The 55,684-nt window shown below is 34.2% G+C and carries 49 protein-coding genes, 1 pseudogene and 2 other annotated features; of the genes and pseudogenes, 9 read left to right on the forward strand and 41 right to left on the reverse strand.

The features are described from left to right. The 4 genes and pseudogenes from V7056_RS06845 to V7056_RS06860 all read right to left on the reverse strand — a co-directional run. Nucleotides 1–411: pseudogene (locus V7056_RS06845) on the reverse strand (hypothetical protein); the annotation flags it as partial. Nucleotides 412–636: 225 nt separating this feature from the next. Further along, nucleotides 637–3,051, reverse strand: a complete 2,415-nt coding sequence (gene pheT, locus V7056_RS06850) for a phenylalanine--tRNA ligase subunit beta (protein WP_499700488.1) — start codon at nt 3,049–3,051, stop codon at nt 637–639. 18 nt (nt 3,052–3,069) lie between these two features. Beyond that, nucleotides 3,070–4,104 (reverse strand): phenylalanine--tRNA ligase subunit alpha, encoded by a 1,035-nt coding sequence (gene pheS / locus V7056_RS06855; protein WP_499700490.1) that lies wholly within the window; start codon nt 4,102–4,104, stop codon nt 3,070–3,072. A gap of 67 nt (nt 4,105–4,171) precedes the next feature. Further along, nucleotides 4,172–4,413, reverse strand: a binding site (T-box leader). Nucleotides 4,414–4,898: 485 nt separating this feature from the next. Further along, the gene (locus V7056_RS06860) at nt 4,899–5,648 is read right to left on the reverse strand and encodes a TrmH family RNA methyltransferase (protein ID WP_499700492.1); all 750 of its coding nucleotides are present in this window, start codon (nt 5,646–5,648) and stop codon (nt 4,899–4,901) included. 104 nt (nt 5,649–5,752) lie between these two features. On the opposite strand from V7056_RS06860, the gene sspI reads away from it, so the two are divergent. Next, nucleotides 5,753–5,962 carry a small acid-soluble spore protein SspI gene (sspI, locus tag V7056_RS06865; protein ID WP_499700494.1) on the forward strand — a complete coding sequence of 70 codons (210 nt, stop codon included), beginning with the start codon at nt 5,753–5,755 and terminating at the stop codon, nt 5,960–5,962. Nucleotides 5,963–6,057: 95 nt separating this feature from the next. Here sspI and V7056_RS06870 read toward each other — a convergent pair whose 3' ends face one another. From V7056_RS06870 to V7056_RS06885, 4 genes are all read right to left on the reverse strand, one after another. Then, nucleotides 6,058–7,791 carry a glycine betaine ABC transporter substrate-binding protein gene (locus tag V7056_RS06870; protein WP_499700496.1) on the reverse strand — a complete coding sequence of 578 codons (1,734 nt, stop codon included), beginning with the start codon at nt 7,789–7,791 and terminating at the stop codon, nt 6,058–6,060. A gap of 4 nt (nt 7,792–7,795) precedes the next feature. Next, nucleotides 7,796–8,998, reverse strand: coding sequence for a quaternary amine ABC transporter ATP-binding protein (locus V7056_RS06875; protein WP_499700498.1), 1,203 nt, complete (start codon nt 8,996–8,998; stop codon nt 7,796–7,798). Between the two features lie 571 nt (nt 8,999–9,569). Next, on the reverse strand, nt 9,570–10,655 hold the full coding sequence (locus tag V7056_RS06880; protein WP_499700500.1) for a M42 family metallopeptidase: 1,086 nt from the start codon (nt 10,653–10,655) through the stop codon (nt 9,570–9,572). 94 nt (nt 10,656–10,749) lie between these two features. Beyond that, nucleotides 10,750–12,159, reverse strand: a complete 1,410-nt coding sequence (locus V7056_RS06885) for an MATE family efflux transporter (protein ID WP_499700502.1) — start codon at nt 12,157–12,159, stop codon at nt 10,750–10,752. Nucleotides 12,160–12,359: 200 nt separating this feature from the next. On the opposite strand from V7056_RS06885, the gene V7056_RS06890 reads away from it, so the two are divergent. Both V7056_RS06890 and V7056_RS06895 read left to right on the forward strand, forming a co-directional pair. Continuing rightward, nucleotides 12,360–13,442 carry a nitric oxide synthase oxygenase gene (locus V7056_RS06890; RefSeq protein WP_499700504.1) on the forward strand — a complete coding sequence of 361 codons (1,083 nt, stop codon included), beginning with the start codon at nt 12,360–12,362 and terminating at the stop codon, nt 13,440–13,442. Nucleotides 13,443–13,601: 159 nt separating this feature from the next. After that, nucleotides 13,602–14,423 (forward strand): MBL fold metallo-hydrolase, encoded by an 822-nt coding sequence (locus tag V7056_RS06895; protein ID WP_499700506.1) that lies wholly within the window; start codon nt 13,602–13,604, stop codon nt 14,421–14,423. 156 nt (nt 14,424–14,579) lie between these two features. On the opposite strand, the gene rplT is transcribed toward V7056_RS06895, so the two are convergent. The 21 genes from rplT to V7056_RS07000 all read right to left on the reverse strand — a co-directional run bounded on the left by rplT (nt 14,580) and on the right by V7056_RS07000 (nt 34,991). Continuing rightward, the gene (rplT, locus tag V7056_RS06900) at nt 14,580–14,936 is read right to left on the reverse strand and encodes a 50S ribosomal protein L20 (RefSeq protein ID WP_499700507.1); all 357 of its coding nucleotides are present in this window, start codon (nt 14,934–14,936) and stop codon (nt 14,580–14,582) included. Between the two features lie 41 nt (nt 14,937–14,977). Then, nucleotides 14,978–15,178, reverse strand: coding sequence for a 50S ribosomal protein L35 (rpmI, locus tag V7056_RS06905; protein WP_088042981.1), 201 nt, complete (start codon nt 15,176–15,178; stop codon nt 14,978–14,980). 23 nt (nt 15,179–15,201) lie between these two features. Beyond that, nucleotides 15,202–15,705: a translation initiation factor IF-3 gene (gene infC / locus V7056_RS06910; RefSeq protein WP_499700510.1), complete on the reverse strand. Its 504-nt coding sequence runs from the start codon at nt 15,703–15,705 to the stop codon at nt 15,202–15,204. A 77-nt stretch (nt 15,706–15,782) separates the two neighbouring features. Then, nucleotides 15,783–15,908: a sequence feature (ribosomal protein L20 leader region), on the reverse strand. A 134-nt stretch (nt 15,909–16,042) separates the two neighbouring features. Continuing rightward, nucleotides 16,043–16,876, reverse strand: a complete 834-nt coding sequence (gene ytxC, locus V7056_RS06915) for a sporulation protein YtxC (RefSeq protein ID WP_499700511.1) — start codon at nt 16,874–16,876, stop codon at nt 16,043–16,045. Nucleotides 16,877–16,981: 105 nt separating this feature from the next. After that, the gene (dnaI, locus tag V7056_RS06920) at nt 16,982–17,923 is read right to left on the reverse strand and encodes a primosomal protein DnaI (protein ID WP_499700513.1); all 942 of its coding nucleotides are present in this window, start codon (nt 17,921–17,923) and stop codon (nt 16,982–16,984) included. A gap of 12 nt (nt 17,924–17,935) precedes the next feature. Next, nucleotides 17,936–19,357, reverse strand: a complete 1,422-nt coding sequence (locus tag V7056_RS06925; RefSeq protein ID WP_499700515.1) for a replication initiation and membrane attachment family protein — start codon at nt 19,355–19,357, stop codon at nt 17,936–17,938. 36 nt (nt 19,358–19,393) lie between these two features. Beyond that, nucleotides 19,394–19,864: a transcriptional regulator NrdR gene (gene nrdR, locus V7056_RS06930; RefSeq protein ID WP_499700517.1), complete on the reverse strand. Its 471-nt coding sequence runs from the start codon at nt 19,862–19,864 to the stop codon at nt 19,394–19,396. 184 nt (nt 19,865–20,048) lie between these two features. Beyond that, nucleotides 20,049–20,435, reverse strand: a complete 387-nt coding sequence (gene speD, locus V7056_RS06935) for an adenosylmethionine decarboxylase (protein WP_088002927.1) — start codon at nt 20,433–20,435, stop codon at nt 20,049–20,051. A 333-nt stretch (nt 20,436–20,768) separates the two neighbouring features. Continuing rightward, nucleotides 20,769–21,794: a glyceraldehyde-3-phosphate dehydrogenase gene (locus V7056_RS06940; RefSeq protein WP_499700519.1), complete on the reverse strand. Its 1,026-nt coding sequence runs from the start codon at nt 21,792–21,794 to the stop codon at nt 20,769–20,771. Nucleotides 21,795–21,895: 101 nt separating this feature from the next. Continuing rightward, nucleotides 21,896–22,489: a dephospho-CoA kinase gene (gene coaE / locus V7056_RS06945; protein WP_499700521.1), complete on the reverse strand. Its 594-nt coding sequence runs from the start codon at nt 22,487–22,489 to the stop codon at nt 21,896–21,898. Nucleotides 22,490–22,569: 80 nt separating this feature from the next. After that, nucleotides 22,570–23,220: a sporulation membrane protein YtaF gene (gene ytaF, locus V7056_RS06950; protein WP_499700523.1), complete on the reverse strand. Its 651-nt coding sequence runs from the start codon at nt 23,218–23,220 to the stop codon at nt 22,570–22,572. 58 nt (nt 23,221–23,278) lie between these two features. Further along, the gene (mutM, locus tag V7056_RS06955; protein ID WP_499700525.1) at nt 23,279–24,112 is read right to left on the reverse strand and encodes a DNA-formamidopyrimidine glycosylase; all 834 of its coding nucleotides are present in this window, start codon (nt 24,110–24,112) and stop codon (nt 23,279–23,281) included. A gap of 20 nt (nt 24,113–24,132) precedes the next feature. Then, on the reverse strand, nt 24,133–26,766 hold the full coding sequence (polA, locus tag V7056_RS06960) for a DNA polymerase I (RefSeq protein ID WP_499700527.1): 2,634 nt from the start codon (nt 26,764–26,766) through the stop codon (nt 24,133–24,135). A gap of 265 nt (nt 26,767–27,031) precedes the next feature. Further along, entirely contained in the window at nt 27,032–27,205 is a 174-nt protein-coding gene (locus V7056_RS06965; RefSeq protein ID WP_499700529.1) for a DUF4177 domain-containing protein, read from the reverse strand. A 217-nt stretch (nt 27,206–27,422) separates the two neighbouring features. Then, nucleotides 27,423–29,171: a two-component system histidine kinase PnpS gene (gene pnpS / locus V7056_RS06970; protein WP_499700531.1), complete on the reverse strand. Its 1,749-nt coding sequence runs from the start codon at nt 29,169–29,171 to the stop codon at nt 27,423–27,425. Next, entirely contained in the window at nt 29,164–29,880 is a 717-nt protein-coding gene (locus V7056_RS06975) for a winged helix-turn-helix domain-containing protein (protein ID WP_430509575.1), read from the reverse strand. Before V7056_RS06975 ends, pnpS begins: the two co-directional genes overlap by 8 nt. Before the next feature lie 360 nt (nt 29,881–30,240). Continuing rightward, nucleotides 30,241–30,711 carry a MaoC/PaaZ C-terminal domain-containing protein gene (locus tag V7056_RS06980; protein ID WP_499700532.1) on the reverse strand — a complete coding sequence of 157 codons (471 nt, stop codon included), beginning with the start codon at nt 30,709–30,711 and terminating at the stop codon, nt 30,241–30,243. Nucleotides 30,712–30,864: 153 nt separating this feature from the next. Then, nucleotides 30,865–31,803, reverse strand: a complete 939-nt coding sequence (gene mdh / locus V7056_RS06985) for a malate dehydrogenase (protein WP_499700534.1) — start codon at nt 31,801–31,803, stop codon at nt 30,865–30,867. A gap of 31 nt (nt 31,804–31,834) precedes the next feature. Beyond that, the gene (gene icd / locus V7056_RS06990; protein ID WP_499700567.1) at nt 31,835–33,118 is read right to left on the reverse strand and encodes an NADP-dependent isocitrate dehydrogenase; all 1,284 of its coding nucleotides are present in this window, start codon (nt 33,116–33,118) and stop codon (nt 31,835–31,837) included. A gap of 116 nt (nt 33,119–33,234) precedes the next feature. Next, entirely contained in the window at nt 33,235–34,353 is a 1,119-nt protein-coding gene (citZ, locus tag V7056_RS06995; protein ID WP_499700536.1) for a citrate synthase, read from the reverse strand. Nucleotides 34,354–34,529: 176 nt separating this feature from the next. Next, complete coding sequence (locus V7056_RS07000) at nt 34,530–34,991, reverse strand: DUF441 domain-containing protein (RefSeq protein ID WP_088002887.1); 462 nt, start codon at nt 34,989–34,991, stop codon at nt 34,530–34,532. Nucleotides 34,992–35,112: 121 nt separating this feature from the next. On the opposite strand from V7056_RS07000, the gene ytvI reads away from it, so the two are divergent. Beyond that, a complete protein-coding gene (gene ytvI / locus V7056_RS07005) occupies nt 35,113–36,234 on the forward strand; it encodes a sporulation integral membrane protein YtvI (RefSeq protein ID WP_499700538.1) in 1,122 nt (373 codons plus the stop codon). Between the two features lie 210 nt (nt 36,235–36,444). Here ytvI and V7056_RS07010 read toward each other — a convergent pair whose 3' ends face one another. The 7 genes from V7056_RS07010 to dnaE all read right to left on the reverse strand — a co-directional run bounded on the left by V7056_RS07010 (nt 36,445) and on the right by dnaE (nt 46,847). Then, on the reverse strand, nt 36,445–36,813 hold the full coding sequence (locus tag V7056_RS07010) for an FxsA family protein (RefSeq protein ID WP_499700540.1): 369 nt from the start codon (nt 36,811–36,813) through the stop codon (nt 36,445–36,447). 96 nt (nt 36,814–36,909) lie between these two features. Continuing rightward, on the reverse strand, nt 36,910–38,664 hold the full coding sequence (gene pyk / locus V7056_RS07015) for a pyruvate kinase (protein ID WP_499700542.1): 1,755 nt from the start codon (nt 38,662–38,664) through the stop codon (nt 36,910–36,912). Between the two features lie 126 nt (nt 38,665–38,790). Continuing rightward, on the reverse strand, nt 38,791–39,750 hold the full coding sequence (pfkA, locus tag V7056_RS07020; RefSeq protein WP_499700544.1) for a 6-phosphofructokinase: 960 nt from the start codon (nt 39,748–39,750) through the stop codon (nt 38,791–38,793). 253 nt (nt 39,751–40,003) lie between these two features. After that, the gene (accA, locus tag V7056_RS07025) at nt 40,004–40,960 is read right to left on the reverse strand and encodes an acetyl-CoA carboxylase carboxyl transferase subunit alpha (RefSeq protein WP_499700546.1); all 957 of its coding nucleotides are present in this window, start codon (nt 40,958–40,960) and stop codon (nt 40,004–40,006) included. Further along, nucleotides 40,960–41,760, reverse strand: coding sequence for an acetyl-CoA carboxylase, carboxyltransferase subunit beta (accD, locus tag V7056_RS07030; RefSeq protein ID WP_499700569.1), 801 nt, complete (start codon nt 41,758–41,760; stop codon nt 40,960–40,962). Before accD ends, accA begins: the two co-directional genes overlap by 1 nt. Before the next feature lie 372 nt (nt 41,761–42,132). Beyond that, on the reverse strand, nt 42,133–43,335 hold the full coding sequence (ystJ, locus tag V7056_RS07035; protein ID WP_499700571.1) for an NADP-dependent malic enzyme: 1,203 nt from the start codon (nt 43,333–43,335) through the stop codon (nt 42,133–42,135). A 167-nt stretch (nt 43,336–43,502) separates the two neighbouring features. Then, nucleotides 43,503–46,847, reverse strand: coding sequence for a DNA polymerase III subunit alpha (gene dnaE / locus V7056_RS07040; RefSeq protein WP_499700548.1), 3,345 nt, complete (start codon nt 46,845–46,847; stop codon nt 43,503–43,505). 177 nt (nt 46,848–47,024) lie between these two features. Between dnaE and ytrH the strand changes: the two genes are divergently transcribed. Next, nucleotides 47,025–47,360, forward strand: coding sequence for a sporulation membrane protein YtrH (gene ytrH / locus V7056_RS07045; RefSeq protein WP_088002864.1), 336 nt, complete (start codon nt 47,025–47,027; stop codon nt 47,358–47,360). Beyond that, nucleotides 47,360–47,863 (forward strand): sporulation membrane protein YtrI, encoded by a 504-nt coding sequence (gene ytrI / locus V7056_RS07050; protein WP_499700551.1) that lies wholly within the window; start codon nt 47,360–47,362, stop codon nt 47,861–47,863. Before ytrH ends, ytrI begins: the two co-directional genes overlap by 1 nt. Nucleotides 47,864–47,905: 42 nt before the next feature. Here the strand turns inward: ytrI and V7056_RS07055 are convergent, their stop codons facing one another. Next, entirely contained in the window at nt 47,906–48,844 is a 939-nt protein-coding gene (locus V7056_RS07055) for a DHH family phosphoesterase (protein ID WP_499700553.1), read from the reverse strand. A 101-nt stretch (nt 48,845–48,945) separates the two neighbouring features. Between V7056_RS07055 and V7056_RS07060 the strand changes: the two genes are divergently transcribed. Then, on the forward strand, nt 48,946–49,236 hold the full coding sequence (locus V7056_RS07060) for a YtpI family protein (RefSeq protein ID WP_192602987.1): 291 nt from the start codon (nt 48,946–48,948) through the stop codon (nt 49,234–49,236). A 56-nt stretch (nt 49,237–49,292) separates the two neighbouring features. On the opposite strand, the gene V7056_RS07065 is transcribed toward V7056_RS07060, so the two are convergent. Both V7056_RS07065 and V7056_RS07070 read right to left on the reverse strand, forming a co-directional pair. Further along, nucleotides 49,293–50,612, reverse strand: coding sequence for a DRTGG domain-containing protein (locus V7056_RS07065; RefSeq protein WP_499700555.1), 1,320 nt, complete (start codon nt 50,610–50,612; stop codon nt 49,293–49,295). Between the two features lie 130 nt (nt 50,613–50,742). Continuing rightward, on the reverse strand, nt 50,743–51,429 hold the full coding sequence (locus V7056_RS07070; protein WP_499700557.1) for a metal-dependent hydrolase: 687 nt from the start codon (nt 51,427–51,429) through the stop codon (nt 50,743–50,745). 192 nt (nt 51,430–51,621) lie between these two features. On the opposite strand from V7056_RS07070, the gene V7056_RS07075 reads away from it, so the two are divergent. Together V7056_RS07075 and V7056_RS07080 are read left to right on the forward strand one after the other, a co-directional pair. Continuing rightward, nucleotides 51,622–52,716 carry a M24 family metallopeptidase gene (locus V7056_RS07075; RefSeq protein WP_499700559.1) on the forward strand — a complete coding sequence of 365 codons (1,095 nt, stop codon included), beginning with the start codon at nt 51,622–51,624 and terminating at the stop codon, nt 52,714–52,716. A 1-nt stretch (nt 52,717) separates the two neighbouring features. Next, nucleotides 52,718–53,242 (forward strand): GNAT family N-acetyltransferase, encoded by a 525-nt coding sequence (locus tag V7056_RS07080; protein WP_499700561.1) that lies wholly within the window; start codon nt 52,718–52,720, stop codon nt 53,240–53,242. A 112-nt stretch (nt 53,243–53,354) separates the two neighbouring features. On the opposite strand, the gene ald is transcribed toward V7056_RS07080, so the two are convergent. Beyond that, nucleotides 53,355–54,488: an alanine dehydrogenase gene (ald, locus tag V7056_RS07085; RefSeq protein ID WP_499700563.1), complete on the reverse strand. Its 1,134-nt coding sequence runs from the start codon at nt 54,486–54,488 to the stop codon at nt 53,355–53,357. A 193-nt stretch (nt 54,489–54,681) separates the two neighbouring features. Further along, entirely contained in the window at nt 54,682–55,452 is a 771-nt protein-coding gene (locus V7056_RS07090) for an SDR family oxidoreductase (protein ID WP_499700565.1), read from the reverse strand. Between the last annotated feature and the right edge of the window lie 232 nt (nt 55,453–55,684).

Genomic DNA, 55,684 nt, shown 5'->3' on the forward strand with positions numbered 1-55,684 from the left:
TCCTGCTGTTCCTGGTGCACCTGTTGCTCCCGTTGCTCCTGGAGGTCCTCCTGAAGGTCCTGTTGCTCCTGTTGCTCCCGTTGCTCCCGTTGCTCCTGGGACTGCTGGTGCTGTTGGCCCCATTGGTCCCATCGGACCCATTGGACCCATTGGACCCATTGGTCCCATTGGACCCATTGGTCCCATTGGACCCATATGGCCTCTTTTTCCTCTTTCTCCGTCGTCTCCGTCTTTACCTCTTTTTCCTCTTTCACCTTTAGGACCCGTTACACCCGTTGGGCCAATTAGGCCATTTTGGCCTGTTGGGCCTGTTGGACCTGTTGGACCTGTTGGACCAAATGGCGGGAATGGTGGGAATGGTGGTTCTGGTGGAAATGGAGGGAATGGCGATCTTGGTGGTGGTAATGGCAATTAAAAACACCTCTCGTTTAATAAATTAGTTGTACAGTTTATATTATAAAAAAAGGACAAATTGGTTCATTCACAATACAAAAATGAGTAAAAAATGGAAAAAAATAGGTGATTACTCTATTTAAATTCTTTAAGTAGTTTACCAAAATCGCCTAAAACGAAGAAACCAGGAATCGATTAGATTCCTGGTTTTTCATTAATATTCTATATTATATGAACTTGTCATTAGCCTCTTAACTGAGCACTATGAGTTTCTTCAACGGCTTTTAATACTTTTTGATGAGATTTTGTCACTTCTTCGTCTGTTAAAGTACGCTCTGGATCATAATACGTTAGTGAGAACGCAACAGATTTTTTACCTGCTTCCATTTTATCACCTTCATATAAGTCAAAAATGATTGCTTCTTTCAACAATTTTCCACCTACTTGAACAATCGTAGATAAAATATCTCCAGCAAAAACAGCTGAATCTACTACAAGTGCCATATCACGATTCATAGCTGGGAAACGCGGAATTGCGTTATATAAAATATCATCTACTTCTGTATTAAATAGTTTTGCAAGTGATAATTGGAATACATATGTCTCTTTAATATCCCATTCTTTTTGAGTTACTGGATGTACTTGGCCAATGAACCCAATTTCTTCGTTGTTTACTAATATACTTGCTGTACGACCTGGGTGTAGATCTTCTTTTTTTGATGCAACATAAGAAATTTTATCTGATAGCCCTAATTCATTAAATAAACCATCTAATATTCCTTTTACAACATAAAAATCAACAGCTTTTTTCTCACCTTGCCATGCATGTTGTAACCATGATCCTGTTAAGGCACCTGCTAAATACTCTTCTTCACGAGGAAGTTCATTGTTTTCTAATGTTAAGAAAACTGAGCCTGTTTCAAATAATTGTACATTTTCCTCTTTACGAGCAACATTATAAGCTACTGCGTCTAATAAATGAGGTACTAAACTAAAGCGTAGCTCACTTCTTTCTTCACTCATTGGTAAGGATAAACGAACTGGCTTTGCATCACCAGATTCTAATGCAAAACGTTTTACTTTACTATTACTAGTTAATGAATAAGTAACTGCTTCAAATAAACCTGCATGTTGTAAAAACTGACGAGCTCTACGACGTTTTGCTTGATAAACAGTTAATTGTCCACGGCTAGCTACTCCTGTTGGCAATGTTGCAGGGATGTGATCGTAACCAAACATTCTACCCACTTCTTCAACTAAGTCTTCTTCAATCGTAATATCTCCACGGCGACTAGGAACTGTTACAGTGAAAAGCTCCCCATCTTGTTTCGCTTCTAGACGTAATCGACGGAAGATATCTTTAACTGTATCAGCATCAATCGAAGTACCAAGTACATTATTTATTTTACTAACTGCAACAGAAACTTCTGGTGCATTATTTACAAGATGATTAGCAACTACAGTGCCTTCTACAATCGTACCTCCTGCAAGCTCTGCCATTAACTGAGCAGCACGTTCAGATGCAGAGTAAGTACGAGATGAATCAATTCCTTTTTCAAAACGTGCACTTGATTCACTACGTAAACCTAGGTCTTTTGAAGTTTGACGAACTGTTTGACCTTTGAAAACAGCTGATTCAATTAATACATCTACGGTATTCTCGTCAACCTCAGTTGATTGACCACCCATTACACCAGCGATCGCAACCGCTTCATTTTCTGTTGCGATTACTAAATGATGCGGTTGTAATGTACGTTCTTCCCCATCTAATGTCGTAATTGTTTCATTAGATTTTGCATTTCTAACGATGATTTGTTTGCTATTTAACTTGTTATTATCAAATGCATGTAAGGGTTGACCGTATTCAATTAAAATATAGTTTGTAATATCAACTATATTATTAATTGGACGAATACCTGCACTCATTAAACGAGCTTGCATCCACAATGGAGAAGGACCAACTTTTACGCCTTTAACTAATTTTGCGCTATAGTATGGAGCATCTTCCTTTGATTCTACTGAAACACTGATAAAGTCTGCAGATCCAGACTCTTCTGTTGCAACTGCTGGTAATTTCACATCTTTATCTAAAATTGCAGCAACTTCATAAGCTACTCCAATCATATTTAAACAATCCGCACGATTCGGTGTTAAACCTAATTCTAATACAGCGTCATCACGATGTAGAACTTCTAATGCATCCGCACCAACTTCTGCATCACTAGGTAGAACGAAAATTCCGTTCGAAAATTCCTTCCCAACTACTTTCCCTTCTACTCCTAGTTCTTGAAGAGAACAAATCATTCCTTCAGAAACTTCACCACGTAATTTTGCTTTTTTAATTTTAAAGTTTCCAGGTAATACTGCACCAATTTTTGCAACGATAACCTTTTGACCTTTAGCCACATTCGGTGCACCACAAATAATTTGTACGGGCTGTTCTTCCCCAACATCAACTGTACATTTTGATAACTTATCAGCTTCTGGATGTTGTTCACGTTCCATTACATAGCCTACTACAACATTTTTAATTCCTTCAGAAAGATTGTTAACACCTTCAACTTCAATACCAGCTTTTGTGATTAATTTTGCAAGTTCTTCTGGTGTAACACCACTTAAATCAACGTATTCTTGTAACCATTTTGTTGAAACAAACATGTTTTGTCCCCTCCTACCTTACATTTGTTGGAATTGCTTTAAGAATCTAATATCGTTTGTATAGAAATGACGGATATCATCAATGCCGTATTTTAACAGTGCAATACGCTCAGGACCCATTCCAAATGCAAATCCTTGAACTTCCTTCGAGTTATAACCAGCCATATCAAGTACATTTGGATGAACCATACCTGCACCTAAAATTTCGATCCAACCTGTATGTTTACACATATTACAGCCTTTTCCACCACACTTCATACAAGAAATGTCCATCTCTACTGATGGCTCAGTAAATGGGAAGAAACTTGGGCGTAAACGAATTTCTCGATCTTCACCAAACATTTTTTTCGCAAAAAGTTGTAATGTTCCTTTTAAATCACTCATTGAAATGTTTTCACCAATTACTAAACCTTCAATTTGCATAAATTGATGTGAGTGAGTAGCATCATCATCATCACGACGGTAAACTTTACCCGGACAAATAATCTTGATTGGCCCTTTTTCAACATTCGCTTCCATTGTTCTTGCTTGAACTGGAGATGTATGAGTTCTCATTAAAGTTTCTTCAGTAATGTAGAATGAATCTTGCATATCACGAGCAGGGTGACCTTTTGGAAGATTTAGCGCTTCGAAGTTATAATAATCTTTTTCAACTTCAGGTCCTTCAACTACTTCATAACCCATTCCGATAAATAAGTCTTCAATTTCTTGAATGACAGCTCTTAAAGGATGCGCACCACCAGCTTGAACAGGACGTCCAGGTAATGTTACATCGATACTTTCGCTTTCTAATTTTTCATTTATAGCACTTTGTTCTAGTAAAACTTGTTTAGCCTCAAGTTTTTCTTGAATTGCTGCACGTACCTCATTTGCAACTGCTCCCATTTTTGGACGCTCTTCAGGAGATAAATCCTTCATTGCTTTCATTGCCTCTGTAATTGGACCTTTTTTCCCAAGGTAAGCGATACGTACTTCATTTAAGGCTTTTAAATCTTGTGCCTCTTCAATTTGTTTAATCGCTTCTGCTTGTAAAGAAACTAAACGCTCTTGCATCTTTATTCCTCCTATACTTCTACCATTTTTTTCATACATTTTTAAACATAAAAAAACCTCGCTCCCAAAAAGGGACGAGGATTGATCGCGGTACCACCCTAATTAACAGTTAGTGCATCGTTGCACTTCTACTGCTCACTTCATTCATGTAACGGTCTATTTGACCGAGTCGCCTTTACATATTTAATGGTCCCGGCGCCAGCTCAAGAGGTGAATTCAATTTAATTTCCTATAAAAGTGCTTTCAGTCTCAGGCACTTTCTCCCTATATAGGGTACTCAAATTTACTAGTCTCTATCATCGCATTTATATATTAAATTTTCTTAACTTATTATAGTGATATTTTTGAATTATTGCAACTGCTCTACGTGTGATTTTTCTATCACATTATCTTAATCACTCCACAAAACACTCATTCTTTACATGACGAAAATCATATTAATAATTGAATACAGTCAAATTGGAGGAATTTTTGATTGAAAATAAGAAATCAGTTAATCGTTGGATTTTCAATTATTATATTATTAACCATATCAATGTTTACTTATAACTTTTAAATAGGTAAAAAAATATTAACTCAATTTCTTTAATAGAAGATCAAACGAATGATGTAAATCATGCAAAGGAAATAGAATTTTTATTATCAGGTCAGCAAGCTTAGAACAAATCTCTGCAGCCTCTCAGTCTTTATCAGCAATCGCTGAAGAGTTAGAAAATGAAACTCAGCGTTTTAAAATATAGGCTTTGCTCATAAAATTGCAAAAGAAAAAGAGGTGCAAATTTGCACCTCTTTATTTATAAGCTATACATTAATATTCCTGCTGCGATTCCTACGTTTAATGATTCTGCTTTTCCGTAAATTGGGATATAAAGGTTTTCGTCCGACAAAGAAAGTAGGTTAGAATTGACTCCTTTTCCCTCATTACCAACAATTATGGCAAAACGATTAGTCGCTTTGACTTCATTAAATGGTTTAGCATTTTGTAATGAAGTTCCGTATACCAATATTCCCTGTTCTTTTAATTCTGAGATCACTTCGATTAAGTCTCCACGTAAAATAGGCATATGGAATAAAGAGCCTTGTGTTGAACGAATCGTTTTCGAATTATATAAATCGCTTGTACCAGTCCCAAGTATAACTGCATCATATCCAGCAGCGTCCGCTGTTCTGATCATTGTACCAACGTTTCCAGGATCTTGAACTTCATCAATTAATAATAATTTAGATACTTTTGCAAAGTCTACCCTCATATATGAAAATTCGATGATTGCGTAAATACCTTGTGTTGTTTCAGTTTCACTTAATTCTTTACTAACTTCTTTAGAAATATATGTTAACTCAAAAGAGCCTGGTGAAAAGCTAGATGGTAAATCGATTTCTTCCGAAAGTAATAAATGTAGGATCGGCGCATCATTCTTAATTGCTTCTTCCACTAGATGAAAACCTTCTACAATATATTGTTTGGCTTTCTCTCGACCCTTTTTTGTATGCAATTTTTTCCAAGCTTTAACAGAGTTATTCTGTATCGAATCAATTCGTTTCATATTATAACCTTATACCTTTCTTCGTATATCATAAAGATAATAATACATAAATTTGATACTGTTTACAAATACTACTTAAAGCACAATATGAAAGGAGAATTCAAATGAATTTTAACATTCGTGGAGCAGTTCTTCACAATATTACTGGTAACAAAAGTGATCAATTAGAAGCTACAATTGTAGATGCAATTCAAAGTGGTGAGGAAAAAGTATTACCTGGATTAGGTGTTTTATTAGAGTTATTTTGGAATCATGCTTCAGAAGAACAAAAACATGAGTTATTAGCTGTTATTGAGGGTGGAATACAAGGTTAAATACTTTCATTGTTTTAGTCTTTTTTTAGTTAAAAAAGTAGAAGCCTCGAACTAATTGCTCGAGGCTTCTTTGACGAACTATTCCAATTAAGTTGTTATCTAGTTTTTAAGTCTTCTATTGAATCAATATCCATATATTCTGGAACAGTTAATCCTAATTTTGTACCTTCTAAGTTCGGTCCAAGATCGACCAGCTTACTTTTATATTCATTTATATAATCACTATGTGTAGTTGGTAGCCATGCTGCTACTAATGCATCAGCGCTTCCATCTGCTACACCTGCAAACATAGGACCTGCTTCAACTTGTTTTAGCGTTACATCATAACCTTGTTGTTTTAGAACTGTACCAATCACATTCGTGCTGGCAATTTCAGATTCCCAAGCAACATAAACAAGGCTTATTTTCTGGCCATTGCCTTTTGGGACATCCTTCGTCCACTTGGCTACGATATCATCATGATTGTCTACCCAATTTTTAGCAGCTTCCTCTGGCTTTGTTCCTTCTTGAACATCACTCATTACTTTTTCCATATCAGATGGTTTCCAGTAAAATTGATCAAGAATTTTGAATGCACCAGGATTTTTTTCTTTTAATCCTTTTCTGACCATCGTGTGGATTGATTCATCTTTTCCAAATGATCCTTTTGGATCTTCTAAATATTTCAATTTATATTTTGTAAACATCCAGTGTGGCGTCCAACCAGTAACAATGATTGGTTCTTTTTGTTCATAAGCTTTTTTGAGTTCTGCAGTCATTGCAGCAGATGAACCTTCTTTTAAAGTCCAATCTTTTAAGCCATAATCACTCATTGCTTTTTCGGTTGCCTTCATCAGACCTGCACCTGGATCAATCCCCGTAATTTCATACTGTACTTGATCTCCTACTTTATTAGAAGATGTTTTGTCAGCTGTACCTACTGTGAAAGCAGTTGTAAGGAAAGAAATGAAAAAGATTAGTGTAACAAATCCATATACATATTTTTTAGCAAACTGATTGCCATAAACAGGTTTCCTTAAGTTTTGTGAGATTCTATCAAGAATAATAGCAATGATTACAATCGATAGACCCGCTTCAAATCCTTCACCAACTTTTATTTGTGTGACAGCACGATAAACCTCTGCCCCTAAACCTGGCGCACCAACTAAAGATGCAATAACAACCATCGATAGTGATAACATAATACTTTGATTCACACCTGCTAAAATCGTAGGAGCAGCCAATGGTAGCTGTACCTTCATGAGTTTTTGCCAAGTTGTTGAACCAAATGCATTAGTCGCTTCAATTAAGTCATTTGGGACTTCTCGGATACCAAGATTTGTAAGTCTTATTGTAGGCGGTACTGCGAAAATAACAGATGCTAAAATACCTGGCACAACACCAATCCCGAAAAAGAGAATAGCTGGTATCAAATACACGAATGCCGGCATTGTTTGCATAAAATCGAGAATCGGCGTAATGACCTGTTTCACTCGATCGTTTTGCGAAGCCCATATACCAAGTGGGATCCCGATTACCATCGTTATGATAACCGAGGATAATATTAAAGCTAATGATTCAATTGTTGCATCCCAAAGTCCTAAATTATCAATTAAAAGTAAACCTAGAAAAGTAAATAACCCTACTGTCCATCGACTTGTATAAAATGCTAATAATGTGATAAACAAAATTAACACAATCGAAGGACCTATTCCTAAAACCTTTACAAAGATATCTAATAGGGTTTCTGTGATGTTTGTGATTGTACTGAATAGCGGATTGAAATGTTTGATGATAAAATCAACAATGGCATCAATCCAATCTGCTAACGGTAATTTATGCATCCCCATTACATTAACCCCCTTTTATATTTAAATCTTCTTTTTTACCTGCAAGTGCTCCAATTACCGCACCTCTGATGATGACACCTTTTAATCTATTTTCTTTGTCAACAACAGCAAGAGGCAGAACCGAAGTCGCAAGCGATTCGATTACATCTGTAAGAAGTGTTTCTTCAGAAACTACCACAATATCTTTTTGCATGACTTCTTCAACACTTTTATTTTCTCTCAATGCAAGTGATGCTTCGTCAGCCGTTATTGCTCCAAGTAATTTTAATCTACGATCTACAACAAATATGCTTGAATATCCTTGATCTCTCATAATTTGAAGTGCTACCCTTGGACCACGGTCTGGCGTTATTCTTTCTGCGCGCTTAAGAACATTTGCCGCTGTTAATACTTTCGACAAATCAACATCTTCTACAAATCGCTCTACATATTCATTTGCTGGATTAACCATAATTTCTTCTGGCGAACCAATTTGTATAATATGTCCGTCCTTCATTAATGCAATTCTGTCGCCAATTCTTAATGCTTCATCAAGATCGTGGGTGATAAAAATAATTGTTTTCTTCATCGTCTCTTGTAATTCTAACAGTTCATCCTGCATGTCTTTCCTGATTAATGGATCGAGCGCACTGAAGGCCTCATCCATAAGCAAAATATCCGTATCACTCGTCAGAGCTCTCGCTAGGCCAACCCTTTGCTGCATACCTCCACTTAGTTGAGAAGGATATTGATTTTCATAGCCTTTTAATCCTACAATTTCTAAAGATTTTTTTGCTTTTTCAGTTCTTTCTTGTGCAGAAATATTTTGTATTTCAAGTCCATATTCCGTATTCTCTAAAACTGTTTTATGTGGGAATAATGCAAAGTTTTGAAATACCATACTGATTTTTTTTCGACGAACATCCCTTAACTGCTGTGCATTCATTTTCACTATATCTTCGTCGTCAATTAATATTTGACCAGTTGTGGGATCAATTAATCGATTTAACATTCTAATTAATGTCGACTTCCCGCTGCCTGATAAGCCCATAACAACAAAAATTTCACCTGGGTAAATTTCAAAATTAGCATCATTTACACCAATTGTTACGCCAGTTTCTTTTAAAATTTCTTTTTTTGAGTAACCTTTCTCAAGTAACTTTATGGCATTTTTAGGCGATTTACCGAAAACCTTCGTTACATTTTTCACTACAACTTTTGATTTCATCAACTCACCCCGTTTTAAAATTATTAATATAAATACTTTTTCCAATACATAATGTTTTTATGATGACGGCAGCTTTTTAAAGAAAGAATATTCAAAAAAGTAAACATGCAATAAAGCATGAACAATAAAAGTAGCCAAGTACTTAAAAAGTCTTGGCATGCTACAATTTGTCTCTCTTGGAAGAAGAAATGTCGTTCCAAGATTCATTTAAATGTAGTGGAAAGTTTATCTGCTATTAATGTTAACAATAAACTATGACAAAACTATGTCAGAACAATGTTAACAATGATACATTTGATTACAGACTTTTAACCAGTTTATTCCATTTTTTAGGTTATACCGTTCTAAGCCTTTTAGAACAAAGCGTTTTGCTACTGTCAATATATATTACAAAATGGTAATGTTTTTTATCTAAACTTAATTAAAAACTAGCTTTTCTCACTAAAGGTAATTCCAAAAATCCACCTATTTTCAAATTGTAAGTGTTAATGAAACGACTGGCCGTAAGATCTATCATCACTAGCAAATATAAATTAAATAAACCCCCTCAAGATGCTTGAGGGGGTTTTACTTAGTTATAAGTTAATCGATCGACAGTTTCGCGATCTAAACGTTTAATGACTTCTACAATAAGTTTTACAGTGTTTTCATAGTCATCACGGTGTAGGATACCAGAATGTGAGTGAATATATCTAGTTGGAATAGTAATGGCAAGCGACGGTACACCTTTCATTGTAATATGCATCGCGCCTGCATCTGTTCCTCCACCTGGCATTGCATCGTATTGATAAGGAATACCAATTTCATCTGCAACATTTACAACAAACTCACGTAAGTCTTTGTGAGATACCATTGAAGCATCATAAAGAACTATTTGTGGACCTTTTCCTAATTTGCCTTGAGCTTCTCTTTCTGAAACTCCTGGCATATCACCTGCAACACCAACATCTAGTGCAAAACCAATATCTGGATCAATTTTATAAGTAGATGTTTTAGCGCCACGTAGTCCAACTTCTTCTTGTACAGTACCAACACCAAACACAATATTTGGATGCGGTTGGTTTTGTAATTGTTCTAATACATCAATCGCAATTGCACAACCAATTCGATTATCCCATGCTTTTGCTAATAATAATTTTTCATTTTTCATTGTCTGGAATTCAAAATAAGGAACCACTTGATCTCCAGGACGTACTCCAAATTCTAATGCTTCTTCTTTACTTGAAGCACCGATATCGATAAACATATCTTTAATATCGACTACTTTTCTTCTAGCCTCAGGACTCATAATATGCGGTGGTTTTGATCCAATAATACCTGTTACATTACCTTCTTTAGTTGTAATCGTAACACGTTGAGCTAGCATTACCTGAGACCACCATCCACCGATTGTTTGAAAACGTAAAAAGCCTTTATCATCAATCTGTGTGACCATAAATCCAACCTCATCAAGGTGCCCGGCAACTTCAATTCTTGGCCCATTAGCATCTCCTGTTTTCACAGCAATTAAGCTACCTAAATTATCCGTCGTAACTTCATCAGCAAATGGCGTTATATATTTCTTCATTACTTCGCGTGGTTCATGTTCAAAACCAGCTACACCATTTGCATCTGTTAACTCTTTTAACATTTGTAACTTAGCATCTAAAGTAGACAAGGTCATCCATCCTTTTTTCTAATTAATGTTTATGTACATTATCTATTATACAATTAGCCTATCTTTTTGACAAAATCATAAGAATATTTAATCTTTAACCTACATCTTTTACACTTCCTTTTGGACCATGTTGAAAAGTAGCTTTCTTCCAATTCCCAAAAAAGTAATAAAGGATATGACATAGAACTGCTACTGTAAATGCAATTCCAAAGCTCCCCCAAATACTTAAAAAGCCATACTGATGTCCTAAATAATATGCGACTGGATTCCGTACTAACCACATCGCACAAAAAGTAAATAGTAATGGAGGCATAACTGCTCCCGTTGATCTGACAACCCCTGCAAGAACCAACGTTACACCGAATAAGATATATGGCCAAAACATAATATAACTAATTGTCACTCCTAAATCAATTGCATGCCCAGTCGTTGGTAAAAATAATGAAAAAGCTTGCTTACTAAATATATTTAATAAAAGAACAAGACCACCTGTCCAAATCACATTGAACAAAACACCGATCAAAGCAATACGTCCAATTCTTTCCAACTTCCCTGCACCAATACACTGTGCTACCATTGATGTCACTGCTCCACCAATTGCCATTGCGGGCATTTGAATATAACTTGAAAGTTGAAACGCCACACCAAAAGCAGCTGTAGATTCAGATCCAAATGAATTTACTAAGTGAAAGAGTGCTAAATTCGCTGAAGAAACAACGATCATTTGTAAACCCATCGGTATACCTTTTACAATTAGTACCTTTATTAAGCCCCAATCAAACCTAACTAAGTTTAACTCTTCTTTTTGTAGTCTTAAAAAATACTTTTTTGAATAAATCGTTATCACTAACAAAACAAAACTAAAAGTTTGAGCTATTAATGAAGCGAAGCCCGACCCAGATATACCCATTTCAGGAAAAGGTCCAATACCTTTTATGAAAAATGGGTTTAATATAACATCTAATCCAACAGATAATAGTAAAAAGTAAAATGGAGTTTTCGAATCACCAGACCCTCTCATGATTGCCATAACAAGTGTGTAAGCAAACATAAATGGAGTGCCTAAAAACATCATACGAGTATAAGAGATCGCAAAATTGATCGTATCCCCAGGTGTATTCATAAGCTTTAAAATTGTTGGAGAAAATACAAAACCAATGATTGCTACTATTAAGGAAAGGGCAATAAACAAGGCTAAGCTTGTACCTACTACTCTTTTCGCTTCACTAATATTCTTAGCACCTATATTTTGTGCTATTAAAATAACTGCTGCCATAGAAATCCCAAAAATGGCTCCTGACAAAAAGAACATTAATATATTCGCATTAGAAGTAGCCGCTAATGCTTGTTCACCTAAAAACTTTCCTACCCAAATTGAATTAATTGAACCATTTAAGGACTGCAGTACATTTCCTAAAAGCATTGGCAAAGAAAAGAAGAATAATGTTTTCGCTATTGGTCCTTCAGTTAATTGATTGCCGTGTAGGTTTTTGGGCTTAAACATCATATCCCTCCATTTCTATAAAATATTACTCTATTAATCATCGTAACAGAACAATTGCAATTAGATAAATAATTCACTCTACATTATGATCCATATTCAAATCATAATTCACACTAATTTCATAATTGCGATTTGAAGTAAAGCATAATTAAGCTTACAATGGAAAAGTACATTTTTAAATACAATCTCTGGAGACAATAATGATTACAACAACTGTTTTATATAAAGAAGCAAAACATTTCATTTCGCAGTGCTATGAAGAGCTTAATATCGCTGATCGAATAGAAGAACGTTTAAAAGATATTGAAAATGAAATAAAATCAACTGGCTACTATACACATACCTACCAAGAAATCGAACATGGTGCTAAGTTGGCATGGAGAAATAGTAACCGATGCATCGGTAGATTATTTTGGGATAAACTTCGAGTTCTAGACGCTCGCCATATAAATGATGATGAGGGTGTTCAACAAGAAATCATTCATCACATTCATTACGCTACGAATGCTGGTAAGATTCTTCCGACAATTACAATTTTTAAGCCTTGTTTAGATGAAACTGACTGTATACATATTTTTAACCATCAGCTTCTTCGTTATGCCGGCTATGAGACTGAACAAGGAATCATCGGTGATCCAAAATCTATTCCTTTTACAAAAGAGTGTGAAAGTCTAGGTTGGGAAGGTAAGAAAACAAATTTTGATATATTACCAATTGTTTATACTATCGATGGACAAGAGAAAAAATGGTTTTCAGTGCCTCAAGAAATAATTTTAGAAGTTCCAATTGAGCATCCTGAATTTGACTTTTCTCCGTTACAAGCAAAGTGGTATGCAGTACCAATGATTTCAGATATGCGATTGGAAATCGGTGGCATAACATATAGTGCTGCTCCATTCAACGGCTGGTACATGGGAACTGAAATAGGTGCACGAAACTTCGCTGACGAATTCCGGTATAATATGCTTCCACAGGTGGCTGACTTAATCGGATTAGATACGAAAAGAAATAGTACCTTATGGAAAGACCGAGCATTAGTTGAATTAAACATAGCAGTTTTACATTCGTTCAAAAAAAATGGTGTTAGTATTGTAGATCACCATTCAGCTGCTCAGCAATTTCAACAATTTGAAAAACAAGAATCAACATGCGGAAGAGAACTTACAGGTAACTGGGGATGGCTTATACCACCAATGTCTCCAGCTACAACGCATATATTCCATAATAGATATGAGAATACGATTATCAAACCTAATTTTTTTCCTAACAATAAAACCAATTAAGAATTATTAATTGATTAAACTAACATAAAGCGTGCTTAGAAATTTTTTCTGAGTACGCTTTATTTCGTTTTCTGATCACATTTCTTACCTTCATACCTCTCAATTTTGCTAAAATGAAAATATCGATGATTTCAAAATACAGATAAAAGGGAGAATTCAATGATACTTTTTAAAAATAAACACGTAACCGTTTTTCAAAGTGCATTATTTCAAACGAACTCAACTGTTGTTGAAACAGAGGATTGTATCATAGTAGTTGATCCAACATGGCTTCCAAATGAAATTAATGAAATTAGGAAGTATGTAGATGAGATTAGAAAGGAACGACCTATTTATTTATATTTTACGCATGGGGATTTTGACCATGTGATTGGTTACCACGCCTTCCCAGATGCTACTACAATCGGAAGTATCAATCTACATAATCACCCTGAAAAGGATAATAAAGTTGGGAAAATTAAACAGTTCTATTTAGATAATTATATCCAACATACTGAACCGATTCTTTTTCCTGAAATTGATTTGATTATCACCGAGGATGGTCAAACAATTAAAGTCGGGAATACATCTTTAGTTTTTTATCTGGCACCAGGTCATACGCAGGATGGATTATTCCTTTATGTCGATCAGTTAGATGTTTGGATTACAGGGGATTATTTATCTGATTTCGAGCTTCCAATCGTTTTTGATAGTGTGAAAAGTTATTACGAAACATTAGAAAAGGCATTTGAATGTATTACAAACAAGCAATTTTCATTATTGATACCTGGTCACGGTAAAGTAACTGAGTCAAAGGAAGACGCATTAAATCGCTTTGCCTTTGCAAAAGATTATTTAACTCGCCTTCAACAAGCTGTAAAAATGGAAGATGAAAAAGCGATCAGTCTTCTAGAGAAAGAATTTTTATTCCCGTCTACATTTACGAAGTTTTGTCATGAATGCAATGTTAAAAATATGAGAAGTGAGTATTGTCATTCTTAATAAAAAGGAGTATGCGAAGTACTCTCAATAAAAAGACCACACAACCTATAATACGCAATAAACTACTTACAACCTAAACGGATAAGTTTCAGCTTGAAAGTCTAATAAAAAAACAAAAAATCCTTAACATATACATGTTAAGGATTTTTAATGTTATTATTTTAAGTTAGCTTTTGCAGCGTTCGCTAATTCAGCAAATGCATTTTCGTCTGTTACTGCAATATCAGCTAACATTTTACGGTTAACTTCGATACCAGCTAATTTTAAACCGTGCATTAAACGGCTGTAAGAAAGACCGTTCATACGAGCAGCCGCGTTGATACGAGTGATCCATAATTTACGGAAATCACGTTTTTTCTGACGACGGTCACGGTATGCATACATAAGTGATTTCATCACTTGTTGGTTTGCAACTTTGAATAATGTATGTTTTGAACCGTAATAACCTTTTGCTAATTTAATAACCTTTTTACGACGAGCGCGTGTAACTGTACCGCCTTTAACTCTTGGCATATTGTTTCCCTCCTAGATATCTATCTAATCCGTTATCGTTCTTATTTCATGTTTGTAAGCATGAAGCGAATACGTTTGAAATCGCCTTTGCTTACTAATGAAGCTTTACGTAATTTACGTTTTGCTTTAGTAGATTTATTAGCGAATAAGTGGCTTGTGTAAGCAGAATTACGTTTTAATTTACCAGAACCAGTTCTTTTAAAACGTTTTGCTGAACCACGGTGAGTTTTCATTTTAGGCATATCGTGTTTCCTCCTCAAATAAATTACTTTTCGTTTTTAGGTGCTAAGACTAAGAACATACTACGACCATCCATTTTAGGGTGTGACTCAACAGTTGCAACTTCTGCACAAGCAGTTGAGAAACGATCAAGTACTCGTTGTCCAATTTCCTTATGCGTAATAGCGCGTCCTTTAAATCGAATAGACGCTTTAACTTTATCGCCTTTTTCTAAGAACTTAATTGCATTACGAAGTTTTGTGTTAAAGTCATGTTCATCAATTGTTGGACTTAAACGAACTTCTTTCATGCTAATAATTTTTTGGTTTTTACGGCTTTCCTTGTCTTTCTTTTGTTGCTCAAAGCGGAACTTTCCGTAGTCCATAATACGACATACAGGTGGTTTTGCCGTTGGTGCAACCATTACTAGATCAAGGTTTACATTTGAAGCTAACTCAAGAGCCTCTTGTTTAGTCTTGATACCAAGTTGATCTCCGTTAGGACCAATTAAACGAACTTCACGTGCACGAATTCCTTCGTTTACCATCATGTCTTTGCTAATAGTAAAACACCTCCAGGGTATTGTAAGAATTACCTTAATTTGTTTTTATTGAAGCAAACCTCAAACCCAATAAAAAAGTGTGGGTATATAAATACACCCACACTGACAGTATCAAAGTAATAATGATTCTGTTACCTGACAACAGCCTACAGCGTCATCCAGGTGAGAAGCGGGTGCTTCTACTTCAAACAAATAAGTATTCTTTTCTTACGTTACTATAACATAGCGACATGATGTTGTCAAGATTCGTATGTTTTATTCGCAACGAAATTTATTATAGCAAAGAAACTTATTTATGACAATCATTTTTTTATTTTCATAAAATTCATTTCGATTTTTCTTGTGTAAAGTCTTGTAAAGTATGTATGTGCACCCGTTCTTGAAAGATATTTTGTAATGTAACAATTAATGCTAAATCTACTGTGGCAGTATATAAATGAATTCTTTTGGGTGCAATGGCAGCTAATGGTACAATCAATTCATTATCAATGTATTCCCTGTTTTTGACTCCTTTACCATACTCTCTTAATGACTCTTTTGAGATTGGTAAGAGTAAATGATCATACACACTAAATTTCCCATCATATACAATATGAACATTAGGGATTAGTGAATCTGATTTTAAAACTAGTTGTCTTAAATTTTCAATTAGGTTTTGATATTCATTTTCTAATTTGTATTCATCGATCGCGATTTCACATACATAAGCAAGCTGCTTATTATACTCTTTTAAACGGAATGTAATGAACGAATCAAAGCTAAAGCTTATTCCATCTTTTACATATTGAATAATTGCGTTTGTAATCAATTGCTTGCTCTTACGTATTTTCTTTTGGTTTGGTACACTTCTTCTTGTCCCTCGTAATAATGACTGTGCAATTGGAATGATTTGCTGTTGTTCAACTTCCTCATAGAAAAAAGATGTATGTAAAATGGATTGAATCCACTTATCTTCTTTTTGAAGTAAAATAAATTGTACTAGCGTTGGCACTAAGATACTTTTTATTAACTCTTCAGTATTTTGAGGAAAAGTAATTAATATTGTATTCATTTTGTGTTTTCTTAGAAAGTATGGTCTCGATTGATTTTTTAAGCGTTTTTGTAATCGGTCGTAGACATAAGCTGCATCAATGGGTTCATTGAAAAAAATTTCAATCACCCTGTTCCCCCCTTTCAAGCACCACCTAGTCCTATATATATTAAGAAGAGAATTAAAAAATGCCGTAAAATCACTTTGATTCGTGATTTTACGGCATTTTTGTTTTTATGATGTGATATGTCTACGATTTGAACCAGAAATCCTAATTGGCTTCGCTAAATAATTAACACGATCTACAATGCGGGCTGCTTTTACTTGTTCTTCTTCTCCACGTTGTGAATATGTCAAATGGTGTTTTAATTGAGTGATATCTGCGTTTGAAGTAAAAAATGTAGGTAATTTTTCAAGCATACGATATTGAAGAATCGTACCTAGTATTTCATCCCTTGCCCAACTTGACATTTGTTCTGCCCCTATATCATCGAGCATCAATACTTCAACTTTTTTAACAGCTTGTATTTTTTCTTCTAATGTCCCTTCACTGATTGAGCTTTTTAATTCACGTAAAAACTCAGGCAAGTACACAAGCATTGATGAAATTCCTTCTTCTGCTAATTCATTTGCGATAGCACCAAGGATATATGTTTTCCCTACGCCGAATGGGCCGTGTAAATATAGCCCTTGCATCATTTTTCCTTTTTCAAAATTTTTAACAAATTGATCAGCAGCTATAATTGCTTCGAGGCGCCCATCTTCTTCTGTTGATAAATTAGACATTGAAGCTTGGAGCACATCTTTAGGTAGGTACAGGCACTTAATTAATGATTCATGCTTCTTACGTTGATCATTCTTTAAACCATTTGGACATCGATCATACTGAACATCAATTCTTTTTCCTTGTATGATTAGATGCGGATGATAGCCTTGAACCAAATTTTTACATCCTTCAAAGGTTGGGCAATCATGACATTCAACACTTTGACCTATATACTCATAAAGCTTATTTAAGCTTTTATCGATCATTTCATCTGTAATTTCATTTTTATTTTGAATTAAAAATGGTGCAACTTTTGGGTGACTGCGGACTTCATGTCGCATTTTTTCAAATGTATTTTGGAATTGTTTATTTTTCATTAATGCAGAGAATGCGTTTTGAATTGGTTCCATTTCGTCCTCCCGTTACCGTTTTTTCTTATTTTTATACATCTCAAGTTCTTTTACTAATAGTTTTCGTTTTTCATCAACCGAAGTGTCATTTGTCTCTACAGTTTTCGGAGCTACACTTGCTTCACTTGGTTGTAACCAGTCAGGTACGATTTCAGTACGAATTGCTTTGTTTCGTCTATTACCTGTTCTTGCCTTCGCAGCTGTTGCACCTTGTCTTGTCTCTTCAAATTCTTTTCGAGCAAGATCCATCGCTTGCTTTACTGTTGTTACACCTTTTCTTGCCCAATGGCTTGCGATTTTAATAACATAATTTCTAGACAACTTCTTATCTAAACGAATCATCACATAGTCAATTAATACATTTGCTACTCCAGGAAGTAACTTTTGATCAATCATAATCTCTTCAATAATTTTTAAATCTGCCTCACTTGGCTCTGCACCACCAGATATTTCTTTTAAATATTGGCGAGGTGAGATTGTTTCAAAGCATTGAATTAGTTTTTCTTCCTGTGTAGTTGGTTCTGCTTTCAGTTCTCTATGCTGAATTGGTTGAACCTTCTCAACAATCGTAGGCAATGCTTCATGATGTTGAAATTGATACCATTCTCTTGCTTCTAAACGCAGTGATTCAGTATTAATTTTATTTTCATCGTTTAATGCACGCATGACAATCGTTTTCATTTGAATTGGGTTAATGCCATATAAAAAAGCTAGCTTTAAAATGGTATCTTTAACTTCTACAGTAAAAGATCGTTTTGGAACAAATGAATCAGATAAACCATCTAAAAATAAATCATAATCAAACTCTTCCATTTTGACAGAAATTTTTAATGGCTGCTGCTCTTTTAACAACCTAGTATTCTGCGTTTCACTTTGAGTGATCTCATTATTCTTTTGTATTTCATGTAGTTGTTCCATTGTAACAGTTTGAAAAACGGAATCAAATGAACTAGAAATATCACGATATCCCTCTTTGGAAAACGTTTGTCTACTAAAAAAGTTTTTCGCTCGTTGATATTGAGTTTTACCGATTGTTTTGAAAAGGAAGATATTTAATATAGGATCTTCAAAAAAAGAATGGGGATCAAGCGGAGATTGAAGTTCATAAAGTAACTTCTTAGTACCTTCTTCAGACCCTTCATACACTTTAAGTAAACCGATTCCCTCTAACATTAACCTTTGCTCATAAATTGTCTTTAAATTTGTTCTCATCCCAAGCATTAAAGAATGATGTGTTAAATTATTTGGATTGAGGTCTGTTTGTTCACATTCACTCCATAAAGTCATGTACAAGCTTAATGCCTGGCTACCAATGATTGGTTGATACAACATCGTTAAAACCTGTCTGTGAAAATTATGTAAATATCCTGCAGCCAATACCGTGTATGGATCTGCAGGCAGAACATCCATCCAATGTTGCTTTTCAATAGACATTCAAACAATCCTTTCTTGTATCAAAAGAGCGAAGTACTATTCGTCCTTACCTCGCTCTTTGTTAATTAAATCTTTTAATTCATCAATGAATACATTTATATCTTTGAATTGACGATAAACTGATGCAAATCGAACATATGCAACTTCATCAACTTTAGATAAATGATCCATAACCATCTCACCTAAAACTTCACTTGGAACTTCAGATGTCCCACTATTTTTTAATTCTTTTTCTATATTATTAATAATGCCTTCAAGTTGAGATAATGATACAGGGCGTTTTTCACATGCCTTAATAAGACCTCTTAACATCTTATCTTTACTAAACTCCTCACGAGCTCCCTCTTTTTTAACAACTAAAATAGGATTATCTTCTACTCGTTCAAAGGTAGTAAAACGATGCTGACATTCTTCACATTCACGTCTTCTTCTAATTGATCGACCTTCATCCACAGGTCTGCTATCAAGTACTCTTGTCCCATTATAATTACATGTTGGACATCTCATCGTTTCATTTCAACTCCAAACACAGTTTTGTTAAACAGACTATTATAACTCTATACTATAACAAAATTCAAATAAACTAAAGTATGAAATGTGGAGGCGACTGTTCAGCTGCGACAAGCATAAGGAGAATAATCCATTTTTATAGACAAAAAAGAGAGGTGAATAATCACCTCTCTCCATTTTTTTAGTTACCACTAACAACTTTTACTTTATTAACTTGAATGGGACCCATTCCTCTAGGTAGCTCAACATTTTCACGCGTATCAGCTTCAAGAGCCTCAGCGATATAGTTTGCAGCTACATTTGGATCAATTCTATCACCGCAAGTGTAAACATCAATACTTGCATAACCATGCTCAGGAAAACTGTGAATAGTTAAATGTGATTCTGAAATGATTACGACACCACTAACGCCATGAGGAGCGAACTTGTGAAAAGCAACTTCACGAATTTCTGCACCAGAACGTAATGCAGCATCAACAAAAGTTTCCTCAATAAATTTCATATCATTTAATTTTTCTGTGTTACAACCCCATAATTCCGAAATGACGTGACGACCCATAGTATCCATATTCATTTCCCCCTTAAATAATTTTACATGACCCCTATTGCAAAAGTATGATCAACTACCACGGGGGAAAGTTAGTCCAAAGAGGTCCTAACCCTTTAAGTAATTAGTTATACTTTTAGAAGTTCACGAAAGTTAGTATACTTTTTTTAAATTTGAATTGCAAGATAAATTTCATTTTTTTGTAATTTACTAGTTTAAATGTGAAAAAAATATGTATAATACAAGCTATTTGCCCGAGTGCCCAGCATTCTTGCAAACTTCGAAAAGACTAGCCGATTATGAAATCAACTAGTCTTTTGTATTCGCTTACATTAGTTTGTGAAATTACGATTCTTAGTTTTGAACTGGTTCAAGCTTAGAAATTTTAGCAGCAACAATTGACACTAAGTCAACTACACGTCTAGAATAACCCCACTCATTATCATACCAAGCTAATACTTTCACTTTTGTCCCACCAATCACCATTGTTGAAAGTGAATCAATAATCGCAGAATGTGTATTGCTGTTAAAATCAATTGAAACTAATGGTTCATTACAGAATTCGATGATTCCATGCATTGAACCTTTTGAAGCTGTTTCAAATACTTCATTTATTTCAGCAACTGTTACTTCTCTTTTTAAATCAACAACTAAATCTACAAGTGATACGTTTGGTGTTGGTACACGTAATGCCATACCATGCAATTTACCATCTAAATGAGGTAATACTTTTGAAAGTGCTTTAGCTGCTCCAGTTGTTGTTGGAATGATTGACTGGCTACAAGCACGCGCTCTACGTAAATCTTTATGTGGATTATCTATATTTTTTTGATCATTTGTAAATGAGTGAACTGTCGTCATTAATCCATTTACAACTCCAAATTGCTCATCTAATACTTTGACAACTGGCGCTAAACAGTTCGTAGTACAAGAAGCATTTGAAATCACATTGTGTTGTTCTAAGTCTAATTTTTCATCGTTTACACCAATTACAACAGTTATATCTTCATTTTTACCTGGTGCAGTTAAGATGACTTTTTGAGCTCCTGCAGTTAAGTGCATTTTTGCTTTTTCTGCATCATTAAATTTCCCAGTAGCTTCGATTACGATATCAACATTTAGTTCGTTCCATGGAAGTAACTCTGGATTTCTCTCACTAATTAGGTCGACACGTTTTCCATCAACAAGTAAGTGATCAGCATTCGCTACAACCTCACCGTCAAATTTCCCATGAACAGTGTCATATTTAATTAAATGCGCTAAAGTTTCAGCTGGATAGCTAGCATTTATCGCAACGATGTTATAATCTGCATTTTTAATTGCTTGACGGAAAACCATGCGTCCAATTCGACCAAATCCATTTATTGCTACATTTACCATAAGTAAACCCCCAATTAAGTTATACTGATTTATTATATCCCCTTAATTAGTATAACACATAACGCGGATTTTGGTTAAACTATTTACATTATTTCTATAAATTATTTTATTTTTTTTAATAAGTCCATTACTTGTTTTTTTGTTTCAACTAGATTTCCATTATTATCGATTACAAAATCTGCTCTTGCTTCTTTTTCTTTAACAGGTATTTGTGATGAAATTCTACTGATTGCCTCTTCTCTTGTTAAATGATTTCGATTCATTAATCTATTTAACTGTGTTTCTTCATTTACTGTAACAACAATAACTTTTTCAACTAAATGGACTAAATTACTTTCATATAATAGCGGTATGTCCATAATGACAAGAGACTCTCCGTTTGCTAAATATGTATTGGTTTGCTCTAACATAACTCGTCTAACTTCTGGATGTACAATGCTATTTAATAGTAAGCGCTTTTCTTTGTCATTAAAAATAATACCACCAAGAAGAGGGCGATTAATCTCTCCATTTTGTAGGACGATTTCAGGGCCAAATGCCTCAATAATTTTTTTATAGGCAGGTTGTCCATTTTCAACAACTTCTTTTGCAATGATGTCTGCATCGACAATTGGTATGTCACATTCCTTCAAAAAATTTGAAACAGTACTTTTCCCACTAGCAATACTACCAGTTAATCCAAAAACTTTTCCCATTACTATCTTCTCCTCATAAAGTTATAGAGGTACCAAATGGAAGAAACTCCATTCGGGTACACTCTAACAGATTGCATTCACTACATCTTCATTAATCCTAGTAAAATCAAGAATACACCTGGTAAAAACGTTAATTTCTGAAGCCAACTATTTTGTGATAGAACATTTCCTAATTTCATACCAAACAATAAAAATAGCGCACTCGCGGTTGATGTTACGGCGGCTGTTAATAATGGTGAAAATCCAAGCATTGATGCACCAATACCAGCTCCGAACGCGTCAAGTGATAGTGCAAAGCCTAATAACATCGCTTCTAATCCATTAATACTACCAGAACGATCTAAGTCTGCCGCTGTAGGCTTTTTGAGTATTTTTACAACAATTCCGAGCACTTCAATTTCGAAATTGATAATTGTATCTTCAGAATCATTTTTTTCCTCAATAACTGAGTTTGACCCTTTATTTGATCGATAAAATTGATATAACACCCATAAGCCTATACAAACTAGTACAAATCCACCAATTCTTTTCGCAATGATTGGTGAGAAAAAATTCGTAACCGCATGGCCAATCCCCATCGAGGTCATTAAAATAATCCCTGAGCAAATTGCAATTGTGATAATTGATTTCATAGGGATCTTAACTTTTCTAAGCCCATATGTGAAACCAACACTACAGCTATCTAGGCTTAATGCACATGCTAGTAGAATTAATGATAGCATATTTACCATAAAAATAGGCTCCTCTCTTTCGTACTCACGTTATAGTATGAAAGAGAGGAACCGTATGTTAATTTTTTTTAGGCTGACAGTTTGGACAATACGAAGTACCTCTTCCGCCAACTGTTATTTTCTCTATTTGCTGACCACAATTTACACATTCTAAACCTTTACGGCCATAAACTTTAATAATCTCCTGGAAGGTACCAATTTTACCTTGCGAATTAACATAAGATCGAATCGTACTCCCACCCAGATCAACAGCTTCCTGTAATGTTTCAGTGATAATCCTTGCAAGTTCTTTAATTTGTTTTGGCTTTAATGCTGATGCAATCGTTTCTGGATGAATACCAGCTCTAAATAATACTTCATCAACATAAATATTCCCCAGACCAACCACTAACTCCTGATCCAATAAAACAACTTTTATTTTTCTATTTGACTGGCCAATCTTCATTTTCAAATAGTCAGCATTAAATTCATCTGAAAAAGGCTCTGGGCCAAGCTTAGTTAATGGTGGCTGGAATTGTTCCTCACCTTTTACAAACAAATGCATAGTACCGAATTTACGTACATCTTGATAGCGAAGCTCTGTATCATCATCAAATAAAAATCTCACATGAGTATGTGCTGCGACAGGTTCATCAGCTGGAAAGACGCGATATTTCCCTTCCATTCTCAGGTGTGAAACAAGAGTAAAATCCTTGAGCTGAAATAAAAGAAATTTTCCTCTGCGATGAATATCCTCAACAGTTTGTCCTTGTAATAATAACTGAAATTCTTCAATATCCTTAGGTTGTTTAATGATATTTTCCCATGAAACAATTACTGAAGAGATCGTCTTTCCAACGACTAAATCAAATAACGTTCTTCTTACCGTTTCAACTTCAGGTAGTTCTGGCATTTACACTACTTCCATTCTATTTATTTTGCTTCAAACCATGATTCACCAGAGTTGTAATCCACTTTTAAGGGAACAACTAACTCAACAGCATGTTCCATAACTTCTGGTACTAGTTTTTCTAAAATAGCTAACTCTTCTTTTGGCGCTTCTAAAATTAATTCATCGTGTACTTGTAAAATTAATTTAGCTTGAAGCTTTTCAGATTTTAAGCGCTCATCCAATAAAATCATCGCTTTTTTAATAATATCCGCTGCACTTCCTTGAATAGGAGTGTTCATTGCAGTTCGTTCCGCAAAACCTCGAACATTAAAGTTTGAACTTGTGATTTCAGGAATGTAACGGCGTCTATTTAAAATCGTACTAACAAATCCATCTAATTTAGCTTTTTGAATGATATCCGACATATAATCTTTGACTTTAGGGTAACTAGCAAAATATTTTTCAATAAAGATTGAAGCTTCTCGACGAGTAATGCCAAGCCCTTGAGATAACCCATAATCACTTATTCCATACACAATTCCGAAGTTTACTGCTTTCGCTTGTCTTCTCATATTACTCGTTACTTCGTCCTCATTTACATGAAATACATCCATTGCCGTTTTTGTGTGAACATCAAAATCATTTTTAAATGCTTCCATTAGATTTTCATCTTGTGCAATATGCGCAAGAACTCTTAATTCGATTTGTGAATAATCCGCTGCAAAAATGACCCAGTCTTTCTTTGAAGCAACAAATGCTTTTCTAATCTTTCTTCCTTCTTCCAAACGAATCGGTATATTTTGAAGGTTTGGATCAATTGAACTTAAACGACCAGTTTGTGCTAATACTTGGTTGAATCGTGTATGAACCTTCGAATCAGCTGTATTAATCACCTTTAATAAACCTTCAACATAAGTGGAATTCAATTTACCTACTTGTCTAAAGTGTAAAATCATTCTAATAATTTCATGTTCGGATTCTAATTTTTCAAGTACATCTGCTGAAGTTGAATATCCGGTTTTTGTTTTTTTACCTGAAGGCAACTGAAGCTTTTCAAACAAAATAATACCTAATTGTTTCGGAGAATTTATATTGAACTTTTCACCTGCAAGTTCATAAATTTTCTCTTCAAGTTCTTTTAATTTACTTGCCAGTTCAGTGCCCATCTTTTTAAGTGTTTCTTCTTGAACAGTCACACCTTCAAATTCCATATCTCCAAGAATAAACGTTAATGGGAGCTCTAATTCTGTTAAAAGCTCATATTGGCTATTTTTACGAAGCGATTCTTCTAGTGATTCCTTCAACTTACTAATAGCGATTGTTTTTCGAACAACATAATCTGCTAATAATTCTTTAGCAGGCTGTGCTTGTTTAGCCCCTTTACCGTAAATTGACTCTGCTGTTTGAATTGAAAAATTTATTTTTCCATTAATCAAATCAGAGAATTCTTTATTTGACTGTGCCGGGTCGTTTATATAAGAAGCAAGTAGTGGATCAAAATCTACGCCTTTTAAACTTATTTCTTTCCACTTTAAAGCCACATATGCTCCTTTAGCATCATAAACATTTTTCTTCGCTCGATCATCCTCTAGCCATGTTTTAAAAACATCTGATTCTAATCCAACAGGTGTGGGGATAAAGAAATGACCTTTTTCATTTGATAAACCAAACCCTTGAATTACCTCAGTATGATAGTTCTCACCGACCATCTCAACAATTAAGCTAGAATCATTACTTAAGTGATCTTCACTAATTGTTTCAAGAACATCAAACTTGATTTCTTCTAATTCTTCTGTTGGTTCATTTTCAAGCGATACGCCTAATTTTGTAAGTAATGATGTAAATCCAAGTGATTTAAAAAATTCCGCCACCTTGTCCATTTCAGCGTCTGGTCGTAGCGTATCATTCACCGTTAATTCAATCGGTGAATCTGTATTAATTGTAGCTAATTCTTTACTCATTAATGCTTGTTCTTTGTTTTCACTTAAATTTTGAAGTAATTTTGCACCACTTACTTCATCAATATTTTCATAAACGCCTTCAACAGTTTTAAATTGTTTTAGAAGTTTAATCGCCGTTTTTTCACCAATTCCAGGAACCCCGGGAATATTATCAGACTTATCACCCATTAAACCTTTCATATCAACAATTTGCTCAGGTGTCAGTTCATATTTATCTAAAATTGCTGCAGGTGTAAATTCTTCAACCTCTGTAATCCCTTTTTTCGTCATACTGACTGTAACTTGCTCATCTACAAGTTGTAATAAATCTCGGTCTCCCGAAATGACCTTTACTTCATAGTCTTCTTTTGAAGCCTGCTGAGCCAAGGTACCTATAATATCATCAGCCTCGTAATTTTCTAATTCATATCGTGCAATTCCATATGTGTCTAATAATTGTCTCACTAGTGGAAACTGCTCACTCAATTCAGGTGGCGTTTTTTGTCTTCCACCCTTATATTCTTTAAACGTACTATGTCTAAAAGTTGTTTTCCCCGCGTCAAACGCAACTAGCATATGAGTTGGTTTTTCATCTTCAAGAATTTTCATTAACATCATTGTAAAACCATAAATTGCATTCGTATGTACACCTTTATCGTTACTCAAAAGTGGTAAAGCAAAAAAGGCCCTATATGCAATACTATTTCCATCAATCAGTATTAGTTTCTTTTTCAAAATAAATCCTCCATATCACTAAGAAATGAGTAAGACGTTCTCTATATCATAAAAAATGATTTAGAGTTACGCGTTTTAACTCGCATTTAACTACTCTTAATGCGCGAATTCCTTCTTTTCCTGCTCTATTCATTTTAACTATATTTTACCATGAACTGATCACAAATGAAAAAGAGGTAGTCTAAGGAATCTTATTTTACAAAAAAGTCAATCTCCAAAGGAGTGCACTTCTTTTAAGAAATAAAATCTTAGAACTTCCTCTTTATTAATCGTGTAGTTCTCTCTCAAAAATTAATTCGACATTCGCACCTTCTAGTGCTTTTTGATTATTTAATACTTGATGCAATCGCCAACCACTTTTCGCGTAATTACCAACTACATCATAATAATGACGGTTTGAGGATTTAGTGTTAACTTTAACAAATTCATATTCGTACATGGGCAACCCTCCACACTCAGTTCTTATAATCATAATTTCCCCAAATTTAAGGAAAGTAATAGCAACACAAAGTGTAAAAAAAAGTAAACAAAAAAATCCCGAGAGCATTGCCTGCTCTCGGTTTCATTCTAACTCCTTGGATGAAGGGGTTTTCATCATTACTATAACAATTTTATATTAACGATAATTAAATCTACTGTAAAATCCTTGTAAATTGTTAATAATTAATATGTTTATTCAGCGTTACAATAAATGATGTACCATGGCCTAGCTTGCTTTCAACTTCAATTTTCCCTTTGTGAGCTTCAACAAGATGCTTTACGATTGCAAGGCCTAACCCCGTTCCTCCAGAGTTTCTGCTTCTCGCTTTATCAACTCGATAAAAACGTTCAAAAATACGAGATATTTCTTCTTTTCCAATTCCAACTCCAGTATCATTTACACGTACAACAATTTGCTCATTTGTTTCTGAAGCTGTAATAAAAACTTTACCGCCAGTAGGAGTATAATGGATTGCATTATCAATTAAATTGATAAAAACTTGTTTTAATCGAAGTGCATCTGCATTTACTACTAACGGCGTTTTTAAATAAAGTGCAAAATCAATATCCTTTTCTTCGGCTTTTTGAATTAGCATCTGCTGAACTTCTTCAATAATGAGTTTTACAGATACATCTTCTCTATCTAATTTAAAATTTTGTTGTTCAATTTTTGAAAGATCTAATAAATCTTGAATTAATGATTGCATTCGATCACTTTCAGTTAAAATAATTGATAAGAAATTTTTACACAGCTCTTCATTTTCCATTGCACCATCAAGTAAAGTCTCTGTAAAACCTTTTATTGATGTAATTGGTGTTTTAAGCTCATGAGAAACATTCGCGAAGAAATCCTTACGTACCTGTTCAAGTTTTTTCAATTCGCTAATATCATGGAAAACTAGAACGATCCCTTTCCACTCATGGTTAATGCCAATGATTGGTGCCCCGTAAACTTCAAAGTGTTTTCTTTCAATTGAAAGTGGTAAGATAATTTGCTTTCTTACTTTTACTTCCTTTAGAAAAATTTCTTCCACGATTTCAACGATTTCTTTATGCTTAAATGCATCGTAATACAATTCACCAATGATGCTTCTAGACTCAACTTTAAATACTTCTTTATATGTTTTATTTATAAGATTTACATGTCCTCTACTATTTATGAGTACAACACTACTACCAATATTATGAATAAGTGTATTTAACCGATCTTGTTGCATTTCTTGTTGAGTCGTCATTTCTTGGAGATTTTTTGCCAATACATTCATTGATTGACTCAACATTGTAGTTGTTTCATTACTTTCGGTAAATGTTCTAGCTTTATAATTCCCTTTAGATAACTCAATAGCGACTTGTGTAATGTCATCAATTGGTTTAGAAAATTGATGAGAATATCGAATGACTAGTACAATAATTGTCATTAAAACAAAACCTAATAAGGAAATTAATAGGATCCAAATACTACGATAAACTTCATTTATTGATTTAATTGAGTAATCAATTAGGAGGTAGCGCGTATCCCCATCATTGTTTACTATTTTTTTACCGTAGAATTTTTCACTATCATCTTCATGTTTTAGTTTGATGGCTTCATTACTTTTATCCAAATTTTTAAAGAAGGATGCTAGCGTACTCTTCGATAGTTTGAATTCGTTATTAGATTTTGCAACTAAATGACCTTGATCATCGTATAAAAATACTTCAATATTCAAGTCTTCTGAAATACTGTCCATCGTTTTTACGGTAATTTCATTTGGAGTAGATTCAACAAAAGAAGCAATTAAATTAGTCTCTTTCTCAATTCTTTGGTCATAGCTTGTCAGATAGAATGACTTAAAAGTCTGACCAAGGATTACTCCTAGGATCATTAAAATAACGATGATAATACTTGATAAACCATAAAGCAATTTCTGATTCAGTTTACTCATTGAATCTCGGTTCCTCTAGTTTATAACCTAATCCTCTAATTGTTTTTATGTATTGTGGTTTTTTCGAATCTTGCTCAATTTTTTCCCTTAAATGACTAATATGAACGTCTACAATTCGTGTATCTCCTGCAAAATCATAGTTCCAAACCGCACTTAATAATTGGTCTCTTGTTAAAACTCTACCTTTATTTTTCGTTAAATATAATAACAGCTCAAATTCCTTAGGGGTTAATTCTAAAATTTGTCCTTGGAAATAAGCTTCATAGTACTCTGGTAATATTTTCAAATCTGCAATAATTAATGTATCAGTTTCATCATTCGTTTCAACCGGAGTTTCAGTAATTTTACTTCTTCTTAAAATGGCTTTAACTCTTGCTACAACTTCCCTAGGGCTAAATGGTTTAGTCATATAGTCATCAGCACCTAGTTCTAGGCCCAGAACTTTATCAAATTCATCGTCTTTTGCTGTAACCATTAAGATCGGTGTTGTATTTCTTTGTAGACGTAATTCTTTACATACTTCCATACCATCTTTTTTAGGTAACATTAAATCTAACACTATTAATTCTGGTTTTTCATCAGTTGCTTTTTGCAATGCCTCGTCCCCATCGATTGCTGTAACAACTTGGAATCCAGCTTGTTCTAAGTTGAACTTAATTAAAGTTAAGATATGTTCTTCATCGTCTACTACAAGAATTTTATTGTTCATTACAAATTCCTCCAGGCTTTATTAGAAAACCTTCATCCAATTATCTCTTTATCTTTTTTAATCATACTAAAAATTTTGTATTACGTAAATTTAAATACTTATTCTTTATTTTCCCTAGTAGTGAAAAATTTATTGATAGTAATGGCCATTTTTATATTATAAAAATACAAAAAAAAGAATGTCGCATGACATTCTTTCAGACAAAGTATAAAAAATAGATATTCAGACTCGATTGAAAACGCTTGTCCTTCAAGGTGTGAAGCCTGGCAAGAGTCGTAGTTACATTAGAAGCTAATCATCACCGCAAGCAGGCGATTCTACGAAGAATGCGAGCGTTTGGTGGAAAGTCTGACATTCCTCTTAAAAATTATCGTATAAAAGACTATTTGATTGCTCTACTGTTGGTGGAATAACTGTAATATTACCTGATGCAATTTTAAGTTGCGATTTATTTAAAACGCTTACATTTAATGATACTTTATTATTTTTCAAATCGATATCCACTACTTCGAAATGAATTGAAATTGTTTCATTATGGTGTAAGTGATGATGATATTCCATTTCTTTTTTTATTTCATGGCTACCAGGACCAGGTAAGTGCTTTGTCACTGCTGCTGATACCATCCCACTAATTAAAACACCAGGAACAATCGGTTTCTGGAATTTTGTTTGTGATGCATAATTATATTCTGTATATAAAGGGTTTGTATCTCCAGTTAATGCGAGGTATAAATAAATATGTTTTTCTTCTATGTGTTCTGTAACAATTAACTTTTCACCAATTGATAATTCTTCAAGTTTTCGTCCGATTTTTGCTCTTTTTGTTAACATATTGAACCCCCTGTTTATCTTAATATTTTAAAAATTCTATAAACACTGTCGATATTCCTGCTTTTATTTACATTTTACCCAATAAATCTACTTTATTTTTATATTTATAAATAATAAAAAGGCTTGGTTTTACACCAAGCCTTTTCGTAACTATTAAGCTAAAACGTTCATAACGTTTTTTACTGCTTCAACTGAACGATCTAATGCTGCTTTTTCATCAGCCGTTAAATCTAATTCAATAATTTGCTCAATACCGTTTCCACCGATGATTGTTGGAACACCTAAGTAAATACCTTTATAACCATACTCACCTTCTAAGTAAGCGATAGTTGGTAATACACGGCGTTGATCTTTAAGGATTGCTTCAACCATTTCTACTAATGAAGCAGCTGGTGCATAGTATGCACTACCATTTCCTAATAGGTTTACGATTTCGCCTCCACCCTTACGAGTCCGTTCAACAATTGCATCTAATCGCTCTTTTGGTATTAAGTTTTCCAATGGAATCCCACCTGCGTAAGAGAAACGCACTAGTGGTACCATATCATCACCGTGTCCCCCAAGAACGAAACCAGAAATATCTTTAACAGATAAGTTTAATTCTTGTGCAACGAAAGTTCTGAATCGAGCTGTATCAAGAACACCTGATTGTCCAATAACGCGATGTTTTGGGAAACCAGATTCTTTGAATACCGTATATGTCATTGCATCAACAGGGTTCGTTAATACAACAATTGTACAGTTAGGAGAGTGCTTAACGATTTCGCGAGTAACTGCCTTCATAATGTTAGAGTTTGTTGAAACTAAATCATCACGGCTCATACCTGGTTTACGAGCAATTCCAGCTGTGATTACAACCACATCTGAGTTTGCTGTGTCAGCATAATCGCTTGTACCGATGATGTTTGCATCAAATCCTTGTATTGGACTTGCTTCAAGCATATCAAGCGCTTTACCTTTTGTAGGATTTTCTAATTGAGGAATGTCTACAATTACTACATCCCCTAATTCTTTTTGAGCAAGCAAGAAAGCTGTTGTAGCACCAGTAAATCCAGCACCTACTACAGAAATTTTACGTCTACGAATTGACATGTTAAATACCTCCCTTATGTTTACTCTTTAATTATACAAGAACTGATTCCATATTAGAAATTAATTCATTTGCAAATTCTGAGCATTTCACTTCAGTTGCACCATCCATTAAGCGAGCGAAGTCATAAGTTACAACTTTAGAAGCAATTGTTTTCTCCATTGATTTTAAGATCATTGAAGCAGCTTCATTCCAACCCATGTGCTCAAGCATTAATACGCCTGATAAAATAACTGATGATGGGTTAACTTTGTCTAATCCAGCATACTTAGGTGCTGTACCATGAGTAGCTTCAAAAATTGCATGTCCAGTTTCATAGTTGATATTAGCTCCTGGAGCGATACCAATTCCACCAACTTGAGCAGCAAGTGCATCAGAAATATAATCACCATTTAAGTTCATTGTAGCTACTACATCAAACTCACGTGGTCTTGTTAAAATTTGTTGTAAGAAAATGTCAGCAATACTGTCTTTTACAAGAATTTTGCCAGCTTTTTCAGCATCTTCCATTGCTTTGTTAGCAGCATCTTTACCACTAGTTTCTACAATGCGATCATACTCAGCCCAAGTGAATACTTTATCACCGAATTCTTGCTCTGCAACTTCATAACCCCAGTTCTTAAATGCGCCTTCAGTAAATTTCATGATGTTACCTTTATGAACTAGTGTTAATGATTTACGGTTTTCTTGAATTGCATAGTTAATTGCAGCACGTACTAAACGTTTTGTTCCCTCTTCAGAAATAGGTTTAATTCCGATACCTGATGTTTCAGGGAAACGAATTTTATTAACACCCATTTCTTTTTGTAAGAATTCTAAAACTTTTTGAACTGCTTCAGAACCTTTTTCGTATTCAATACCAGCATAAATATCTTCTGTATTTTCACGGAAAATTACCATGTCAGTATCTTCAGGACGTTTAACTGGAGAAGGTACACCTTCAAAGTAACGTACTGGACGTAAACATACGAAAAGATCTAATTCTTGACGTAAAGCCACGTTTAATGAACGAATTCCGCCACCTACTGGAGTCGTTAAAGGTCCTTTAATAGCGATCATATATTCTTCAATAGTGTTTAAAGTTTCTTGTGGTAACCATTCGCCAGTTGCATTAAATGCTTTTTCACCAGCTAATACTTCTTTCCACTCGATCTTACGAGTGCTATTATATGCTTTTTCAACAGCTGCATCTAATACACGTGAAGATGCTGTCCAAATGTCTGGGCCTGTCCCATCTCCTTCAATAAAAGGAATAATTGGATTGTTTGGAACGTTTAACTCGCCATTTACTAATGTAATTTTTTCAGCTTGCATGATTGCTCCCCCTTGAATAAATACTTTATTACATACTTATGAGAGGAAGATTCCTCTTCCTCTCTTTACTATACCATTATTCAAACATTAAATACTATTTTAAGTATTCAATATTTTCATTATGCACGCTCTTCAATTGGAATGTAAGAGTTTTTCTCTGGTCCTGTGTAATCTGCACGCGGACGGATAATACGATTGTTATCATATTGTTCTAAAACATGTGCAGTCCATCCAGACATACGGCTAATTGCAAAGATCGGAGTAAATAGATCATGTTCAATTCCTAAGCTGTGATATACAGACGCAGAGTAAAAATCAACATTTGGTGGGATATTCTTTTGAGTTGTAACAATCTCTTCAATTTTTTCAGACATTGTATACCATTTTAATTCTCCAGTAATTCCACCTAATTGACGTGACATTTCTTTAAGATGCTTAGCACGTGGGTCTCCACCACGATATACGCGATGGCCAAATCCCATGATTTTAGCTTTTGCATCCATTTTTTCTTGAATGTAAGCCTCTACATTTTCAACGTCTCCAATTTCAGCTAACATTTTCATAACGCTTTCATTTGCACCGCCGTGTAAAGGTCCTTTTAAAGCACCGATCGCAGCCGTAATACCTGAATAAATATCAGATAATGTTGCTACGCAAACGCGTGCAGTAAAAGTTGAAGCATTTAATTCATGGTCAGCATGTAATACTAATGCTTTATTAATTGCTTCTTCAGCGATTTCATTAGGTTCTTCACCTGTAAGCATGTATAAGAAGTTTGCTGAGAATGAAAGATCTTTACGAGGAGCGACTGGTTCAAGCCCTTGACGAACTCGAGAAAACGCTGCCACAAATGTCGAAATTTTTGCTTGTAATTCAATTGCTTTTACATAGTTAGAGTTTGCATCCATTGCTTCAGCATTCTCGTCATATAACGCAAGCATAGAAATTACAGTACGTAGAACTGTCATAGGATGTACATCTTTAAAGTTAGTAGATTTTAAGAAAGTAATAATACCTTCAGGCAATTCTGCATGATCCGCAAGTTGAGCTTTTAACTCTTTAAGTTGCTCTTTATTTGGTAATTTGCGGTGCCATAATAAGTAAACTACTTCTTCAAAACTTGCGAACTCCGCTAATTCATCGATGCCGATACCTACATACGTTAATGTATCATCAATAATAGAACTTATAGAAGTTGTAGCAGCTACAACACCCTCTAAACCACTTTTAACTGTCATATTCCCCTCTCTCCTTTACGTAAAAAATTTCCCCTAGTGTTTTACATACATATACTGGTATAACAACTAAAATATACATTTGTATATGTAGAAAGGAACCCTACTATAACTTATTATAAACAATAATCTGACTTTTGTGAATGAAAACAATTTACTAAAATATAATTATTATTAAATTACTTTATAAAATCAACAATCCAAATGAATAGATATGCGATTCCAGCACCAATTAAAGGCCCAACTGCAACACCTTTAAATAAAGCAACTGACAAGACTGTTCCAAGTACTAATGCAGCTGTAATTTGCGGACTAGTTGCTAATAGATTTACTCCACCTTTTGCTAAAAGCGCAACTGCAATTCCAGATAATAATGCAATCCATGCAACTGGTGTTTTAAGTGCTTCTCCTAAATGTTTAAAACCAATCTCACCCGTTGCAATTGGTACTAATACTGCAATTGTTATGACAGTTACTCCTAAATTTATTCCTTTTGATTGTAAATATGGAAAAACTCTATCACCAATTGGAGTATATTTTAATAGTAACAATACTATAATTGAAATAATTAAAGAGTTATTTTTTGCGATTACGCCTATTAATAATAGAATCATTAGGAATATTGTAGATTCACTCATTATAATTTCCTTTCTATGTATAATTTATTAATAAATACATTTAAACTTTACTATTATAAAAAAATATTTCTTGGTAAAATAGAACTTAGTTAACATAATTTCTCAAACGAAAGGGGGACGAAAAATGAGCCGAGTTTTAGTTTATCAAATCATTCGTTTCTTATTTGTTACTACATGTATAATTCTCGGACTTTACGTGGCTTTATTTGTATCAAAACTTACATACCCATTTATTATTGCTTTTATTATCGCATTTCTATTAAATCCACTAGTAAATTTATTAAATGTAAAAGCGAAAATACCAAGAGGTATAGCTGCTTTTATCTCGATTATTTTATTGTTGTCAGTTGTTGCTGGATTATTTACACTTTTAATCACTGAAATCATTTCAGGATCCACTTATTTAGTGCAAGTAGTACCTGAGAGCTTTCAACGTCTTGTGTTTTTTGTAGAAAACTTAGTGACTGATAAAATAATACCGTTATATGATGTGGTTATGAATGAATATAGTCAGCTTGGAGCTGGACAGCAAGCAACCATTCGTACAAATATCCAATCTATTGGAGATTCTGTTATTAATCTAGGAAAAGGTGCATTAAATGGGATTATTGATGGGATAAAATTGATCATTGCCGTACTCCCAAATACAGCTACTCTAATTTTTGTATCATTACTAGCTACATTCTTTATTAGTAAAGATTGGTATAAAATTAAAAATTTATTTGCAATTTATACGCCTAAACGTATTAAACATTACAGCAAAACAATTTTCACCGATTTACGAAAAGCATTATTCGGTTTTATCAGAGCACATATTACTTTAATTTCTATGACAACAGTGCTTGTATTAATCGGATTATTAATTTTAAGAGTTCCATTTGCAATAACAATTGCAATATTAATCGGGTTAATTGATTTACTTCCATACTTAGGTACTGGCTTAATTTTTGTTCCATGGATTCTATATACATTCCTAACTAGTGATTATTCTTTAACGATTGGACTTGCAATTTTATATGCGGTTGTCATTGTTCAACGCCAACTTGCAGAACCAAAGATTTTATCTTCAAATATCGGCTTACACCCACTTCCAACATTAATTTCTTTATTTGTTGGATTTAAATTCCTTGGATTATTAGGATTAATCGTAGGGCCAGTAACCTTAGTTGTTTTATCTACATTGTACAGAGCGAAGGTATTTCATGAGCTTTGGTACTACATTAAAGGAACACATAAAAAAACGTGAAAACTACTGTTTTCACGTTTCATACTGTCTGTCAAACGCTCGCTTTATTCGTTGCTTCACCTGCTTGCGGTGCTCATTACCGTCTTAGGTAACTCCGCTCCTATTCAGGCTTCACGCCTCGAAAGACAAGCGTTTTCAGACAGTATGAATCTCTATTTTTTTGTACTTTGTCTGTACACTGAAACGTGAAAACTACTGTTTTCACGTTTTTTATTTTTTTATATAACCCGTCCAAACAATGTTTCCTTTGAATTTTTTCATCACAAACATTAGTAAAAGTTGAACGAATTTAAGTCTGATTGGTTTAATTAATAAAATAACTGCTATCAAATCTGTTATTGGTCCAGGAATCACTAATAATAATCCGATTAAGAAGAATGACAGTCCTTCTACCATTAATAAATCGGGCATTTTCCCAGCTCTGAACTGTTCTACAGCCTGTTGTTTTACTGTGATCCAAACATTCTTCATAATGTAGGAACCAATTAATAACGTACCAATTAACCATAAGAATACGGAAATTGAACCTATAAATCTACCAAGTATGATTAGAAAAATAAAGTCAATTACAGGAACCAACATTAGCCAACCGAAAAGTTTTTTCAGAGAACTCACCTCAAAATTATTTAGAATGTAAAAAAGAGAAGGAACATCGCTCCTTCTCTTTATTATATATTATAAAATACTTTTATGTCCTGTACTAACTATTCCACGAGAAGCATCTACAGTAACTGCTTGACCATTTACTAAGATATTCGTTGCATTTTCAACTCCAACGATTACCGGAATACCTAAACTTACGCCAACAACCGCAGCATGGCTAGTTAATCCGCCTTCTTCAGTAATAATTGCTGCTGCTCTTTCAATAGCAGGCATCATATCTTTATCAGTACAATTTGTTACTAAAATACTACCAGAAGTAACTTTAGAAACAGCTTCTTCGCCAGTTTTTGCAACAACTACTTTACCTGCTGCAGATTTACGACCAATACCTTGACCTTGAGCGATTACATCTCCAACTACATGAATTTTCATCATGTTTGTCATTCCTGTTTCACCAACAGGTAATCCAGCTGTAATGATCACTGTATCGCCATTTGAAACGAATTTCGCTTCTTGAGCTGCATCCATTGCATGTTGTAGCATTTCATCAGTTGTGTTTGCTCTTTCTCTATATTGAGTTTGAACTCCCCATACTAATGTTAATCGACGACAAATACGGATATCTGAAGTAATTGCTAAAATAGGCGCTTTTGGACGATATTTAGAAATCATTTTCGCCGTATGTCCGCTTTCAGTAGGTGCGATAATTGCAGCTACTTGTAAGTTTAATGCTGTAGCAGCAACAGACTGACCAATTGCATCTGTAATCGTACCTTTATTTTCTCTTTGGCGTTTTTTGAACAATTCATCATATTGTAGACTTTGCTCAATACGTAAAGCGATAGAGTTCATCATAGAAACAGATTCTACTGGATATGTTCCTGCAGCCGTTTCACCTGATAACATAATTGCATCAGTTCCATCTAAAATTGCATTTGCAACGTCACTTGCTTCAGCACGAGTTGGACGTGGATTACGTTGCATTGAATCTAACATTTGCGTAGCAGTAATAACTGGTTTACCAAGAATATTACATTTTTTAATTAATGATTTTTGTACTAAAGGTACATCTTCAGGTGGAATTTCTACACCCATGTCTCCACGAGCTACCATTAAACCGTCAGAAACTTCAAGGATTTCATCAATATTATCGATTCCTTCTTGGTTCTCGATTTTTGTGATGATTTGAATGTAATCTGCACTATGCTTACCTAAAAGCTCACGGATTTCTAATACATCAGATGCTTTACGAACAAATGACGCAGCGATGAAGTCGATACCTTGTTCAATACCAAATTCAATATCACTTACGTCCTTTTCCGTAATTCCAGGTAAGTTTACACGTACATTTGGAACATTAACACCTTTTTTATTCTTCACTAAACCACTGTTTAATATTTTTGTGCGAATATCTTTTCCTTCAATCCCGATTACTTCTAAACCAATTAGACCGTCATCGATTAGGATTCTTGAACCCACATGAACATCATCAATTAAACCTTCATATGAAACCGCGAATTTTTCAGCTGTTCCCATTACAGGCTCTGTTGTAATGATTACTTCATTACCAGTTGTTAATTCGGCTTGCCCACCTTCAAAATCTAACGTACGGATTTCAGGTCCTTTTGTATCTAATAAAATTGCTACTGTTTTACCAGTAATTTCTGATGCTTCACGGATACTCTTAATTCTTCCTGCATGTTCTTCATGAGAACCATGAGAGAAGTTTAATCGAGCTACGTTCATACCTGCATTAATTAATTGTACTAATTTTTCTACCGATTCACTAGCCGGACCAATCGTACAAACTATTTTTGTTTTACGCATTTTTTACCCTCCAAATATATATAAAGACAACTTTTAACTAAATCATATTACTCAGTATAGCTTACTTAAAGTATTAAAATACTGATTTTCACATGTGGAAACGATTGCTCAAAAAAAGTAGCTAACTTAGATTGATAGCTCTTGAGATAATTGATACATACTTTTATCAAGTTCATGTTTTTGTGCTAACGCTTCAATGATGTCATGATCAACCAATTTATTATTTTGGATACCTACACAACGCCCACCTTTGCCTTCCATAAGAAGTTCAACAGCTTTAGCTCCTAAACGACTAGCAAGTACTCTATCTGCTGCGCTAGGCGATCCTCCTCGTTGTACATGACCAAGGACAGTAACCCGTGTATCAAAATTCGTTTTTTCTTCAATTACCTTGCCGATTTCAATCGCACTTCCAACGCCTTCTGCAACAACAATAATACTATGCTTTTTACCACGTTCGCTACCGCGAGTTAATCTACTAATAATATCATCCATGTCATAGTCACATTCTGGTATTAAAATTGTTTCAGCACCATCTGCTAATCCAGCCCATAGAGCAATATCCCCTGCATTGCGTCCCATTACTTCGATTACATATGTACGTTCATGTGAAGTGGCTGTATCACGAATCTTATCAATAGCATCAATTACAGTATTTAAAGCTGTATCGAACCCAATTGTAAAGTCTGTTCCTGGGATGTCATTATCAATCGTTCCCGGTACACCAACACAAGGATATCCATGCTCAGTTAATTTTTTAGCTCCTTGGTAAGAACCGTCACCACCGATCACGACTAATCCTTCAATTCCAAACTTTTTCAGTTGTTCAATACCTTTCATTTGACCTTCTAGTGTCTTAAATTCAGGACAACGGGCACTAAGTAATTTTGTACCACCACGATGAATAATGTCGCCTACTGAACCAAGTTCAAGTTTTTCGATATTCCCATTGATTAAGCCAGAGTATCCTTGGTAAACACCATATACTTCTAAGCCATGAAAAATTGCTTTACGCACAACTGCACGTACTGCAGCATTCATACCTGGAGAATCTCCCCCACTTGTTAAAACTCCAATTCTTTTCATATGTATCCACCTCAAATGATTTTCCATTAATACATTATTAATTCATTTAAATAAAGTAACATGTTCTACATTTTTAAACAATAGATATAATGTGAACTTTTTCATAAACTTCTAAAGAAATATCATTTTCTAAAATAAAGCAAGTAGAAAAAACACAGATTTACATATATTTTTTACATATTTCTTAAAATAATACAAAAAAAGAGTATGCTCACATAATTGTTTCACACACTCTCGAAGTTAAACCTTAGTTTTATTTGTAAAAAGAAATCTGTCCTAACTTTGCGTGTTTATCATATCTTTGTTGAACTAGTTCTTCTTTATCCATTGATAAAATTGATTTTAATGTATCATATAAATACTGATCAATGTTTTTCGCCTGTTGTTCAACATCATTTTGTGCCCCACCTTTTACTTCAGGTATCATTTGGTCAACAACACCTAATTCAAGTAAATCTGGAGCAGTTATTTTCATCGTTTCAGCAGCCCTACGAGCTTGAGAAGCATCTTTCCATAATAATGCAGCTGCACCTTCTGGTGAAATAACAGAATATGTTGAGTTCTCTAACATCAGTAACTTGTTACCAACGCCTAAACCAAGAGCTCCACCACTACCACCTTCACCGATTACGATACAAATTGTTGGTACTTTTAAACCTGCCATTTCAAATAAATTGCGGGCAATTGCTTCACTTTGTCCACGCTCTTCAGCGGCTTTACCTGGGTAAGCACCTTTTGTATCGATAAATGTAATAATTGGTCTGTTAAATTTCTCAGCTTGCTTCATTAATCTTAATGCTTTTCTGTATCCTTCTGGATGAGGCATACCGAAATTACGACGTATATTTTCTTTTGTATCTTTACCTCGTTGGTGACCGATTACTGTGACAGGCAAACCACGATAAGATGCAATACCACCTATAATAGCAGCATCATCACCGAATAATCTATCTCCATGACATTCAAAGAAATCTGTAAATAATCGGTTTATATAGTCCATCGTTGTTGGACGTTCTGGATGTCTTGCTACTTGGACACGATCCCAAACTCCCATGTTACCATATATTTCGTTTTCTAAAGTTTTTAAACGTTCTTCTAAACGTCTAATTTCTTCAGAAAAGTCTACATCATGTTGGTTTGTATAAACCTTTAGTTCATCTATTTTTGTTTTTAGTTCATGAATCGGTTTTTCGAATTCTAACATAACCACTATTGAAGGACACCTCCTTGATGTAAATGAAGGATCGTAAATAATTTTGAACGCATTTCTGTACGTGGAAGAACTGCATCAAGTTGTCCATGATTTAAGAGAAACTCTGCTGTTTGGAAATCCTCAGGCAATTCTTCACGAATTGTTTGTTCGATGATACGGCGTCCCGCAAATCCAATTAATGCACCTGGCTCTGCAAAATTAAAATCACCTAAAGATGCAAAACTTGCAGATACTCCACCTGTTGTTGGATTTGTTAAGATTGAAATTGCTAAACAATTAAGTTCGCTATGTCTCTTAAGTGCAGCACTTGTTTTAGCCATTTGCATTAAACTTAAAATACCTTCTTGCATTCTTGCTCCACCAGAAGCGGTAAAAATGATGAAAGGTAAAAACTCTGAAGTTGCACGCTCAATTGCTCTCGTAATTTTTTCACCAACAACAGATCCCATACTTCCCATTCTAAATCTTGAATCCATAACGGCAATTACAACAGGAATTCCATCAATTGTTCCTTTTCCTGTTACAACAGCTTCGTTTAAATCAGTCTTTTTACGATCACTTTCAAGTTTTTCTATATAATCTGGGAAATGTAAAGGATTCGTAGAAATCATATCTTTATCAAACTCTTCGAATGAAGCTTCATCAAGTAAAAATTCAATTCTTTCAAAAGCAGTCATTTGATGATGATATCCACAATTACTACAAACTTTTACATTTTTTATTAATTCTTTCGTTATGCTTATTTTTTTACATTTAGGACATTTTGTCATAACACCGTCAGGTAAATCTTGTCTCATTACTTCTGAAGGTATGGATGCATATTTTTTCTTTTTGGAAAATAAGTCTTTTATTTGCAACCTAATTCCTCCTAACTTTTTTAGTACTAAATACTAATAGGATACAATAAATGTTATACACTTTTTGTTAACATTTGTCGATAAAATTCAGCTAAATTTCGTCATTTTAAAATTTCTAAACAGTTGAAATTTGTAAAAACTTATCAAAAATTAGCTTTTTTACGCACATTCAAAATCCCTTGAAATTCAACGTTTTCCAATGTTTTTTTACCCATTTAAATATTATAACAGATAAAAAAGGATAGTACTACACTACTTATTTTGAGTATTGTAATACTATCCCCTCCAAATATTAATATCTGGTGATAAAAACTATTTAATTAAAGCTAGTTTTTTTGTTTTTTCTTCGATTTCTTTAGGGTCCACTTTAATACGTGCAACACCTGTTTCCATAGCAGCTTTCGCAACACTTGCTGCTACTTTTGGTGCAACGCGTGGATCAAATGGAGCTGGGATAATGAAATCTGGAGCTAAATCATTTTGACTAACTAAACTCGCAATTGCCTTTACAGCTGCAATTTTCATTTCTTCGTTAATATGTGTAGCTCGAACATCTAATGCACCGCGGAAAATTCCTGGGAATGCAAGAACATTGTTAACTTGGTTTGGATAATCACTACGTCCTGTACCAATTACTAATGCACCAGCTTCTTTTGCATCTTCTGGCATAATTTCTGGATCAGGGTTTGCCATCGCAAAAATGATCGGATTTTCATTCATTGAACGAACCATTTCTTTCGTAACTGCTCCTTTTACAGAAACACCTACGAATACATCTGCATCTTTAATTACATCTGCAAGGCTTCCTTGAATTCGATCCTTATTTGTATATTTAGCTACTTCGTTTTTTACACTATTCATACCAGTTGGTCGACCTTCATAAATAGCACCTTTTGTATCACACATGATGATAGAACGTACACCGAAACGATATAATAATTTTAAAATTGCAATTCCTGCTGCTCCGGCACCGTTTAGTACTACTTTTATGTCTGCCATATTTTTATTTACTAATTTTAATGCATTTACTAATCCAGCTAATGTAACAATAGCAGTTCCATGCTGATCATCATGGAAAATTGGAATATTTGTTTCACGTTTTAAGCGTTCTTCTATAATAAAGCAGTTTGGAGCTGCGATATCTTCTAAATTAATTCCTCCAAATGTAGGCTCTAACAGCTTAACAGTTTGGATGATTTGTTCAACATCTTGCGTTGCTAAACAAATTGGAAACGCATCTACACCAGCAAAGCTTTTAAATAGTGCCGCTTTGCCTTCCATTACTGGTAATGCAGCTTCTGGTCCAATATTTCCAAGACCAAGAACAGCAGATCCATCAGAAACAACACCAACCATGTTACCTTTCATCGTGTACTCATACACTCTGCTTTTTTCTTCATAAATTTCTTTACATGGCTCAGCAACACCTGGTGAATATGCTAAACTTAACTCTTTTGCATTTGTAACAGGTACTTTTGAATTTGTTTCTAATTTACCTTGATGAATCCTATGCATATGTAATGCTTCTTCACTTAATAATGACAAACTGTTCACTCTCCCTAATAACGACGAGTTGAAATTATTTCAACTGTTTATTTCTTGGAAACTTTTTTTTTATAATAGATGTCTTTATTTTTAGAATAACATCCATCTTAATAATAAATGATTTTAAAGAAAAATGTCTATTTCTTTAATACAACATTTTCATCTCCGACAATTTTTTTCAACATAGACAGACATGTAACTGTAGGATTTACGAAGTATTGTTCAGACAATTGAACTGCTTTCTTTTCTTCTTCATAGTATAAAACCACTTTCGTATGACCCTTAAATTGTGCGATTGCTTGTTGAATTGTAAATGAAATGTTTTTATTAGTATGTCCACTAACTTTAATAAATAAAGTTAACTCTTTTTGGCTATTTCTCTCTTCAACTTCCTCAACTGTCAAAACTTCATTTATGATTAATTGCTTTCTCTCATCACGTTCATCTATTTTAGCCCTTACAACGACGACTTCTTTTTCCTTTAATTTATGGCGATACTTTTCTAAAGTTTTAGGAAAAACGACGGCATCAATTAATGTACTCATATCTTCTACTTGTAAAAATGCCATATGTTGCTGTTTCTTTGTTTTCGTGACTCTTAGGTCCCGAACGTATACAAAAACAAGCTGTTCCTCTTTGCTATTTTGAATCATAGATGAAATCGTTGACGTTCCACTTTCATTCTGTAATTTCTCATACTGGCTAATTGGATGGCCAGTTAAATACGTTCCCAATGCTTGTTTCTCAAGTTCAAGCTTAATTGAAATTTTCATCGGGTCAACTTGGATTAATTGTGGTTTTGGCACAAAATCTTCATCCAAAAATAAATCAAATTGATCTTCATTTTCTGGCCTCACAATATCAACATAATCAAAAATAATATCAATATTTGCAAGAAGAGTTGCCCGGTCTATTCTGAATTCATCAAAACAACCAGCAAAGATTAAGTTTTCAACACTTTTACGATTTAAAGCCTTTGGAGATATTTTGATACAAACTTCAAAAAAATCATGATATGGACGTTTTTGTAAAATTTCTCTTACAGAAGCCATTCCAATATTTTTGATAGCTAACAAACTAAAGCGTATACCCTGCCCTTCAACAACAAAAGCGTACTGACTTTTATTAATTGAAGGTGGAAAAATTGGGATTCCTTTTAACTTTGCCTCGCCGATATATGTTGATACTTTTTCCTCACTACCAATAAAACTTGATAATAATGCTGCATAAAATTGTAATGGATAATTAGCCTTCAAATATGCCAATTGGTAAGCAATCATACTGTAGGCAACTGCATGACTTCGGTTAAATCCGTAGTTTGCAAATTGCACAATCAAGTCATATACTTCATTGGCAATTTTTTCATCATAGCCTTTTTTAATAGAACCTTCCACAAAATGAATTCTTTCCTCGTCTAGCACTTCTTTCTTCTTTTTACTTACCGCTCGACGAAGTAAATCCGCTTCACTTAAAGTAAATCCAGCTAAGGAAGATGCAATTTGTATAATTTGTTCTTGATAGATGATCACGCCATATGTAGGTTCCAATATTTTTTCAAGATCTGGATGAGGATAAGTAACCTTTTCTAACCCATGTTTATATTGAATAAACTTCGGAATTTGCTCCATAGGACCTGGTCGATATAGAGCATTTACCGCAACAATATCTTCAAATTGATTTGGTTGCAATTGTTGTAGTACTCTTCTCATGCCTGATGATTCTAATTGAAAGACACCAGATGTATCACCTTTACTTAGTAATTCAAAAGTCTTTTCGTCTTCTAAAGGTATTTGATCTAACAAAATACTCTCACCAGTAGTTTCTTTAATTAACTTACATACTTCTTCTAACAAGCTTAAATTTCTAAGCCCAAGAAAATCCATCTTTACTAATCCGAGCTCTTCAAGAATTTCTGCTGGATATTGAGTTAAATAAACACCATGATTGCCTTCCTGTAAAGGCACCACATTCGTTAAAGGCAATTCTGAAATAATGACACCAGCTGCATGAATACTTGTATGCCTTGGCAAACCCTCTACTCTACAAGCTACTTCAAATATTCTTTTATGAATACCAGAGTGATCCACATGGTTTCGAAACGCTTTTGATTGTTCGTAAACATCCTTTAAAGAGATACCTATTGTTGATGGAATAAGCTTCGAATATCGATCAATCTCAACGGGTGCTAAACCCATTACCCTTGCTATATCTCGAATAGCTGCTTTTGCTCCTAATGTTCCAAATGTAATGATTTGAGCGACGTGTACATCACCATATTTTGATGCAACATAATCAATCATTTCATCACGGCGATGGTCTGGAAAATCTATATCTATATCAGGCATTGAAATTCGTTCTTCATTTAAAAATCGTTCAAAAAGCAAGTTATAATGCAGTGGGTCTACATTGGTAATATTTAAAACATAAGCAACTAGAGAACCTGCTGCTGATCCACGTCCCGGCCCAACAGTAATCCCTTGTTCAAGTGCATATTTAATGAAATCCCATACAATTAGAAAGTAATCATCAAAGCCCATTTTATGTATGATTCTGAGCTCCATTTCCAAACGCTCTTTATGTTTTTCTTCTATTACTCCATAACGTTCAACTAAACCTTTTTCACAGATTAACTTTAAGTAATCTACAGTAGAATAAGATTCAGGTACTGGATACTTAGGTAATAATGGTTGGTGAAATGGTATATCAACATTACATAATTGTGAAATTTTAACTGTATTTAGAAATGCATCTTCTTCGTCAATAAATAAATTTTCCAGTTCATTTTTCGTTTTATAATAATATTCATGTGTTCTTAATCTCGGTCTTGATTCATCTGATAATTTAGTAGCATTCTTTACAGAAAATAAAGCATCCTGAATCAATGCATCCTCTTTCTCTACATAGCGTACATCATTTGTAACAACTAAATGAACGCTCGTTTCGCTTTGAAGCTGCTTAATGAATGGATATAAAGTTCGATTTTCAGGTAAACCATGATCTTGAATACTAACAAAAAACTCTTCAAATATTTTTTGGTACTCTTTAACCTGTTGAACCGCTCGCTCATGTTCGCCATTTAGCAAATATGTTTCTATTTCCCCTTCAATACCTGGCGTAATCGCAAGGACTTGTTGACTATATGCAGATAACCATTTTTTAGGAACGCCCAAAGGAGACTTTGTTCCGATGATGCTAGTTAACTTTAGTAGGTTTTCATAACCTTTTAAAGATTTCGCCAGCAAAATTAATGGAAATACGTTTTGATCTTCTGTTAATATAGAAAGCTTTACTCCGATGATAGGTTTGATGCCTGCTTTTCTACACGCATGATAAAAAGGAATAACGCCGTACATGACATTTTCATCTGCAATAGCAAGCGCAGGATGGCCTTGTGTAATAGCTGCGTTAATTAATTCTTCAATTTTACAAGCGCTTTGCAATAGGCTAAACGAACTTTGAACCTGCAAATGAACGAAACTCATCTACACTCCTCCTTATCTTCTCTTTATACTCTATTCTATCACAAAATGCGAACTTACATTCTATTTTCGTTCGTGAAAAAATTGGATTTATTTCTATTCTTTATTAAAACATACATGAAACAATCATCATACACAAAACACTTTGTCCATATATATTTAAGGAAGGAGTGATTCATAATGGAGCTTAAATTACCGTTTATCCCAACATTAATCTCAATGTACTTTATTGCACTTGGGATTATCATTGGTGGTGCATTAATAGGGTCAATTGGATACTATGTAATTGGTGAACCACCACTTAGTAAAATGTATGATTTATCGATGAGTCTTCGTATTTGGGCAATTGTTGGGGCAGTCGGTGGAACGTTTGATACGTTTTATAGCTTTGAAAAAGGACTATTCGCAGGAGAGACGATTGAGTTTATTAAGCAAATATTTATGATTATAGCTGCAATGGGTGGAACACATACTGGCACAATCATTATTCAATGGTTTACTGGAGAGCATGTATAGTGAAAGCTCCTCCAGAAAAACTTTCTTTTGGATGGGCTAAGTTTTTTGCCGGTATTTTTTTTGGTACAGTTATTAGCTGGATGGTCTTTATTTATGAGTATGGGGTTACACAAGAACATCAGGTTAAAATCATAAATGAATTAAAAGATGAAAGAAATGACCTAATTCGAGATAAGAATATTTTAGTAGAAAGCCAAGAAAGATTAAACGAGGAAAATAAACGAAACTTAACAGTTCAAGAAATTAAAGTGATGATTATTAATGAAAAGCAATATAGCCTAAATAAATTTACACGGTATCAATTAATTGAAGATGTCCAAAATGATTTAAGTCATTTACTTACACAAGATATTCGAAGTGTTTCAAGGAATCGCGAGTTACTAAGAAGAGCCATTGAAAACAAAGTTTATAAGAAAGACGATCGAAGGTTTAAGCTCCTAGTTGATACAATCTACTTTGATACGACTCTAGAAATCACATTAAAAATCAGAAGTACAAAATAAAGAGAGGCATACTCTGAAAATGATTGCCTCTCTTTAAACAGATTATTTTTCTTCTTTACATACCTTTTTTAACGCTTCAACTACTTGATCTGCTTCTTCCCAAGAAAAGACTTTTGCTCCAGAAGCAAGTGGATGTCCACCACCATTGAAATTCGCTGCTACTCCATTAATAACAGGTCCTTTTGAACGAAGACGAACACGAATTAAATCATCTTCTTCTAAGAAAATCACCCATGCTTTTACGCCTTTAATATGACCAAGAGAACTCACAGCTAAAGAAGCTTGTTCAGAATTAACGTTGTATTTCGCCATTAATTCTTTCGTCATTCTAATATGTCCTACCCCTTCTTCCGTTAGGTTGAAATTTTGAAGAACATATCCATTTAAATGAGCCATTTCAATTGAAGTCTCATACATATTGTCATAAATATCTACGATTGAAAAATCTTTTTTGATTAGCTGACTAGCAGCATGGAAAGTTCTTTCTGTCGTACTAGGAAATAAAAAACGCCCAGTATCACCAATAATCCCTGCATAAATTAAACGTGCTGCTTTGTCAGTTAAGACAAGCTGCTCATTACTACTCTCTGCCAGTTCAAAGATTAATTCACTTGTTGAGCTAGCCGTTGTGTCCACATGCATAATATCACCGTAAGGATCTACATTTGGATGATGATCAATTTTAATAAGTTTTTTGCCAAGTGTATATCGTGCATCATCAACTCGCTCGGTATTTGCTGTGTCACATACAATAACAAGTGCATCGTTATATGTATCATCTTCAATATCATCCATTTGATATAAATAATGTAAAGACTGCGTTAATTCACCAACTACATATACATTTTTTGCAGGATAGCTAGATTTAATCATTTCAGCTAAACCACATTGCGAACCAATCGCATCAGGATCCGGACGAACATGTCGATGTATAATAATTGTATCGAACATATGAATATCTTTTAAAATTTGTTCTTTCATCGTTCTACCCCTTCTTTCCATTATTTTTTAAAACTTTTGAAATATAGTTTCTATCAAGTTAAAATAGAATTATGTATTTGTAATTGAAAGGTGGAAGCTTAGTGGATAGCATCGCAACAATCGTCATTATTTCATTTGTTTTATTCTTATTTTATGTTACCAAATTTTTCTTTACAAGCGAACTTTTAACAAAAAAAATTGCTGGCTCTCGAGCTAGATTAACTTTTGGGTTGTTCTTGTTACTTTATGGAGTGTTTCAAATCATGTCAAAAATTGAGCTATTAACAATCGTAATTGGGATTGTATTTATCATTTTTGGTTTTGCTAATCTATACAGAGGATACTTGCAAAATAAACATTACAAAGCCATTCAAAATAAACAAACTGTATAGAAAATATATATAACATTAGAAAAGGAAGGGGAACATTTTGCCCTTCCTTTTTTACTTTATCGATCTAATAATTGCATCATCATTAATGCTTTTCCAACTAGTATTCCTTGTTGGTAAACCTCAACATCAACTTTTCCAAATTTACGCCCTAGCTCTAATACTTTTGGTTTAATTTCAATCACATCATCGATTTGAACAGGTTGTACGAAATAAATCGTAATGTTTTCGACGATTACATCACCATTTTTCTTCATTTCTCGAACCGCACGTTTTCCTGATTCCGTCACGATTGTAGTAAATACACCATGTGAAAGTGTACCTATTACATTCGTCATTTGTGGAGTAACGTTACAACGAATAATCAATTCTTCACTTTTTTGATCCTTTTCATTATGAAATTGACTTGTAATAATATCATCAATCGTTTCTCCAACTTGTGGTTGACGTTGCAATTGTTGCAAGGCTTCAAGAACGTCTTGACGGCTAATAATTCCTAGTAATATATTTGATGAATTAACAACTGGAAGTAATTCAATTCCTTCCCAAACCATCATTCTAGCTGCAGCTGCAACCGACATTTTTTCATTCACACTAATAGGATGCTTCGTCATCACTTTATCAATTCGTTGAGTTCTCTGTTCATGAATGACATCTTTTGAGGTCACAATCCCGATTAATTTACCTCGATCATCTACAACAGGATAACGACCATGCCCCGTAACTCGATTATACTCAAACCATTTTTCCACTTCATCAGTAGGTGATAAAGTTGATGTTTTTTCGAATGGAATTAATATATCTTCAACTAATACAATATCTTTCTTAATCAGTTGATCATAGATTGCTCTGTTAATTAATGTCGCAACTGTAAACGTATCGTAGCTAGATGAAATAATCGGCATTTTCATCTCATCTGCTAGACGTTTCACACTTTCATCTGTATCAAAACCACCTGTTACTAAAACAGCAGAACCTTCTTTTAGAGCAAGCTCATGTGCTTTCACGCGATTACCAACAATTAATAGATTATTCGCGGTAATATAACGCATCATTGCATCAAGCTGCATTGCTCCAATAACAAACTTATTTAACGTTTTATGTAATCCTTCTTTCCCACCTAAAACTTGTCCATCAACAATGTTAACGACTTCTGCAAATGTTAACTTTTCGATATTTTCTTTTCTTTTTGTTTCAATACGAATTGTACCAACTCGCTCTATAGTACTTACATAGCCTTTATTTTCTGCATCTTTAATAGCTCGATAAGCAGTACCTTCACTTACGCTTAGATCTTTTGCTATTTGTCTAACAGAAATTTTATGACCTACTGGTAGTTGTTCAATATGTTCTAATATTTGATCGTGCTTTGTTGTCAATTGCTTCACCAAGCTTTCAATGGTTGTATTAATATTTTTATTAACTATTATATAACAATTCATACCATTAAAAAAAGCACGTTTAAACGTGCTTTATAAACTGTACTATAATTTTAACGCTTAATTTATATTACAATAATGAAATGGTTGTATTTGGTTCTTGAACAAAACCGTTTTTCTTTGTTAACTTATTTAAAAATTCATTAGGGTCGGCTTGAATAGCTGGGAATGTATTGTAATGTATTGGCACTACCTGTTTAGCATCGATCCATTCTGCTGCAATTACTGCATCATCAATCCCCATTGTGAAATGATTACCGATTGGTAAGTAAGCTAAATCGATTTGTTCGTATTCACCAAGTGTTTTCATTCCTCTAAATAATGCTGTATCACCGGCATGATAAATTGTCTTCCCTGCAATTTTTAGTAAGACACCTGTAGCAGGACCTACATTTATTATTTGCTTATTTTCTTCATCAACGATACTTGAGCCATGAATTGCCTCAACTAATTTCAGTTTTCCAAATGAAAACTCCTTTTCTCCACCAATATGCATTGGTACAACATTTACACCTTGCCATGAAATCCATGTTGCTAGTTCTACAGGTGCGATGACTGTTGCATTATTTTGTTTAGCAAGTTCTACAGTATCACCTAGATGGTCTCCGTGTCCGTGTGTAACATAAATATAATTCACCTTTAGATCCTCTACCTTAATATTCGTATGAGGATTGCCATTAATAAACGGGTCAATGATAATTGCGTCTTGCCCATGTTCAATTAATAAAACACTTTGTCCAAAATATGTGATATTCAAAAGAACTCACTCCTTTAAATAAATTAGTATCTACCATATTTTAACAGATACTGACTATTTTCAAAAATAATAAACCACCGATGTTGCTGTTATTTTACGACTTCTTCAACAAATGATAAAATAATGATATAAAACACTGTAAACACTATTTGTTGAATGCAGTAAATTGTTTTTTGAGAAAGGATGTTACATATGGAACACCGTATACAAAATCTATCAACTTGGTTAAAAGAACAAGATATTCAACTAGGATTCATTACATCTACTGAGAATGTATTTTATTTAACTAATTTCCATTGTAATCCGCATGAACGCCTACTGGCAGTTCTTGTATTTCCAAATGATGAACCAATTCTTGTTTGTCCGCAAATGGAAGTTGGACATGTAAAACACGCTGGTTGGAAATATGATGTAATTGGCTTTAATGACAGTCAAGACCCTTGGGCTATGATTCAAGAATCATTAGCTAAACGTAATATCACTGTTAGCCGTATGGCAATTGAAAAAGAACATTTACTTGTTCAGCGATATGAGAAATTATTACAACTATTCCCAGGTGTACAATTCTTAGCTGCTGAAGAAAAATTACATGATTTACGCTTAATTAAAGACCAAGAGGAAATTCGTCGTATGCAAGCGGCAGCTGATGCAGCTGATATGGCATGTCAAATCATTGTCGACCGTATTGCTGAAGGTAAAACTGAAATGGATTTAATTGCTGAGATGGAATACGAAATGAAGAAAAAAGGATTTGCAAAAACTTCATTTAGTACATTAATCTTAACTGGTGCAAATTCAGCTTTACCTCATGGTAACCCAGGAACAAACGCAATTAAAAAAGGTGAGTTTGTTTTAATGGATTTAGGATTTATTGTTGATGGATATTGCTCTGATATTACTCGTACAGTAATGTTTGGTGAGCCTAATGAACAACAACGTGAAATTTATGAAACTGTTTTAAAAGGTCAACTTGCTGCAATCGATGTAAGTAAACCTGGTGAAACATTAGGTAATGTTGATCGCGCTGCTCGTAACATCATTGCAGATGCAGGTTATGGTGAATACTTTGTTCATAGAATCGGTCATGGTTTAGGTATTGGTATTCATGATTACCCATCAGTAAATGATTCAAATACAGGTATTATTAAAACAGGCATGTCATATACAATTGAGCCTGGTATTTATGTACCAAATGTTGGTGGAGTTCGTATTGAGGATGATATCGTCATTACTGAGACTGGTGCTTTAACTCTTACTAAATTCCCTAAAGATTTAATTATTTTATAAGATGAGTCAAGTAGATACCATCATTGTTCGACAGGTTACTCCTTCAGATGTTCCGATCATGCATAAATGGGAATGTGATGATCAGATCGGTAGGCTTGTTGGAGTTGAAAAACCTAGAAGTTTTGAAGAAATGCAACATGGCTATAATCAGTATTTTGAAGGTTTAAAACCGACGCTTCATTTGTTTACAATTGAGTATAATGGTCAATGTGTCGGTAGAGTCGAGCTAGGAAATCTTGATCAAGTAAATAGCCATGCCGCATTTGGTATTCTCATTGGCGAAAAAGATTTACAAAATAGAGGAATTGGTTCATTCGCAATAAACTATTTACTAAATTTTGCTTTCAACAATTTACAATTAATAAAATTGTATGGGGAAGTTTACGATTTTAATTTATCATCACAAACATTTCTTACAAAAAATGGTTTTCATTTAGATGGAATCCTGAGAAAGCATGAATTTTTTAGAGGCGAACATCGTGACATGTACCAATATAGTTTTTTAAGAGAAGAATATTTGAAATAATACTAAAAGGTAGTCAAGTTTACTTGAACTACCTTTTTTATATTTCTTTATCTATTTTAAGAAGCCAAAATAAAAAATCCCTTTCCTGTATAAGAAAAGGGATTTAATCTAATTAATTCGTTGATACTGAAGTACCTTGTAATAATGTAGCTGCTTCTTTAAACTCTAAACCGTGAGCTTCAGCAACTGCTTCATAAGTTACATACCCATCAAGAGTGTTAATACCTTTTAATAATGCTACATTTTCTAAGCAAGCTTTGTGATAGCCTTTGTTAGCAATTTGAACAGCATAAGGTACAGTTACATTCGTTAATGCCATTGTTGATGTACGAGGTACTGCGCCAGGCATATTAGCTACTGCGTAATGTACTACTCCGTGTTTCTCATATGTTGGGAAATCATGTGTAGTAATACGATCAGTCGTTTCAAAAATTCCACCTTGATCGATTGCGATATCTACAACAACAGAACCTGGTTCCATTGCTTCAATCATTTCTTTTGTAACAAGTTTAGGCGCTTTAGCACCTGGAATTAACACTGCACCAATTACTAAATCTGATTCTTTAACTGCTTCAGAAATATTATATGGATTAGACATTAATGTTGTAATTTGATGTCCGAAAATATCATCTAATTGACGTAAACGATCTGGGTTTAAGTCGATCATTGTTACATGGGCGCCAAGACCTACAGCCACTTTAGCAGCATTTGTTCCAGCAACTCCTCCACCAATGATTGTTACTTTTCCACGACGAACACCTGGTACGCCACCTAAAAGAATTCCTTTACCGCCTTTGTTTTTCTCAAGGAATTGCGCCCCGATTTGAGCTGACATACGACCAGCAACTTCACTCATTGGTGTTAATAATGGTAAAGTGTTTCCAACTTGTACAGTTTCGTAAGCGATTCCAACTACTTTATTATCAATTAAAGCCTTCGTTAACTCTGGCTCTGGAGCTAAATGTAAGTAAGTGAAAAGAATTAAACCTTCACGGAAATAGCCATACTCACTTGGAATTGGCTCTTTAACTTTCATAACCATTTCATTGTTCCAAGCTTCTTCAGCTGTTTCAACAATTGAAGCACCAGCTTTTACATATTCTTCATCATTAAAACCTGAACCTAGACCAGCAGCTGTTTCGATGAAAACAGTATGACCATGTCCTACTAAATTCATTACACCAGCTGGTGTAATTGCTACTCGATTTTCATTATTTTTTATTTCTTTTGGTACCCCAATACGCATTTTATTTCCCCCTGAAATATAATTAATTCGTGCCTCTTAGGATGAATTCTATATTTTAAAATATAACACCTTTATTTTATCACAAAAAGGTAAAATGACCCAATGAAAACGCTTTTTTTCTAATTAAATTGTTAATTCACAATCTTTAGTACTATAATTTATGCTTCAATATTGGATTTGTCCCATTTATTCTTTATAAAGATTGATGCCTATATTTATGAATGACATCTAAGCCACCTGTTATTTCAATTACATCACCCGTAATAAAGTCTGACTCATCTTTACACAAAAACTGAACCATTCTTGCTATATCCTCACCACTACCAAATCTACCAACAGGTGCATTTCCACTACCTTTTTGTAAGGCATCAAATCTAGAAGCTTCCTTCATTTCGCCAAATATATCGCCAGGACAAATCATATTAGAAGTGATTCCATGTTCAGCCTCTTCATACGCAATTGTTTTCGTTAGTGAAACTAATCCGACCTTTGCAGCACTAAACGCTGATCTGTAAATCCAACCCGATGCTGAATTTGCCCCTTGGAAGCCATAATTGATAATACGACCAAATTTTTGTTCTCTCATAATCGGTATAATTTGCTTTAACAAATAAAACACACTGTGCAAATTACCATATAACAAGTATTCCCACTCCTCTTCAGAGTAGTCAGCCAGTTTTTTACGGTTAAATAGATATGGTCCGGCATTGTTAATTAGACAGTCAATTCTTCCAAATTTCTTCATTGTTTCTGTCGTAATCTCTTTTAAAAATTCTTTATCGGTTATATTTCCTTGTAAAAAGAGAATTCGGTCCGAATATTCATTCCACTCTTCTTTTCTCTGGTTCATTGCTTGTTCATCTGAGAAATATGTAACCGTTACAGAGTAGCCCTCTTTTAAGAACGATTCTGTAACTTTTTTTCCCAATCCTTTCGTTCCTGCTGTTATGACAGCATGTTTCATATACTTCTTCCTTTCAAATCTAAATAACAACCTAGTTTATGTTTGAAGACAAAAATGAGTTTTTTCTTAATTAAATTTCATGAGTTTTATGTATGTTTCTATCTATCCTATCTTATACAATTTCAAATAAATTAGTTAGCTACAGCTAAACTAGAAAAAATTAGATATGTAAGGTAAATATAACTTAGTTTTTTGTTTATGTTAAATAGAATTTCTTAAAAATGAAGCAGTT

The sequence above is a fragment of the Bacillus sp. JJ664 genome, from assembly GCF_036962205.1.
Classification (GTDB): Bacteria; Bacillota; Bacilli; order Bacillales; family Bacillaceae_G; genus Gottfriedia.

Coding starts and splice junctions, on each gene's coding strand:
- pheT (WP_499700488.1), bottom strand. CDS start 3,051: ATGTTTGTTTCAACAAAATGGTTACAAGAATACGTTGATTTAAGTGGT.
- pheS (WP_499700490.1), bottom strand. CDS start 4,104: ATGCAAGAGCGTTTAGTTTCTTTACAAGCAGAAGCGATTAAACAAATT.
- V7056_RS06860 (WP_499700492.1), bottom strand. CDS start 5,648: ATGAAACGAATTGATTCGATACAGAATAACTCTGTTAAAGCTTGGAAA.
- sspI (WP_499700494.1), top strand. CDS start 5,753: ATGAATTTTAACATTCGTGGAGCAGTTCTTCACAATATTACTGGTAAC.
- V7056_RS06870 (WP_499700496.1), bottom strand. CDS start 7,791: ATGGGGATGCATAAATTACCGTTAGCAGATTGGATTGATGCCATTGTT.
- V7056_RS06875 (WP_499700498.1), bottom strand. CDS start 8,998: ATGAAATCAAAAGTTGTAGTGAAAAATGTAACGAAGGTTTTCGGTAAA.
- V7056_RS06885 (WP_499700502.1), bottom strand. CDS start 12,159: ATGTTTAAGCCCAAAAACCTACACGGCAATCAATTAACTGAAGGACCA.
- V7056_RS06890 (WP_499700504.1), top strand. CDS start 12,360: ATGATTACAACAACTGTTTTATATAAAGAAGCAAAACATTTCATTTCG.
- V7056_RS06895 (WP_499700506.1), top strand. CDS start 13,602: ATGATACTTTTTAAAAATAAACACGTAACCGTTTTTCAAAGTGCATTA.
- rplT (WP_499700507.1), bottom strand. CDS start 14,936: ATGCCAAGAGTTAAAGGCGGTACAGTTACACGCGCTCGTCGTAAAAAG.
- rpmI (WP_088042981.1), bottom strand. CDS start 15,178: ATGCCTAAAATGAAAACTCACCGTGGTTCAGCAAAACGTTTTAAAAGA.
- infC (WP_499700510.1), bottom strand. CDS start 15,705: ATGATGGTAAACGAAGGAATTCGTGCACGTGAAGTTCGTTTAATTGGT.
- dnaI (WP_499700513.1), bottom strand. CDS start 17,923: ATGGAACCAATTCAAAACGCATTCTCTGCATTAATGAAAAATAAACAA.
- V7056_RS06925 (WP_499700515.1), bottom strand. CDS start 19,357: ATGTCTATTGAAAAGCAACATTGGATGGATGTTCTGCCTGCAGATCCA.
- nrdR (WP_499700517.1), bottom strand. CDS start 19,864: ATGAGATGTCCAACATGTAATTATAATGGGACAAGAGTACTTGATAGC.
- speD (WP_088002927.1), bottom strand. CDS start 20,435: ATGGATACTATGGGTCGTCACGTCATTTCGGAATTATGGGGTTGTAAC.
- V7056_RS06940 (WP_499700519.1), bottom strand. CDS start 21,794: ATGGTAAATGTAGCAATAAATGGATTTGGTCGAATTGGACGCATGGTT.
- coaE (WP_499700521.1), bottom strand. CDS start 22,489: ATGGGAAAAGTTTTTGGATTAACTGGTAGTATTGCTAGTGGGAAAAGT.
- ytaF (WP_499700523.1), bottom strand. CDS start 23,220: ATGGTAAATATGCTATCATTAATTCTACTAGCATGTGCATTAAGCCTA.
- mutM (WP_499700525.1), bottom strand. CDS start 24,112: ATGCCAGAACTACCTGAAGTTGAAACGGTAAGAAGAACGTTATTTGAT.
- V7056_RS06965 (WP_499700529.1), bottom strand. CDS start 27,205: ATGTACGAATATGAATTTGTTAAAGTTAACACTAAATCCTCAAACCGT.
- pnpS (WP_499700531.1), bottom strand. CDS start 29,171: ATGAGTAAACTGAATCAGAAATTGCTTTATGGTTTATCAAGTATTATC.
- V7056_RS06975 (WP_430509575.1), bottom strand. CDS start 29,880: ATGAACAATAAAATTCTTGTAGTAGACGATGAAGAACATATCTTAACT.
- V7056_RS06980 (WP_499700532.1), bottom strand. CDS start 30,711: ATGTTAACAAAAAGAGCAAAAATCGGACGAAAACTTGAAGAATTATCA.
- mdh (WP_499700534.1), bottom strand. CDS start 31,803: ATGTCAATTCGTAGACGTAAAATTTCTGTAGTAGGTGCTGGATTTACT.
- citZ (WP_499700536.1), bottom strand. CDS start 34,353: ATGACAGTTAAAAGTGGTTTAGAGGGTGTTGTAGCTGCTACAACTTCT.
- ytvI (WP_499700538.1), top strand. CDS start 35,113: ATGAGCCGAGTTTTAGTTTATCAAATCATTCGTTTCTTATTTGTTACT.
- pyk (WP_499700542.1), bottom strand. CDS start 38,664: ATGCGTAAAACAAAAATAGTTTGTACGATTGGTCCGGCTAGTGAATCG.
- pfkA (WP_499700544.1), bottom strand. CDS start 39,750: ATGAAAAGAATTGGAGTTTTAACAAGTGGGGGAGATTCTCCAGGTATG.
- accD (WP_499700569.1), bottom strand. CDS start 41,760: ATGAGACAAGATTTACCTGACGGTGTTATGACAAAATGTCCTAAATGT.
- ystJ (WP_499700571.1), bottom strand. CDS start 43,335: ATGCATAGGATTCATCAAGGTAAATTAGAAACAAATTCAAAAGTACCT.
- dnaE (WP_499700548.1), bottom strand. CDS start 46,847: ATGAGTTTCGTTCATTTGCAGGTTCAAAGTTCGTTTAGCCTATTGCAA.
- ytrH (WP_088002864.1), top strand. CDS start 47,025: ATGGAGCTTAAATTACCGTTTATCCCAACATTAATCTCAATGTACTTT.
- V7056_RS07055 (WP_499700553.1), bottom strand. CDS start 48,844: ATGAAAGAACAAATTTTAAAAGATATTCATATGTTCGATACAATTATT.
- V7056_RS07075 (WP_499700559.1), top strand. CDS start 51,622: ATGGAACACCGTATACAAAATCTATCAACTTGGTTAAAAGAACAAGAT.
- V7056_RS07080 (WP_499700561.1), top strand. CDS start 52,718: ATGAGTCAAGTAGATACCATCATTGTTCGACAGGTTACTCCTTCAGAT.
- ald (WP_499700563.1), bottom strand. CDS start 54,488: ATGCGTATTGGGGTACCAAAAGAAATAAAAAATAATGAAAATCGAGTA.
- V7056_RS07090 (WP_499700565.1), bottom strand. CDS start 55,452: ATGAAACATGCTGTCATAACAGCAGGAACGAAAGGATTGGGAAAAAAA.